Source organism: Streptomyces sp. NPDC002835 (genome assembly GCF_053591995.1).
Map to the genome: position 1 here is coordinate 167,574 of NZ_JBSFUW010000002.1, position 56,064 is coordinate 223,637.

Here is a 56,064-nt window from a genome sequence, read left to right on the forward strand (position 1 = left end):
CTGACCGACCCGGCCCCGGCCACCACCTTCGCCCACCTCGACGCGACGACGGTTCTTTCCCGTCCGATCTCCGAGAAGGGCATCTACCCGGCCGTGGACCCGCTGGACTCCACGTCCCGGATCCTGGACCCGCGCTACATCACGCAGGAGCACTACGACACCGCCACGCGTGTCAAGGGGATCCTGCAGAAGTACAAGGACCTCCAGGACATCATCGCGATTCTCGGTATCGACGAGCTGGGCGAGGAGGACAAGCTGGTTGTCCACCGTGCCCGTCGCGTGGAGCGTTTCCTGTCCCAGAACACCCACGTCGCCAAGCAGTTCACCGGCGTGGACGGCTCGGACGTGCCGCTCGACGAGTCGATCTCCGCGTTCAACGCGATCTGCAACGGTGAGTACGACCACTTCCCCGAGCAGGCGTTCTTCATGTGCGGTGGCATCGAGGACCTCAAGGCGAACGCCAAGGAACTCGGCGTCTCCTGAGCCGGCGACTCGGCTGAAGGGGGCGGGCGCGTCCCGCCCCCTTCGGTCCGCCTCTCGCTCCACCTCCGGGGGACCGATCCCCCGACCCCGGTCCTGTGCCGGGGGCGGGCCGGGACGCTTCCGCGTCCCGCGCCCCATTAGACTTATGACCCAACACCCGGCATGACCGCCGGGTGGTGACCCGAGGAGCCAACCTTGGCTGCTGAGCTGCACGTCGAGCTGGTCGCCGCGGACCGCAGTGTCTGGTCCGGCGAGGCCACCCTGGTCGTCGCGCGCACCACGTCCGGCGACATCGGCGTCATGCCCGGTCACCAGCCGCTGCTCGGTGTGCTGGAGTCGGGCCCGGTGACCATCCGTACGAGTGAGGGTGGAACTGTCGTCGCCGCGGTGCACGGCGGATTCCTCTCGTTCGCGGACAACAAGCTGTCGCTGCTGGCGGAGATCGCCGAGCTGTCGGACGAGATCGATGTCCAGCGCGCCGAGCGTGCGCTGGATCGCGCCAAGTCGGACACGGACGCCGCCGCCGAGCGGCGCGCCGACGTCCGTCTGCGTGCGGTGGCGGTGCGCTAGTCGCACCGACTCCGCGGATAGGTTTGTCCCTCAGCCGCGGCCGGCCCGATCTCCTTGGGCCGTGCCGCGGCTGAGGCGATGCGGGTGCACGTGATATTCGGTTACGGGACGATGCGAGGAGGTCGGTGGAGATGTTCCTCGCTCTGCTTGTGAGCGGTTGCGTTGTCGCCCTGGTGGTGGTCGGGCTGTTCGTCTTCGGACTGCGCAGGAGGCTGATCCAGCGGTCCGGCGGCACGTTCGACTGCAGCCTCCGCTGGAACATTCCGGAGGGGCAGGACGTCTCCGGCAAGGGCTGGGTGTACGGCGTCGCGCGCTACAACGGGGACCGGGTCGAGTGGTTCCGGATCTTCTCGTACGCCCCGCGCCCCCGCCGCGTCCTCGAGCGCTCGGCGATCGAGGTGCTGGCGCGCCGCACGCCCGAGGGCGAGGAGGAGCTGGCGCTGCCGGCCGGCGCGGTCGTGCTCGCGTGTCTGCACCGCGGGACGCGGCTGGAGCTGGCGATGAGCGAGGACGCGCTGACCGGTTTCCTCGCCTGGCTGGAGGCGGCGCCGCCCGGCCAACGAGTCAATGTGGCGTGAAGGGGCTGCTCGTTGGTTGGGGGTCCCCCCCGGACGGACTCTGGGGGAGGGTCAACGTGGCGTGACGACGCCCCGCTGGACCGGGTGGCACAGCCCCGCTGGACCGCGTGACGTTGCGCCGGGCCGTATGAGCGTGCATGACGAAGCCCGGGAGAGGTGACTCTCCCGGGCTTCGCCGTTTCAGTGGTCCCCGTGCTTACTGGAGGCCGCTGTTGATCGCGCCGACGAGCTCGCCGTTGGCGGTGTCACCGCTGAACTCCCAGAAGAACGCTCCGCCGAGTCCCTGGTTGTTCGCCCAGTTCATCTTGGAGGTGACGGTCGCCGGGGTGTCGTAGCTCCACCAGTTGGTGCCGCAGTGCGCGTACGCCGTGCCCGCGACGGTGCCGGTGGCCGGGCAGGTGTTCTTGAGGACCTTGTAGTCCTCGATGCCCGCCTCGTACGTGCCCTGGGCCGCGCCCGTGGCCGTGCCGCCCGGCGCGGACTGGGTCACACCGGTCCAGCCGCGTCCGTAGAAGCCGATGCCGAGCAGCAGCTTCGCCGACGGCACGCCCTTCGACTTGAACTTGGCGATCGCCTCGGCCGAGTTGAAGCCGGCCTGCGGGATGCCCGGGTACGAGCTGAGCGGCGAGTGCGGGGCGGTCGGACCGTCCTTGGCCCAGGCGCCGAAGAAGTCGTACGTCATCACGTTGTACCAGTCGAGGTACTGCGCGGCGCCGCCGTAGTCGGCCGCGTCGATCTTGCCGCCGTTGGTGGCGTCCGCCGTGACCGCCGCCGTGACCAGGTTGTTCGCACCGAACTTGGCGCGCATGGCCTGCATCATGTTCTTGAAGGCCGCCGGGCCGGAGGTGTCGCAGGTCAGACCGCAGGCGTTCGGGTACTCCCAGTCCAGGTCGATGCCGTCGAAGACATCGGCCCAGCGCGGGTCCTCCACCAGGTCGTAGCAGGACTGGGCGAAGGCTGCCGGGTTCTGCACGGCCTGGCCGAAGCCGCCGGACCAGGTCCAGCCGCCGAACGACCACAGCACCTTGATGTGCGGGTACTGCGCCTTGAGCTTGCGCAGCTGGTTGAAGTTGCCGCGCAGCGGCTGGTCCCAGGTGTCGGCCTTGCCGTCGACGCTCTGGTCCGCGGTGTACGCCTTGTCGTAGTCGGCGTAGGCGTCACCGATGGTGCACTTGCCGCCGCTGACGTTGCCGAAGGCGTAGTTGATGTGCGTGATCTTCGCGGCCGAGCCGGAGGTCACCAGGTTCTTGACGTGGTAGTTGCGCCCGTAGACGCCCCAGTTCGTGAAGTAGCCCAGCTTGACCTTGGAACCCGGGCCGGGGCCGCCGCCACCGTCGTCGCCGCCGGTGGTGCGGACCGCGACCGCGCCGCTGACCGCTCCGGTCTGGTCCGCGGTGTCGCGGGCCTGGACCGTGTACGAGTAGTCGGTGCCGGCCGTCAGGCCCGTGTTGGTGTACGTGGTGCCGGTGACCGTGGCGACCTTGGCGCCGTCGCGCAGGACGTCGTAGTTCTTGACGCCGTTGTCGTCGGTGGCCGCGCTCCAGCTCAGCTTCACCGAGGTGTCGGTGATGTCAGAGGCCGTGGGGGTGCCGGGGGCGGAGGGCGGATTGTCACCGGGGACGCTGCCGCCGTCGCAGGAGGCGCCGTTCAGCTTGCAGTTGGACGGCGAGCCGGTGCCGCTGCCGTTGAAGCCGAAGGAGACGGAGGCACCGGGGGAGAGCGTGCCGTTCCAGCCGCTGTTCTTGGCGGTCCAGTGGTCGCCGGAGTTGGTGACCGTGGCGTCCCAGGCGGAGGTGACCTTGGTGCCGGAGGGGAAGTCCCACTCGACCGCCCAGGAGTTGATCGTCGTGGTGCCGGTGTTCTTCACCGTCCACTTGCCCTCGAAACCGGTTCCCCAGTCGGAGGACTTGACGTACGTGGCGGTCGCCGAGGTGGCCGCCTGCGCCGGTGAGGCGAGGCCCACCATGGCGGCGAGAGGCAGGAGCAACGCGGTCAGGCCGGCGGTCGCCCTGGCTGTGAACCTCGGTCTCGTGCGGGGGGAAGGTGGCGCTTGAGTGCTCAAGGATGCTCCTCGAGTTGAGTGCGGACATGTCAGGGGTGGTCCATGCACTGGCGCACACCGCGTGGCTCGTCGCGGCATGCTGGGTGGAGATTAGGGTGGTCTGGACCAATCGTCAATAGGTCCAGACCAAAGGTGTTACCCACTGTTGTCCGGCGGTGCGTCAGACGCCCAACTCCTGAGCCAGCACCGCCGCTTGCACCCTGCTGCGCAGCTCCAGCTTCCCCAGCAACCGGCTGACGTGCGTCTTCACCGTGGCCTCCGCCATCGACAACCGCCCCGCGATCTCCGCGTTCGACAGCCCCTGGCCCAGGCACGACAGCACCTCGCGCTCCCGCCGCGTCAGCGCCTCCAGCACCGCGGGGTCCGCGGCGCCGGCGGACCGTACGGCCCGGGGCGCCGCGAACTCCGCGATCAGCCGCCGGGTCACGGCCGGGGCGATCAGCCCCTCACCGGCCGCCACCGTCCGTACCGCCCGCAGCAGATCGCCCGCCTCGGTGTTCTTCAGCAGAAAGCCGGCCGCCCCCGCCCGCAGCGCCCCGAAGACGTACTCGTCCAGGTCGAACGTGGTGAGCACCAGCACGTCGGCCAGCCCCTCCGCGACCACCTGGCGGGTCGCGGACACCCCGTCCAGCCGGGGCATCTGCACATCCATCAGCACCACGTCCGGGCGCAGTTCGCGGGCGAGCCGCACCGCCTCCTCGCCGTCGGCGGCCTCCCCGGCCACCTCGATGTCCGGCGCGCTCCCCAGGATCAGGACCAGTCCCGCCCGTACCGCGCTCTGGTCCTCCGCGACCAGCACCCGGATCGGGGGCGCGTCCCGCCCGGTGTCCGCTTCCGCCGTCATGCAGAGGGCTCCTCGTCGTTCACCACGGGCAGTACCGCCCGTACGCCCCAGATCTTCTCCGGCCCGCCGTCGGGGCCCGGGGCCGGGCCCGCCTCGAACGTCCCGTCCAGCAGCGCCACCCGTTCCTCCATGCCCACCAGCCCGGCGCCCGACCCCGGCGCGCGGGGCCCCGGGCGCCGGCCGAACGGGCTGGTCACCGTCACCCGCAGCGCACCGCCCGCCGGCCGGGAGACCTCGACGCGCACCTCGCCGGCCTCCGCGTGCTTGATCGCGTTGGTCAGCGACTCCTGGACGACGCGGTAGGCCGCGAGCTCCACCGGCGCCGGCAGCCGGGTGCCGCTCTCCCGGCCGTCGTGCAGGACGAAGCGCAGCCCGCTCTGCCGGCCGTTCGTCCGCGCCTGCTCCACCAGCGCGTCCAGACCGGCCAGGGTGGGCGCGGCGGCCGGCTCCATATCGCCGCTGCTGTCGCGCAGCAGCCCGATCAGCCGGCGCATCTCGGCGAGTCCCTCGACGCTGTTCTCCCGGATCACGGTCAGCGCCTGCCTGCTCGTCGCCCCGTCGTCCAGCGACAGCGCCGCCGTCGAGTGGATCGCGATCGCGGAGAGATGGCCCGCGACCAGGTCGTGCAGCTCCCGCGCCATCCGGGCGCGCTCGGCCGCGATCGCCTGGGTACGGTCCATCTCCGCCAGCAGCGCGGTCTGCTCGGCCCGCAGCCGCGCCGCGTTCGCCGCCTCGCGGTGGTTGCGCACGATGGCGCCGGTGGTGGCGGGACCGAACGACACCATCGCGGTCACCAGGCCGACCAGCAGGGCGACCGGCTCCCGCAGCCAGGCCAGGAAGCCGATCGTCACCGCGATGGTGATCATCCCGGTGGTGACCGGGATCCGGCGGGCCGACGCGGGGGTCCCGTAGACGACCGCGGCGTACACGATGTCCGCGAACATCAGGAGCGTCACGATGCTGCCCGGCGTGAACGGGTCCAGCACGAGCGCCGCGGTGCCGGCGAGCAGGGCCACGGCCGGTTTCGTCCGGCGCAGCAGCTCCAGCCCGGACATCGCCGCCAGCGGAAGCAGCGCCACCCAGGCCGGCAGCGGGGCCAGGTGCCCGTTGGTGTGGAGCCCGAGCGCCCACAGCAGCAGGCCCCCGAGCAGGCCGGCGGCCGCGATGAGCACGTCGTCACGGTGGGGGCGGGGGAACGTCACCCGACCATCAAACACGGCCGCGCAGCCCTGCCGCCTCGGCGTACGGGGTGAGCCCTCAGTACATCCAACGATGCAGTCCCACCTCGTCACCGCCGACGACGAATCCGTTCGCGCCGGGCGACACGCTGGAGCCGTACGAAGGGAGAGCTGTCGTGATCGTCACGCTGATCGTGATCTGCGAGATCGGCTTCTGGGTGCTGCTGGCCGCGGGTCTCGCCGTCCGCTACCTACTGAAGATGCCCCGCACCGGAGCCGCGCTGCTGCTGTGCGAGCCGCTGCTGGAGGTCGTGCTGCTTGTGGTCACGGCTATCGACCTCAAGAACGGCGCGGACCCGAGCTGGAAGCACGGCCTGGCCGCGCTGTACATCGGCTACACCGCCGGCCACGGACACCGCACCGTCAAGTGGCTCGACGGCCACGCCGCCCACCGCCTCGGCGGCGGCCCGCCCCCGCGGAAGCCGCCGCGCCACGGCATGGCCCGCGCCCGGCACGAGGGCAGAGTCTGGCTCGGCACCCTGGTGGCCGCGGCCGTCGCGACGGCTCTGCTGCAGATCGCGATCTGGTACGTGGGCGACGCGGGGCAGAGTCAGTCGCTGCGGGACTGGACGCACGGTGCGTGGCGCGTGGCCGGCATCCACGGCCTGATCGCGCTGACCTACGCGATCTGGCCGAAGAAGGCCCCGGCCCCCGAGCGCGAACCCGCCCGCGTCGAGCGTTAGCGCTCCCCGCCGGGCACCCACAGCACGTCCCCGACCTCCTTGTTCGCCACCCTGGCCAGGATGAACAGGAGGTCGGAGAGGCGGTTGAGGTACGTCGCCGTCAGCGCGTTCATCGTCTCGCCGTGCACCTCCATGGCCGCCCACGTCGAGCGCTCCGCGCGCCGTACGACGGTGCACGCCTGGTGCAGCAGCGCGGCGCCCGGCGTGCCGCCCGGAAGGATGAAGCTGCGCAGCTTCTCCAGCTGCTCCAGGAAGTGGTCGCAGTCGGCCTCCAGCTTGTCGACGTAGCTCTGCTCGACCCGCAGCGGCGGGTACTCCGGGTTCTCCACGACCGGTGTGGACAGGTCCGCGCCCACGTCGAAGAGGTCGTTCTGCACACGGACGAGGACCTTCACGACCTCCTCGTCCAGCTTCCCGAGCGCGATGGCCGAGCCGATGACCGCGTTGGCCTCGTTGGCGTCGGCGTACGCGGAGATCCGCAGATCGGTCTTGGCGGTGCGGCTCATGTCGCCGAGGGCGGTGGTGCCCTGGTCGCCGGTACGGGTGTAGATACGCGTCAGATTGACCATGCCGCCAGCCTAGGGTCTTTCGTTTGGATCAGGCCGGATCGGTGAGCGGGGTCTGGTGCATGGGGTCTCCCCAGGCCCGCCAGGGCCGAGGGGACGCCTTGCAAGGCGGAGGATGGGGGTTCCCCCGCCGAAGGCAGGGGGAGAGTCCACGCGGTGGGGGCACCTCCCGTGCCCGAAGGGCTACGGGGGAGTCGGCGACTGACGGCAACGCAGCGAGGTGCGGTGCCAGGGCACGCGAGCCCGGCAAGATCCGAACGAGAGGCCCTAGTTGGGCAACGGCCGGGCGGCGGACACGTGTGCCGGCCGTCACGGCTTGCGCCGCGGAACCGCCCCTTCGGGGGCCTTCGCGGCCCGTCCCGGTGTGATGTCCGCCATGTGGGACGTGACGCGCATCTCTTAGCGGTCACACGAGCGCCTCACGGACGCTAATCTCCGGCAGAGAGCGCAGATGTAAACAGTCGTTAAGGCCCTCGGGGCCGTTAAGGAGTGCCGTAGTGGCCAGGAAGCTCGCCGTCATCGGTGCCGGACTCATGGGTTCCGGAATCGCGCAGGTCTCTGCCCAGGCGGGCTGGGACGTAGTACTGCGTGATGTGACCGACGAGGCTCTGACCCGCGGCAAGGACGGCATCAAGGCGTCCTACGACAGGTTCGTCTCCAAGGGGAAGCTCGAAGCCGCCGACGCCGAGGCGGCGTTGGCGCGCATCACCACCACGACCGACCTGGACGCCGTCGCCGACGCGGACATCGTCGTCGAGGCGGTCTTCGAGAAGCTCGAGGTCAAGCACGAGATCTTCCGCGCGCTCGACAAGCTCGTACGGGACGACGCCGTCCTCGCCTCCAACACCTCCGCCATCCCGATCACCAAGATCGCGGCCGTGACGGAGCGTCCGGAGCGCGTCGTCGGCGCCCACTTCTTCTCGCCCGTACCGATGATGCAGCTCTGCGAGCTGGTGCGCGGCTACAAGACGAGCGACGAAACCCTCGCCACCACAAGGGAGTTCGCCGAGTCGGTCGGCAAGACCTGCATCGTCGTCAACCGTGACGTCGCGGGCTTCGTCACCACCCGCCTCATCTCGGCGCTCGTCGTCGAGGCCGCGAAGCTGTACGAATCGGGCGTCGCGACCGCCGAGGACATCGACATCGCCTGCAAGCTCGGCTTCGGGCACGCCATGGGACCGCTCGCGACCGCCGACCTGACGGGCGTCGACATCCTGCTGCACGCCACGAGCAACATCTACACCGAGTCGCAGGACGAGAAGTTCGCGCCGCCGGAGCTGATGCGCCGGATGGTGGACGCCGGTGACATCGGGCGCAAGAGCGGGCAGGGTTTCTACAAGCACTGACGTCGCCACCGGCGTTATCGACCGGTTCGGTATCACCCGCCGGGGTGAATTCGGTATCGGTTCGCTTACAAGTAGCAACCCCTCCGCCTACGCGGCAGTCAGTTGTTGCAAGACGGAGAAGAAGAGAAGAAGAACAGCCGACCGCACAGTGGACACGGGTCGACTCGGGGCACTGCGAGCAAACTCGGGGAGCGCATATGCACATCAGGGGCGACCATGCCGAGCTGGTCGTCGGGGGCCGCCTCGACGTCCGCAGCGCGGCGGACGCCCGTACGGTCCTGCACTCGGCCGTCGACGACGGCGCCGGCGACCTGGTGCTCGACCTGACCCACCTCGACTCCTGGGACGCCACCGGGCTCGGGGTCATCATGGGCGCGCACCGGCGGGCCGGCCGGTGCGGCCGCCGACTGGTGCTGCGCGGGGTGCCGCCGCAGATGCAGCGGCTGCTCGTGGCCACCCGGCTGCACCGCATCCTCGCCATCGAAGGCGGCCTCGCGGCGGAATCGCTGCCGCGGGTGTGACGTCGGCCGCCCGCTCCTGAGCGCGGCGGCCGCCCTCGACGGCGAGCGTGCGGCCGCACGCGGCCGGGTGGCAGGGGTGCGGGCGGCGGGCCCGCCGGATGAATCGGCCCGACAGGGGCGACCGGGGCAGCAACCGGGCGAGCAGCGCAATCCTCCCGAGACCGTGACGTCAGGGACCGGGGGGCACCCCGAAGGTTTCGCGATCAGTGGCGAACGTCTAGGGTTCGATCGCCTGCCCTTTCGACAGACCCGTCGACACGCCCCTGAGGCGGGCTCCGGACCGAGGCGGCGAAGCGTGCGGGAAGGCCGGGAGGGCACCGCACGCGGCTTCGGCACCAGGAGCGCAGTGATCTTGGCGGCGGCAGGCCGAGCGAACCTTATCTGGGAGCTTTGACGATGGACAACGACAGCTTCGGCGAGGGCACCGGACCGGCACGGCCGCCACGCGACGCCATCACGCCCGGGCAGTCCACGCCCGCGCCCCGGCGCACCGTCCAACTCGTCTCCGGCGACTTCCTGCTCACCGTCAACCCCGTCGACGGCAGCGAGATCGAACCCTGTCCGCCCGGCGAGCAGCCCGGCCGTCCCACCCGCCGCAGCGCCGCCGACCGCGCCGAACTCCTCCGCGCCGCGCAGCCGCCGGTGCCCCCGGGCCCGGCCGCGCCCAGGCCGCCGCTGCTGGAGCGCGACGAGGAGCGGGAACGGCTCGTACGGCTCCTCGGCCGCGGCCGCTCCGTCCGGCTCACCGGCCCGTCCGGCTCCGGCCGCACCGCACTGCTCGACGCCGTCGCCGCGGAGTGCGGCGACTTCGCGCCGGACGGAGTCGTACGCCTCAACGGCTGCCACCGGACCCCCGCCGAGCTGATCCAAGACCTGTTCACGGTCGTCTACGACGCGCCCGGACACCGCCCCGACCGGAACGCGCTCGCCGGCTTCGTCCGCGACATCGGCGCCGTCGTCGTCCTCGACGACCTCGAGTTCGGCGGCGCGGGCCTCGACGAACTGCTCGTCGCCGCCCCGGAATGCGCCTTCCTCGTGGCCACCACCCCCGACGTCCCCGCGCCCACCGCCGACTCCCACCTCGAAGAGGTCTTCCTCAGCGGCCTCGGCCGCGCCGCCGCGCTCGACCTGCTCCAGCAGACCGTGGACCGGCCGCTGACGGAGGACGAGTCCAACTGGGCGGGCGACCTCTGGTTCGAGTCGGAGGGGCTGCCGCTGCGGTTCATCCAGGCCGCCGCGCTGCTGCGCCAGTGCGACGAACTGCGGGCGGACCCGGAGGCCTTCGAGGAGTTCGCGCCGTTCGCGGCGGCCGGCGGCAAGGACGTACCCCTGCCGACGCTCGGTGAAGGGGCCGCGCCCGCCGCGCTGCTCGCCTCCCGGCTCAGCGACTCCGCCCGGCGGACCCTGCGCATCGCCGTCGCCCTCGGCGGTGAGGTCCCGCACCAGGCGCACCTGCCGGCGCTCGTCGGCGACACCCACGCGGACGCCGCGCTCGGCGAACTGATGAACTGCGGACTGCTCTCCCCGGCCGGCCCGCGCTACCGGCTGGCGGCCGGTGTGATGGCCCAGCTCCGCGAGAAGGGCTACGACGAGGACACGGTCGGCCACGCCCACACCGCCGCCCAGCACTACGCCTGGTGGGCCGGACACCCCTCCGTCACGCCCGAGCGGGCCGTCGCCGAGGCGGACGCCATCCTGGCCGCGCTCAGCGCGCTGGTGCCGGGCCGGGAGTCGAGCCACTCCAGCACGGCGGTGCTCCTCGCCCGCAGCGCCGCGCCCGCGTTCGCGGCCGGACGGCACTGGACCGGGTGGGAGCGCGCCCTGCGGGTGGGCTCAGAGGCCGCCCGGATCGCCGGAGAGGTCGCAGAAGAGGCTTACTTCCACCACGAGTTGGGCATCCTCGCGCTTTGCACCGGCCGTCTGGACCGGGCCCGGGCGGAGCTCGAGACGTCGATCGGCATGCGCGGCGCGCTCGCCGACAAGAGCGGCACCGTCGCGGGGCGCCGGGCGCTCGCCCTCGTCACCGACCGCGAGTCCGGGCCGGTGCCCGTGCCGTCCGTCGCGCTGGGCGACGGAGGGCCCGTCTCTCCCCCGCGGGGAGTGCCGGCGCTGCCGCTGACGCAGCGGCTGCCCGCGCCGGTCGAGACGGCCTCCTCGGACGGCCCCGCCGACCGGCCGGGGGACCGGCGTATGGCCGCCCTCCTCGGCGGCGCCCGCCGCAACCTGGTCGCGGCGGGCGCGGGCACGCTGCTCGCGGCGGTCCTCGGCACGGTGGTCACGCTGGGCATGACCTCCGACCAGGAGGAGCCGCCCGGCGGCGGCGTCCGCAACGGCCAGAACGTGAACGAGGACGACGTCGACGACGACTGGACCGCGGAGGAGCCGACGGCCGACCCGTCCGACGGCCCGTCCGGGGACAAGGACGACCCGAAGAAGCCGACGGACTCCGCGACCCCGACCACCCGCCCGGCCTCGACGGGCCGCGCCCCGGCACCGGGCCACAGCCCGTCCCCGACCTCGACGCGCCCGTCGGAGACGAAGTCGTCGCCGCCGAAGTCGACGACGAGCTCCAAGCCGCCGACCGGCTCGAAGCCGCCCACGACACCGCCTGCAGAGTCTCCGGACCCCACGCCCCCGGAGAGTCCTGATCCGAGCGAGACGCCGACGGAAGAACCCCCGCCCGCAGAAAGCGACACGGCAGCGGCCCCTTCCAGCTCCACAGAGGCGTCCCTGAGCGGAGCGCCCTCGGGCTCCGAGTCCCCGACCGTCATCTGACCCGTCCGCGAGCGGCGCCCGCCGCTCGACCGGTCCCGCACTGCGACAAACGTCACGTCGCACGGCACGCGCCCGTCGGCTCGGGCGCTATGACGCATTTCACGACGCGCGGACTCCGCGGCCCTGACCAGCCCGGCCCCGGCCGACGGGGAGACCGGCGCGGGCGGTGGCCCTCCGGGGGCCCGAGATACACGGGACCCGGGCTGTCCATCAGTTGTTAAACCGACGTTAAATGGAAGGCCGGCTTCAGGCTATCCTTCGCCGTGCTGAAGCGCGCCGGTCAGGCGAGTGGGCGGTGAGGGAAGCGGCGAACGCTCCCGACCAAGCAGCGGGATCGCACCCGGGTTCACGACTGCTTCCGCCCTGTCTCCCGGCGGTAGAGAGAGGAAAGAGTGTGACTGTTCGTTCATTCGCCCGGCGTATGGGCCCGCGAGTCCAGCGGAAGGCCGCCGAACAGTCATGGCGGATGCGTTCGGCGCGTAGTCGGCGGAGGGCCGTCAGCGGCCGGTCCGACATACGCAGGGTCGTGGTGAACGGCCAGGAGCTGTACGGACGTGTCGTGCAGGGGTTCTCGGCGGCCGACGCGGCCGCGGAGAACCTGGAGATCGCCACCCGGGCGCTCGAACGGGCGGGCATTTCCTACTTCCTCGTACCCGGCATCTCCAAGATCCGCCACACCATCGGTGTCAACGAGGCGGACCGCGACCGCTTCCATGACGCGATGGAGGAGGAGTACGCCGGCAAGGCGGTCTTCATCGGACAGCCGACGGTGGGGCGTCCCCTGAAGCGCCCGGCTCTCTACCTGGACGGCAGGCTGCCGTCGGCCCTCAGGGCGGCCGCAGTGCTGCGTGTGGGGGAGATCCACCTCGGGCCTTCGGGTCAAGTGCTCGCGGGACCCGAGATCGGCTGCGACATCGAGTTCTGGCAGAACGGGGCGGAACTCCTCGCCGGGCCGGACGGGGACGCGAAGCTGGCCCAGGTTCAGCCGCAGGCCTCGGCGGACATCTTCACCCGGTCGCTGGTCGCGCCCCGGCGCAACCGTGTCGCGGATGTCCTCCCCGACTCCGAGCAGGAGCTCGCGACCCGACGGGTCGGCGACAGGGAGATACCCACCTTCACGCCGTTCACCGTTCCCACGGTCGGTGACGTGACGTTCCCCCTCGATGTCGTCTACACCTGGGTGGACGGTGAAGAGCCGGCCATGCGCGAGAAGCGGGCGAGGTACAAGGGGCAGGGCACCGCCGAAATCCTGGACAAGGAAGTCAACGCCTCCCGTTACACCAGCCACGACGAGCTCAAGTACTCGCTGCGCTCGCTGCAGATGTACGCCCCGTTCGTACGCAACGTCTACATCGTCACCGACGGGCAGGCGCCGAGCTGGCTCGACCCGGACGCCGACGGCGTCACCGTCGTCGATCACCGGGACATCTTCCCCGAAGGCGTCCTCCCCGTCTTCAACTCGCATGCCATCGAGACGCGGCTCCACCACATTCCGGGCATTTCCGACCACTATCTCTACTTCAACGACGATGTGTTCGTGGGTTCGCCCGTCACGCCCGAAGCCTTCTTCCACCCCAGCGGTGTCATGAAGATCCCGGTGTCGCCGCTGAAGATCGGCGTCGGCAAGCCGCACGCCGAGGAGACGGCGACGAACTCCGCCAGCAAGAACGTCCGCCGGCTGCTGATGGAGAAGTTCGGAACGCTCACCACGAACAACTTCATGCACACGCCCCTCCCTCAGCAGCGGCAGACGCTGAGGGAACTGGAGGAGATGTTCCCCGAGGACATCTCGCGGACGACCGCGTCGCGGTTCCGCTCGCCCCAGGACGTGGCGCTCACCGCGCCGCTGCTCTACCAGTACGCGCTGATCACGGGGAAGGGCATTCCCGGCAAGTACAGCTTCCGTTACGTGAACATCAGCCGGGAGGACGCCGACCAGAGGCTCGACGATCTCCTCAGGACGCGTCGGTTCAACTTCTTCTGCCTCAACGACGTCGATGTCTCCCCGGACCAGCGCGAAGAAGTCAGCATGCGCATGCATGGCTTCCTGGAGCGGTACTTCCCGTTCCCGAGTTCGTTCGAGAGGCCGTCCGACGGATCGAAGAGATGATTCTCGTCCGCCGTCTTGCCTCCCGCGTCTGGCGGGTGGGCAGGCGGGCCGCCCGGAAGGCCGAGAGACGGTCCGTCGCACCGATCTGGCAGCTGCGTGTCGCCCGGCGCCGGGCCGCGCTGCGACGGGCTTTCCCCGACGTGCTGCCCGTCGTCGTCGGAGGCCGGCGTGTGCTCGGCATGTCCGCGAAGAGCTACGTCTCCACCGATGCCGCGGAGGAGTCGCTGAAGCTTGTGTCGGAAGTGCTGGAGAAGGCCGGCATACCTCACTTCCTGGTTCCCGGACGCAGTCCGCGGCGGCATGTGGTCGGCGTGGAGGAGAAGCACCGGGCCGCCGTCCTGGACACGGCGGCCCGGGAACTGTCCCGGACGCCTGTGTACGTGGGAGCCGTGAACCGGGCCGACGACGTGCCGGTCACGGCACACTGGTCGGACGGCCGGCTGCCCCAGGCCGTCCGGGAGGCCAGGGTGCTGCGCATGGGCATCGTCCGGCTGGGCCCGCACGGCCAGGCGCTGGGCGGTTTCGAGGACGGCTGCGACGTCGAGTTCTGGCAGCGGGGAGAGGAAGCGGACGGCGGCCCCGGGTGGGACGGGAAGGTCTGGCTCAGCGTCCCGGGCCGCGAGCTTGCGGACACGTTTCCGGAGTCGTTGCTCGCTCCGCGCCTCAACCGGATGTCGGAGGTGGTGCCGGCGGAGGCGCAGAAGCCCGCGCTGGTCACCGTGGGCGGCTGCCAGGTGCCGACGTTCCAGGCGTTCGCCCAGCGGACCGTGGACGAGATCGCCTTCCCCGTCGACGCGGTCTACACCTGGGTCGACGGCAACGAGCCGGAGCTGGCCGCCAAGCGTGAGGCCTACCGGGACGGCGCCTCCGCCATCGCCGCGCGCGAGGTCGGGATGTCCCGCTACACCGACAGCGACGAGCTGAGGTACTCCCTGCGGTCCCTGGAGATGCACGCCGGCTTCGTCCGTCACGTGTATCTGGTGACGGACGGCCAGACTCCGTCCTGGCTCGATGTGAACGCCCCCGGCCTGACGGTCGTCGACCACCGGGACATCCTCCCGGCGTCGGCGCTCCCGGTGTTCAACTCGCATGCCATCGAGACCTGCCTGTACCGGATCGAGGGCCTCTCCGAGCACTACCTGTACCTCAACGACGACGTGTTCTTCGGCCGCCCCGTGCGCGCCGAGCACTTCTTCCACGGCAACGGGATAGCCCGCATCCCGTTCTCCCCGTTCAAGCTGGGCCTGGGGCTGCCGCACGGCATGGAGCCCGCTCCCAACTCCGCGGGCAAGAACGTGCGCCGGGTCATCCAGGAGCACCACGACCGGTTCATCACGAACAAGTTCCTCCACACCCCGCACCCCCAGCTGCTCCCGGTCATGCGGGAGATAGCGGAGGCGGGCTTCCCGGAGGTCGAACGCACGACGCACTCGCGGTTCCGCTCGACGGACGACGTGGCGGTGGCCGCCACATTCCACCACCACTGGGCGATGCTGACCGGACGGGCCGTCCCCGGCGACTACTCCTTCCGGTACATGGACGTCGGCAGACCGGATCTGCACGACAGGCTCGCGCGACTGCGGAAGCACAACGACGTGGACTTCTTCTGTATCAACGACGTCGACACGGACGTCGCGGCCCGGGACACGGCCCGGCGGGCCGTCAACGGCTTCCTGGACTGGAAGTTCCCCTTCCCCAGCCGCTTCGAGCGGTCGTGACGGCCGCCGGTTCCCGCCGGGCGCCCCGCGTCGTCGAGGAGCGTGCATGAGATCGAGAGCCGGACGCCTGCGCGTCGGCGTCGGCCTGGGCGTACCGCTGCTGGTCGTGCTCGCGCTGTTCGTCCTGGTGCGTCCGGCCGACCGGTCCGCCGAGGTGGCCGATGCGAAGCCCGGGGCAACGCTCGGGCCGCTCGCTCTGGGAGGCCCGGCGCTGCGAGAGCAGCGCGAGGCCACCTCGGTCGCACCCGGCGTCGAGCACATCGCCATCCGCCGGGGGCACCCGTCCGCGGGGGAGTCCTGGACGCTCACCGTGGGCCTCGGCACCTCGGAGGCCGAGGCCGTGCGGCTCGAACAGCGCGTACGGGAGGCCGGCTACACACCCTGGCGGAGTGCCGCCAACGGAAGCGACCCGACGGCCGCGGGCGGCACGCCACTCGGGCACGCGGTCCGCGTCGGACGGTACGCGAGCGAGGCAGCCGCGGAACGGGCCCGCGAGGATGTGGCCGCCCAGGGAATCCGGACGAGGCTCCAGCACACCGCTGTGGACGGGGCCGCGACCACGGGCCCGTGGTCGGTGAACGTCCTCGTCGTCGATCCGGACGCCTTCCGTGGACGGCTCACGGCTGAACTGGCCACGGGTACCGTCCCGGGACGGGAGCCGGTGTCGGCCCTCGTCCGGCGCACCGGCGCCGTCGCAGGGGTCAACGGCGGCTTCTTCGTCATGGGGAGCCGTGACCGTCCGGGCCCGTGGGTGGCCGGAACCGACGGCGATCCGGCAGGTCTGTCCGTGGTCCGTGGCGAGCTGATCTCCGAAGCCGTGGGCGAACGCCCCGCGCTGGTCCTCCCCGACGGATCGGGGGCCGACGCGGCCGTGCTGCGGCTGCGTACCCGGCTTTCGGTTCGCGCGGAGGGTGACGTGCGGGAGATCACCGGGCTCAACCGGCAGTCCGGACTCGTCGTGAACTGCGGCGCTGCCGGCGATCTGACGCCACTGACACGACCTGCTCACGACTACACCTGCGCCAACCCGAACGAGCTCGTACTCGTCACGTCGGCCTTCGGGGCGACGGCTCCCGAGGGCACGGGCCATCAGGTGACGGTGGACGGCGACGGCCGCGTCGCAGCCGTCCGCGACAGCCGGGGCGGGCCGGTGCCCGTGGAGGGCCTCCTTCTGCAGGGCACGGGGAACGCCGCCACGTGGCTGCGTGAACGCGCCGCGGTGGGCGCGCCGCTGGACATCCGCGAGGAAGTGGCCGACGCCGAGACGGGCCGCGTCGTGCCGATGTCGGCCGAAACCTCCGTGATCAACGGTGGGCCACTGCTGCTCAGGAACGGCGCACTCGAGCTCGACCCGGTGCGGGACGGCTGGAGCCCCCGGGACATCGCCGGTTCGGACCGCGCGATGTTCTACAACGAGTGGTATCTCAGGCGCAATGCCCGCACCGCCGCCGGCGTCACCGCGGACGGCCGGCTGATCCTCATGACCGCCGACGGCGACCGGCCCGGTCACAGCGTCGGGCTCACGATCGGCGAGACGGCCGAAGTCATGCGCGATCTCGGTGCCGTGGACGCCGTCAACCTCGACGGTGGAGGGTCGACCGCGATGGTCGTCGAGAAGCGGCTCCGGTCACGACCGAGCGACGCGGCGGGCGAACGACCGGTCGGGGACGCGTTGGTCGTGCTGCCCTGAACCGCACGGTGAACGGCGTCCTGTCCTGGTGCGGCGGGGCGGATGCGCGTAACCCGCTGTCACCGGGGCGCGACGCGGGTCTGCCCGGCCCCTGCCCCTGCCGGGCCCGGTTCCGTGCGGGTCCCGTCAGAACAGGCGGAGCTTGTCGTCCTCGATGCCGCGCATCGCGTCGTAGTCGAGGACCACGCAGCCGATGCCCCGGTCGGTCGCCAGGACGCGGGCCTGGGGCTTGATCTCCTGGGCCGCGAAGACGCCCTTCACCGGTGCCAGGTGGGGGTCGCGGTTGAGGAGGTCGAGATAGCGGGTGAGCTGCTCGACGCCGTCGATCTCGCCGCGGCGCTTGATCTCGACCGCCACCGTCGCGCCGTCGGAGTCCCGGCAGAGGATGTCGACCGGGCCGATGGCCGTGGGGTACTCGCGGCGGATGAGGCTGTATCCCTCGCCAAGTGTCTCGATCCTGTCGGCGAGGAGCTCCTGGAGGTGCGCTTCCACGCCGTCCTTGATGAGTCCGGGGTCGACGCCGAGCTCGTGGGACGAGTCGTGGAGGATTTCCTCCATCGTGATGATCAGTTTCTCGCCCGCTTTGTTCACCACGGTCCAGACGCTGTCGTCGCCCTCCTTCAAAGTGCAGGGAGGGGACATCCAGTTCAGCGGTTTGTATGCCCTGTCGTCGGCGTGGATCGAGACGCTGCCGTCCGCCTTGACCAGGATCAAACGAGGGGCGGAGGGCAGGTGGGCGGTGAGCCGGCCGGCGTAGTCCACGGAGCAGCGGGCGATGACGAGACGCATGGTGCGCAACGCTACTCGACTCACGCCACACCGCGCGATTCGCCCCGTAAGCGCCCCTCGTTATTTGGCCGGTTGTGTTCCCAATCTCCTGGTGCGCTCAAGTCGGCGCACTTACCGTGGAAGACGGGAGGTTGTCGGCCGTGCACTCTGCGTCGCCGTACAGCATTGGTATGCCGTCGTTCGGTCTGCTTCCTCCTTCCCTGCCCGTAAGGCCCCGTTTCACGGGGCCGCGAGAGGAGAACCCATGTCGCTCGACGTCTCACCGGCGCTGTTGGAACAGGCCGAGCGAGGCGAGGTCGACGAAGCAGCTTTCGTCGACTGCGTCCGGACCTCCCTGCCCTACGCATGGGAGATGATCAGTTCTCTGGTGGCTCAGCTGAAGGTGGACGGCGGCGAGTTCGCCGACAACCAGACGCCTCCGCCGGACGAGCAGGCACGTGGTCAGCTGCTGCGCGCACTCGCGAGTGACGCCATTCGCGGAGCGCTTCAGCGGCACTTCGGAGTGCGTCTGGCATTCCAGAACTGCCACCGCGTCGCGGTGTTCCCGCTGGATTCCTCGGTCGACGAGCGGCTCGCCCGCTTCACCTCGGTCCGGGGACAGTTGCTCAATCAGTCGCCCGAACTGCGCGACTGCTGAAGTCTTCTGCCGCCGCTCCGCACCGAGGGACCGTCGACCGGTGCCGGAGCGGCGGCACCTGACCTGTGACATGACGAGGCATCCAAGGGATTCAGCCGAGCAGCGGCAGTACCTCCGCGCCCAGCCGCCGTACGTTCTCCTCGGTGGTGCCGAGGTCGCCCGAGCCCTCGGCGAGCAGCGCGAAGCGGGTGATGCCGGTGCGCTCCGCGGTCGCCGCCAGGCGGTCCGCGGCCAGCCGCGGCGGCCCCACCGGATGCAGCGAGCAGAGCAGTTCCGTGTACGCGACGGGGTCGCGCATCGCGCGGTGCCGGCCGTCGACCGTCACATGCGCGTCCAGCCCCTGTTTCAGCCAGCCCGGCATCGCCTTGACGAGGGTCTCCGTCGCCTCGTCGGCACGGTCGGCGATCTGGACGACGCCGGCCGACACATGGCCGGCCGCCCGGACCCGGTCGGGGCAGTGCCCCGCGGCGAGCGCCTGCCTGCGCCACAGGGCGATCATGTCCGCCTTCTCCCCGTCGCCGCAGTGCATGCCGAGGAGCATCGGCAGCCCCCGCTCCGCCGCCAGCCCGACGCTCTTCGGGGACGTGCACGCGACGACGACCTCCGGTCCGCCCGGCGGCCCGTCGATCAGCTCGTCGGGCCGGGGCACGACCGCGACCTCCCGGAAGGCGAACCGCTCGCCGTCGGCGCCCACCCGCGGCTCGCGCAGCCAGCGCAGCAGCAGGTCCAGGGACTCCGGGAAGCCCTTGTCGTAGGCCGCCGTCCCGGTGCCGAAGACCTCCAGGTCGACCCACGGGCCGCCGCGCCCCACCCCGAGCACGAACCGCCCGCCGGACGTGAGGTGCAGCAGCGCGGTCTGCTCGCCGAGCGCCACGGGGTGCGCGGTCGGCAGCACGCTCACCGCTGTGCCCACCTGGATCCGCCGGGTGCGGCCCAGCAGCAGCGCCGCGAGGGTCACCGCGGACGGGCACACCCCGTACGGTACGAAGTGGTGCTCGGCCAGCCACACGGCGTCCAGGCCCGCTTCCTCCGTCAGCTCGGCGGTACGCACCGCTCGGTGCAGTGTCTCCCCCTGCCCCTGTCCCGGGAACTGTGCCGCGAGTACGAACGTTCCAACGCGCATCGCCTTCTGCCTCCTTGCGGCCGACGCGTCACTCCCCCCACAGGCAACAACGCCTGACACGTGCCAAAGGCACGGCCGCTCGCGAAGTTCTTGCGATTTTCCGGTAACTGCTCCTGATGCGGCGGCCGGCTGCCCCCGCCGTGTGACGGCCACCGGTCCCGGGGACCGTACGCTTGACGGGCAACTGTCCCGTCCCGCCCCGTGAGGTGTCCCGTGTCCCCGCGCCGCAACCGCCCCCGAGGCGGCGAGAAGCCGACTCAGCGAGCAGGCGATACAGCCGACCGGTACGGCGGGTTCGGGAGCAGCGAGTCCTGGCGGGGCGAGGACTGGTCGGTGCGCCACGTCGCCGGGGCAAATGCCGCCGGCAAGAGATACAGGTGCCCGGGGTGCGACCAGGAGATCCCCTCCGGCATGCCGCACGTGGTGGCCTGGCCCGACCACGGCGGGATCGACGACCGGCGCCACTGGCACAAGGCGTGCTGGAACGCGAAGGACCGCCGCACCACAAAGGTGCAGCGGTCCCGGAACGCGCCGCGGTACTGAACCGCGGCGGCCTCACACGTCGCGGCTGCTGATCGTCGCGTACGCCCCGCCGAGGGCCGTGAGCGAGACGCCGAGCATGATCCACACGGACGTCCAGCCGAGCGGGGCGGAGCCGCCACCCGTCGCTTCGCCGTAGATGCCGATGAGCTGGCTCGGGATCGCGTAGGTGAAGAGGAAGTCGCGCACGCCGGACATGGATTCGAACCCGAGCATGAAGACCCCGGCCACCATGGGCATCAGCATCAGACCGAGCATGATCGTGATCGCCCCTGCCGAGTGCCTGATCATCGCGCCGATGCCGAGGGCGAGCAGCCCGAGCGAGGCGATGTAGAGGCCCACGCCGACGGTGGCGCGCAGCCACTCGTCACCGGTCGGGTCCCCGGCGTCCACCATCGCGTTCTGCATGACGGCCGTCAGCCCGGTCGTCACGGTCGTGATGGCGAAGACGAGCAGGAAGAACACGGCCGCCTTGGCGGCCAGCACCCGGCCCCGGCTCGGGCAGGCCGTCAGCGTGGTGCGGATCATGCCGGTGCCGTACTCGGAGGTGATGGTGAGCACGCCCAGGGTCATCACGCAGATCGAGCCGGGCAGCACGCCGAAGAAGCCCATGCCGAGCACGGACTCGTCGCCCAGCTCGGCGGACTGCCCGGCCGCGGAGACCAGTGCGGCGATCGCGAGACCGATGCCGAGCACGAGCACGATCATCACGCTCAGCGTCCAGATCGTGGAGCGCACGGAACGGATCTTCGTCCACTCGGAGGCGAGCGCGTCACCGAGGTGGGCCCCGCGCACCGGGATCGGCGAGGCGTACGAACCGGGCTGCTGGTACGGGGTGCTCATCGTGCGTCCTCGGGCTTGGTCAGGTCGGCGGGGGCGGCGGCCGGGGGAGCGGCGGGGGCGTCCGGAGCGGAGGGCGCCGCCGGCGCCGCGTACGGGTTCTGGCCGGGCTGGGGAGGCGGCGGGGCGTAGAAGCCCTGCTGCGGCACATCGGGGACGTGCGGCTGCGGCGGGACGTACCCCATCGGCGGCTGCTGCATCAGGCCCGACTTCTCGTCCGCGGTGGAGCGGTAGTCCACCGCGCCCTGCGTCATCCGCATGTACGCCTCCTCCAGCGAGGCCTGGTGCGGCGAGAGCTCCCACAGCCGGACGTCCGCCTCGTGCGCCACGTCGCTGATGCGCGGCAGCGCCAGCCCGGTCACCCGCAGCGCGCCGTCGGGCTCCGACAGCACCTGGCCGCCCGCCTCCGTCAGCGCGGAGAGCAGCTTCTCGCGCTGCTGGGGCTCCGTCTGCGGCGTGCGCACCCGGGCGAAGTCCGCCGAGTTGTGCGAGATGAAGTCCTTCACGCTCATGTCGGCCATGAGCTGGCCGCGGCCGATCACGATCAGGTGGTCGGCGGTCAGCGCCATCTCGCTCATCAGGTGCGAGGAGACGAAGACCGTCCGGCCCTCGGAGGCCAGCTGCTTCATGAGGTTGCGGACCCAGAGGATGCCCTCGGGGTCGAGGCCGTTGACCGGCTCGTCGAAGAGCAGCACCTTCGGGTCGCCCAGCAGCGCGGCGGCGATGCCGAGCCGCTGGCCCATGCCGAGCGAGAAGCCCTTGGACCGCTTGCGGGCGACGTCGTGCAGGCCGACCACGCCGAGGACCTCGTCGACCCGGCGAGCCGGGATGCCGGAGAGCTGCGCCAGCGACAGCAGATGGTTGCGGGCGCTGCGGCCGCCGTGCACGGCCTTGGCGTCGAGCAGGGCGCCGACCTGGCGGGGCGCGTTCGGCAGTTGCCGGAAGGGGCGGCCCTCGATCGTCACCTGCCCCGACGTCGGACGGTCCAGGCCGAGGATCATGCGCATCGTGGTGGACTTGCCGGCGCCGTTGGGGCCGAGGAAGCCGGTGACGGCCCCCGGCCGCACCTGGAAGGAAAGGTTGTACACGGCCGTCTTGGCGCCGTAGCGCTTTGTCAGGCCGACTGCCTCGATCATTCTGCAGCCCCATCGACTTTCGGGTCGTCGGGGCACAGGCAGTGCAGCCGTACGCCCCCGTAAGTGGTAGGAGGATAACCGGGGCGCGGCGGTTTCGGCGAAGGCGTAACGATGGGACCTCGGTCACGGCCGTCCGTGACCGGCCCGTCCCGGGCGGTCCCGCTGCGGGCCGGGATTGCCGTGAAGAGGTCGCGGAGGCCTTCGGGGCGCGGCATTTGATTGTTCTCCGGTCCGTGGGTACGTTGATCATCAGCCGGGTGCTGACCACACCCCGCGAGTCCAGGGGGAATTTCTCTGCCGTGCGGACGCTTCCGCGCGGCATTCTTTGTGCGTACCGCTCTGTGCGGGTGCCGCATGTCGAATTCGTGGTTCGCCTCGTCCGTCCGCGACGGATGCTCAGGCCTGCCCGAGAAAGCCTCATGGGCGGATCGATCCGCAGAAGCGCTCCGCTTCGTTCTGAGAAGGAATCCGGCTGCCTTGAAGCCCACGTTCAAAATATCCACGGGGACCCTCGCTCTCGCGCTCTCCACTTCGCTGCTGGCCGCCGCGACCCCCGCGGTCGCCGCCGACTCTCCCGCGCCGTCGCACGCCGCGGCCGCCGTCGTCGAAAGGGCCACCGGCACCGGCGATCTGGCGGGCCGTCCCTCCGATGCGTCCGGGGGTGCCTTCAGGACGGCCGTTCCGGTGGGCGACGGCGGCTCCGTCACCGTCGCCGCGCCCGGCAGGGCCAACGGTTCCGTCGAAGTCCGTGGCCCCGAGGGCGGCACGCTCGGCCTCGGCCTGCCCGTCACCGACAACGTCCCCGGCGTCGTGGCCGGCAGCGGGACCGTCGTCTACCCGGATGCCGGCGCGGCCACGGATGTCGCGGTGCAGGCCACGAACACCGGTGCCGTACGCGCTCTGGTGACCCTGAAGGACCGGACGGCCTCGACCACCCAGCGCTTCGACCTGGACCTGCCCGACGGAGCAGAGCTCGTCCCGGACGGCGAGGGCGGCTTCCAGATCGTGCAGGGCGGCGGGGGAGAAGACGGCGGTCGTGCCATCGGTGCCATCGACGCCCCGTGGGCCAAGGACGCTCGGGGTGAATCCGTCCCCACGTATTACACACTCGACGGCGACACCCTGGTGCAGACCGTCAAAACCGATGATTCGACCGCCTTTCCCGTGGTCGCGGACCCCCGGATCTCCATGGGATGGGGTGTTTACATCAGCATGTGGGGGCGGGAGCTGAAAATCATCGCGCCCATGGTCGGATTCGGCGTCGAAGTCGGCCTCGCCTACATCTGCGGAAAGGCACGCCTGCTTCTGGGCACTGTCTGCGGTCTGGCGGTCGGTGGAAAGGTCTTCTTCCCGACTCTCGAAGCTTCCAAGAAGCTGAAGGACAAGACCTGCTACCAGAACAAGTTCGGTTCGAAGCGCAAGACATGGACCGTGGTGAACGCCAAGCAGTGCAAGTGACGTCCGTATCCGGATGACAGGTGACGGTGGGGCCGGGGGACACTCCCGGCCCCACCGTCGCCGGCGGTCTACGCGTCGCGCTTCTTCAGTACGAGGAAGCCGCCCGCCAGGGCCGCGACGACCCAGACGACCATGATGCCGAGGCCCGCCCATGGGCCGTACGGCGACTCCCCGCTGTTCATCGCGTTCGGGACCACCTGCATGATCTTCGAGCCGGCCTGGTCCGGGAAGTAGCGCGCGACGTCCTTGGCGCCGGGTACCGCGGCGAGGATCTGCGAGACCAGGAAGAAGAACGGCATCAGGATGCCCAGCGACAGCATCGAGCTGCGCAGCATCGTGGCGACGCCCATCGAGAAGAGCGCGATCAGGCCCATGTAGAGGCCGCCGCCGACGACGGCCCGCAGCACGTTCTCCTCGCCGATCGTCGTGCGGTGCTCACCGAGCAGCGCCTGGCCGAGGAAGAAGGTGAGGAAGCTGGTCGCCATCCCCACCGCCAGCGCCAGCAGCCCGGCCACGGCGATCTTGCTGAAGATGAAGGTGGCGCGCTGCGGCACCGCGGCCAGCGAGGTGCGGATCATGCCGGAGCTGTACTCGGTGCCGACGACGAGCACCCCGAAGACGACCATCGCCAGCTGTCCGAGCACCATTCCGGAGAAGCTGATGAGCGTCGGGTCGAAGGTCAGCCGCTCGGCCGGGGGCAGGTCGTCGAACGTCGCGTTCATCAGCGCGCACAGGGCCGCGCTCATCGCGACCGTCACGGCGAGCGCGCTGATCAGCGTCCAGCGCGTCGACGCGACCGTACGGATCTTGGTCCACTCGGACCGCAGGACGGCGGGTGTCGAGGCCATCGGTCAGGCTCCCTTGTCGCGCGGGGCCCACTGGGGGGCGCCCTGGCCGGCGGGGCGGGCGGCGGCTTCCGGCGGTGGCGCCTGCGCGGCGTCGAAGGTCTCGGGGCCGGAGTGCGCGTGATACTCCACCGCGCCCGCCGTCATCTGCATGAAAGCCTCCTCCAGCGAGGCCCGCTGGGCGCTGAGTTCGTGCAGCACGATCCGGTGCTCGGCCGCCAGCTCGCCGAGTTGCTCCGTGCTCGCGCCGTCGATCTCCAGCGTGCCTGCGCCGGTCTCGACGGCCGTCATGCCGGCGGCGTGCAGTACGTCCCGCAGCTGCTCCTGCTGCGGCGAGCGCACCCGGACATAGCTGCGGGAGTTCTCGTGAATGAAATCGGCCATGGAGGTGTCGGCGAGCAGCCGGCCCTGTCCGATGACGATCAAGTGATCGGCGGTCAGGGCCATTTCGCTCATCAGGTGCGAGGAGACGAAGATCGTCCGGCCTTCCTGCGCGAGGGTTTTCATCAGATTGCGGATCCAGTGAATTCCCTCGGGGTCCAGGCCGTTGACCGGTTCGTCGAACATCAGGATCTCCGGATCGCCCAGCAGCGCGGAGGCGATTCCCAGCCGCTGGCCCATCCCCATCGAGAAACCCTTGGACTTCTTCCGCGCCACCGGCGTCAGCCCGACCAGGTCGAGCACCTCGCCGACCCGGCGCTCCGGGATCCGGTTCGACTGCGCGAGGCAGAGCAGGTTGTTGTACGCGCTGCGGCCGCCGTGCATCGCCTTGGCGTCGAGCAGCGCGCCGATGTACTTCAGCGGCTCGTCCAGGTCCCGGTAGTGCCTGCCGTCGATCCGGACCCGCCCGCTGGTGGGGTTGTCCAGGTCGAGCATCATGCGCATCGTGGTGGACTTGCCCGCGCCGTTGGGACCGAGGAAGCCGGTCACCACGCCTGGGCGGACCTTGAACGAGAGATGGTCGACGGCGACCTTCGTACCGAAGCGTTTGGTGAGTCCCTCGAGCTCGATCATGCGTTCACGCTACGGGCGCCGCCGGGGCGGCGCCACCCTGTTCCCCCCAACTTGAGGGCCGGTTCCGTGCGGACGCACGGATGCCCGGCGCCGAAAGGCACCGGGCATCCGTGTGAGCGACACGAGCCGGAAGGCGTCAGCGCGTCTGCTGCGCCGGGACGCCGCGGGAGACGGGCTCCTCGTCGGCGGGCGTGCCCGCCGCGGCCACAGCGGCGCCCGTGAGCGTCGCCAGCATCTCGCGGACGTTGGTCAGCTGGGCGTTGATGGAGTCGCGGCGGTTGGTGAGCGCCGCCAGCTCGCGCTCCGATTCGCTGCGGATCCGGTCGGCCTTGGCGTTCGCGTCGGCCACGATGTCCTCGGCCTGGCGCTGCGCCGTCTCCACCGTCTGACGGGCGCGGCGCTCCGCGTCCGTACGCAGCTTCTCCGCCTCGAGGCGAAGCTGCTCGGCACGGTGCTCGATCTCCGCCAGGCGCTTCTCGGCCTTGGCCTGACGCGACGCCAGGTCGCGCTCCGACTGCTCGCGGCGCTTGGCGAGGTTCGTCTCGAAGTCCGCGGCGGCCTGGGCGGCCTTGGCGCGGGTCTCCTCGAAGAGCGCGTCGGCCTCCTCGCGCTTGGACTGCGCGTCCTTCTGCGCCTCGCTGCGCAGCGTCTGCGCCTCGCCCTTGGCCTTGTCGACGATGCGGACGCCCTCGTCCTCGGCCTTGGCCTTGCGCTCGGAGGCGAACGACTCGGCGTCGTTGCGCACCTGCTGGGCGGCGGACTCGGCGAGCTCACGGTGCTGGTCGGCGGCGCGACGGGCCTCCTCGCGCAGGTCCTTCGCCTCCTCCTCCGCGAGACGGAGGATCTTCTCGACACGCGCACCGAGACCCGCGTACGACGGCTCGGCGTCGCTGACCTGGGCCTGGGCGTTCTGCGTCTCGAGGTGGAGCTCCTCAATGCGCTTTTCCAGAGAGGTGATTCGGGCCAGAGCACTATCACGGTCGGCGACGAGTTTGGTAATGCGGTCGTCCACCTGACCGCGGTCGTAACCACGCCGCACGAGCTCGAAGCCGAAGGGGGAGGAAGTGTCGCTCATGGGGTTCCTGTCAATGAGACCGGTGAGGTGTTAGAGGGAATCCTAGGGGTCGAAGCGGTGTGTCATCGAGCGGATGCCGGTTTGATCTGGAGAATGTGCAGCCTTTTGAGTGGCTAGCCGTCGGATGACTTGCCACTCGAACGGGTACTCCCTGCTGACGCACCGGCCTTGACGCCGGTGGAGCCGCCGGACGGCGTCTTGCCGCCCGACGGGGCCTCGAAGGACTCCAACGCCTCCAGGACGTCCTGGACCCGCGAGATCTCCGTCTGGATGTCCTCGCGCCTGCGCACCAGTACGTCCAGCTCCCGCTTGCCCTCCTCGACGGTGCGCACCGCCTCGCGGTCCGCCTCCGCCTTGGCGCGCTCGCCCTCGCGGATCAGCTCGGCCTTCTTCTGCTCGGCCTCCTTGAGGAGCCCCTCCGCCTTCTTCACGGCGGCGATCCTGACCTTGCTCGCCTCCGAATTGGCGTCGGCCAGCAGGTCCTTGGACTTCGCCGCGGCCTCCGCGCGCTGTTCCTCTGCCGCCTTGACCAGATTGTCGACGCGCTCGCCGGCCGTCTTCATCTGCTCGGAGGTCTCCCGGCGGGCACGCTCGTGCAGCTCCTCGATCTCGCTCTCCACCCGGGCCCGCAGCTCCTCGCCGCGTTCCCTTATGGCCGTCGCGTCGCGCCGGGCGCCCACGAGCAGCTCGTCGGCGTCCGTACGGGCCTTCTCCACCAACGAGTTGCCCTCGACCGTCGCCTCCGCGACCAGCCGCTCCGCCTCCTTGCGGGCCGCGCCGACCATCGTGTCGGCCTGCTCCTCGGCCTCGGTGGCGGCGCGCAGCGCCTCCTCCTGGGCCTTGGCGATGAGCTGGTCGGCCTGCTCCGCCGCGTCCGCACGGCGCTTGGACGCCGCCTGCCGCGCCTCGTCGAGCAGCCGGTCCGCCTCCGCGCGGGCCTCGGCGCGCAGCCGCTCGACCGCCGCCTCCGTCTCGGCGCGGTGCCGCTCGGCCTCGGCCCGGATGCGCTCCGCCGCCTGCTGCGCGGATCCCACCGTCTCCGCGGCCTCGGCACGCAGCCGCTCCGCGTCGCCGTTCGCCTCCGCCCGCAGCCGCTCCGCGTCGCTCGTGGCGTCCGCCAGCAGCCGCTTCGTCTCCGCGGCGGTCTCCGACGTGATCCGCTCCGCCTCGCCGCGCGCCTCGCCGATGAGCTGGTCGGCCTGCTCGGCCGCGTCGGCACGCCGCTTGTCCGCCGCCTGCCGCGCCTCGTCGAGCACCTGCTCGCGGTCGGCCCGCACGGCCGCCCGGAGCTCCTCGATCTCGGCCTCGCCGTCCACCTTGATCTGCTCGGCCTCGGTGAGCAGCCGGGTCGCCTCCGCGTCGGCCGACGCACGCAGCTCCGCCGCCTCGGAACGCAGCCGCTCGCTCTCGCTCGCTGCCTCGTTGATCAGCAGGTCCGCCTGCGACGCGGCCTCCGAACGGATCCGGTTGGCGTCCTCCCGGGCCTGGGCCCGGGTCCGTGCCGCGTCCTGCTCGGCGGACGCGGCGGCGTCCGCCGCCTCGGTCCGCATCCGCTGCGCGTACTCGGCGGTCTCCGTACGCAGCCGGTCCGCCTCGGTGATCGCCTCCGTGACGGTCCGCTCGGCGAGCGCCTGCGCGGCGTCCGTCTCCTCCTGGGCGCGGGACCGCAGCCGGCCGGCGTCCTCCGCGGCGCGCTCGCGCTCCGCGTACGCGTCGGCGCGGACCCGGTCCGCCTCCTCCTGCGCCTCTGTCCTGATGCGCTCCGCCGAGTGCTCGGCGGCGCTGCGCAGCCCGGCGATCTCGAGCTCGGCCTGCTCCTGCAGCCCGGCGACGGAGTCCCGCACCTGCTGGGCCGTCTGCTGGGCGGACGACACCATGTCGGTGGCACGCCGGTCGGCCTCCTCGACCAGCCGTTGTGCCTCGGTCTGCGCCTCCTCGACCCGGTTGCGGGCGGACGCGAGGAGCTCCTCGCTCTGCTCGCGGGCCCGTTCGCGCTCCTGGCCGGCCTCCGCGCGCGCCGAGTCGAGGGTCTCCTCGGCCTCCCGGCGGCGGCGGGCCGCCTCTTCCTGGGCGGCCGCCAGCGCCTCCGCGGCCTCCGTGCCGACCCGCTCGGCGGCGGCCGCGGCCTCGGCCCGTACCCGGTCGGCGGTCTCCTGGGCCTCGGTCTTGAGCCGCTCGGCCTCCGCGGCGGCGTCGCTGTGCAGCCGTACGGCGACGGCCTCGGCCTCGGCGCGGGCCGCCGAGGCGTCGGACGCGGCCTCGGTCCGCAGCCGCTCCGCCTCCTGCTCGGCCTGCTCCTGGAGCGCGCGCAGCCGCTCGCCGGCCTCGGCGCGCAGCCGCTCGGTCTCCTCCGCCGCCTCCCGGCGGATCCGCTCGCCCTCGCCGCGGGCCTCGGCCAGCCGCTCCTCCGCGGCGGCGAGCCGTGCCTCCGCCTCGGTGTGCAGCCGGGTCAGTTCCTCGGCCGCCTCCGCCTGGCGGGCCGCTATGCCGCGCTCGGTCTCCTCGCGCAGTTCGGCCGCGGCCGTCTCGGCCGCCGTGCGCACACCGTCGGCCTGCTCCTCGGCCTCCGCGCGCAGCCGGTCGGCCTCCGCGCGGGTGCGCTCCAGCGTCTCCTCGGCCTGCTTGCGCAGGGTAGTGGCGCGCTCGATGGCCTCCGTACGGACCTTCTCGCTGTCGGTGCCGGCCTTGGAGCGCAGTTCGTCGGCGTCGGTACGCGCCTTGGTCAGCAGCTCCTCCGCGGTGCTCGCCGCCTCCTCGATCTGCTGGACGGCCTCCCGGCGGGCCTCGCCGCGGATCCGCTCGCCCTCGGCGACGGCCTCCGCGCGCAGCTGCTCGGCCTCCCCGCGCAGCCGGCGGGCCTCCTCCTGGAGCTCGACCGTCTTGGCGCGGTACTCCTTGGTGTCGTCCTTGGCGGCGCCCTTGAGCTGGTCGGCCTGTTCCGCGGCCTCGCCGCGCAGCCGGTCCGCCTCCGCCTCGGCCTCGCGCCGGATGCGCTCGGCCTCCTCGCTCGCCGCGCGGGTGGTGGCCCTGGCGTCCTCGGACGCCTTGGTCAGCACCTCCTCCGCGGTGCGGGCGGCCTTCGCGAGCGCCGCGGCGGAGTCCTCCGCGACGGCGGCCCTGGCCTTCTCGGTCGCCGCCTCGACCATCTTCTCGGCCTCGGCGCGGGCGTCGGCGAGCGCCTGCTCCGCCTCGGCCTTGAGGGTCTCGGACTCCTTGGTCGCCTCTTCGACGAGCCGCGCGATCTGCGCCTTGGCCGTACGGGTGCGCTGCTCGTTGACCGACTCGGCCGAAGAAAGCTGCTTGGCCGCCGACTCCTTGGCCTCGTTGAGCAGCTTGTCCGACTCGGCGCGCGCCTCGCGCAGCTTCTCCTCGGCCTCCTGCATCCGCTGCTCCGCGGCGCGGCTGAGCTCCGTGGCGTGCTGGCGGGCCTGGTCGGACTCGGCGGTGGTCGACGAACGCAGCTGCTCGGCGTGGGTGGTGGCCTCCTGCGCCTGGCTGGACGCGGCATTCAGCAGCCGCTCCGCGTCCTTGCGGGCGCGCAGCAGGATCGCCTCCGCCTCGGCGCGGGCGGTCTCCGCCTCGGAACCGAGCCGTCGGCGGGCCTCCTCGGCGATACGGGCGGCCTCCGCGCGGGCGGCGGCGAGCGACTGCTCGGCCTCCGCGCGGGACTCCTCCAGCAGCCGGTGGGCCTGCGACTCGCTGCGCGCGCGCAGCTGCTCGGCCCAGGCGACGTTCTCGTTGACGTGCGACTCGACGGTCTGGCGCCGTTCGGCCAGCTCCTGGTCGAGACGCTGCCTGCGCTGCACGGCCTCTGCGTGCAGCTCGGCCTGGAGCCTGGCCTGGTGCTCGGCGTGCTCCTGGAGGATGCGCTGGGTCTGCGCCCGCACCTCACGCAGTTCACGCTCGGCGTCCTGGCGGAGCTGGTCGGCCTGGATCTGGGCGTTCCGCAGCAACTGCTCGGCCTGGTAACCGATGTCGGCGCTGTCGTAGGCCGGACGGGAGGCGAGATTGCGCCGTGCCTCGTGGAGTTTGGCGCGCAAGACCTCGACCTGGTAGCCGAGGTCCTCGGCGTGCTGGACGGCCTTCTCCCGCTCGGTCTTCAGCCGGTCCATCTCGGCTTCGAACCGCGAGAGGTGGTCGTCGTCAGCTCGGTGGCTCTCCTGGCGTTCGTAGCCCCGCACTGCGCGGTCCCATCCGTCCCCTGGTCGCAACTGTCTCCAAGCGAGCACCGTTCGCCGGCGAACGGCCCCCCGGGGAATGGTGACAGATCAACGACGGAGACGCGGCACGGCCCCGACCCGGCCCCGGCCCGGAACGGCCCACTCTACCGGGCCGGGAATCCTCAGGTCAGTGCTCCGTTGCAGACGTGACGAGTTCGGTGAGAACGCCGTGGCAGTCCTTGGGGTGGAGGAAGGTGATCCGGGACCCCATGGACCCGGTCCGCGGCTCGTCGTACAGCACCCGTACTCCCTTGCCGCGGATGTCCTCCGCGTCCGCGTCCACGTCGGCGGTGCCGAAGGCGATGTGGTGGACGCCCTCGCCGTTCTTGGCCAGCCACTTGCCGACCGCGGAGTCCTCGCGGGTGGGCTCGAGCAGCTGGAGGTAGGAGGCGCCGCCGTCGGACGTCTCGTTGATCTTGAGCATGGCCTCCCGCACGCCCTGCTCCTCGTTGATCTCCGAGTGGAACACCTCGAAGCCGTATGTGGCCCGGTAGAACTCGACGGTCTTGTCGAGGTCGAAGCAGGCGATCCCGATGTGGTCGATTCGCGTCAGCATCCGACCAGTGCAGCGTCACCCGGGCGGTTACGCAACGTGCGCGCCGTCACACCGGTCGGCCGGTGACCCGGAGCAGTACCGCTCAGTACATTTGAGTAAACCCTCGTTCACTCCTCAGCCTCGGCTGAAAGGGGATCGTCCTCATGTCAGGAACGACCGGCACCACCTCCGTGATCGTTGCGGGAGCCCGTACTCCCATGGGCCGTCTGCTCGGCTCCCTCAAGTCCTTCTCCGGTGCCGACCTCGGCGGCTTCGCCATCAAGGCCGCGCTCGACCGGGCGGGCATCGGCGGCGACCAGGTGCAGTATGTGATCATGGGCCAGGTGCTCCAGGCCGGCGCGGGCCAGATCCCGGCACGCCAGGCCGCCGTCAAGGCGGGCATCCCGATGAACGTCCCCGCTCTCACCGTCAACAAGGTGTGCCTGTCGGGCCTCGACGCCATCGCGCTCGCCGACCAGCTGATCCGCGTCGGCGAGTTCGACATCGTCGTCGCCGGCGGCCAGGAGTCCATGACCAACGCGCCGCATCTGCTGCCGAAGTCCCGGGAGGGCTACAAGTACGGCGCGATCGAGATGCTCGACTCGATGGCGCACGACGGCCTGACCGACTCCTTCGAGAACGTCGCCATGGGCGAGTCCACGGAGAAGCACAACACCCGCCTCGGCATCCCGCGCGAAGTCCAGGACGAGATCGCCGCGCTCTCCCACCAGCGGGCCGCCGCCGCGCAGAAGAACGGCCTCTTCGAGGCGGAGATCACGCCCGTCGAGATCCCGCAGCGCAAGGGCGACCCGATCCTCTTCGCCAAGGACGAGGGCATCCGCGCGGAGACGACCGCCGAGTCGCTCGGCAGGCTGCGCCCCGCGTTCGCCAAGGACGGCACCATCACCGCCGGCACGTCCTCGCAGATCTCCGACGGCGCCGCGGCCGTCGTCGTGATGAGCAAGGCCAAGGCCGAGGAGCTGGGCCTCGAGTGGATCGCCGAGATCGGCGCCCACGGCAATGTGGCCGGTCCGGACAACTCGCTCCAGTCCCAGCCGTCCAACGCCATCCGGCACGCGCTGAAAAAGGAGAACCTGGACGTCTCCGACCTGGACCTCATCGAGATCAACGAGGCGTTCGCGGCCGTCGCCCACCAGTCAATGAAGGACCTCGGCGTCACACCGGAAAAGGTGAACGTGAACGGCGGCGCGATCGCGCTCGGCCACCCCATCGGCATGTCCGGCGCGCGCGTGGTGCTCCACCTGGCGCTGGAGCTGAAGCGCCGCGGCGGCGGCGTCGGCGCGGCGGCGCTGTGCGGCGGCGGCGGTCAGGGCGACGCGCTGATCGTCCGCGTCCCGGCCAAGTAGTCCTAGAGAAAACGGAGCAGCACGATGGTGGACGTCCCCGAACTCGTCGCCCAGGCACGTGAGGGCAGGCCACGGGCCGTGGCCCGGCTGATCTCACTCGTCGAGGGGGCGTCCCCGCAGCTCCGGGAGGTCATGGCGGCGCTCGCGCCGCTGACCGGAGGCGCGTACGTGGTCGGCCTGACGGGCTCGCCCGGCGTCGGCAAGTCCACGTCCACCTCCGCGCTGGTCTCCGCCTACCGCAAGGCCGGGAAACGGGTCGGCGTCCTCGCCGTCGACCCGTCCTCGCCCTTCTCGGGCGGGGCGCTGCTCGGCGACCGCGTCCGGATGTCGGACCACGCGTCCGACCCGGGCGTCTACATCCGCTCCATGGCCACCCGCGGCCATCTGGGCGGCCTGGCCTGGTCCGCGCCGCAGGCCGTCCGCGTCCTCGACGCGGCCGGCTGCGACGTGATCCTCGTCGAGACGGTCGGCGTCGGCCAGTCCGAGGTGGAGATCGCCTCCCAGGCCGACACGTCCGTGGTGCTCCTCGCGCCGGGCATGGGCGACGGCATCCAGGCCGCGAAGGCGGGCATCCTGGAGATCGGCGACGTGTACGTCGTGAACAAGGCCGACCGGGACGGCGCGGACGCGACGGCCCGCGAGCTCAACCACATGCTCGGCCTCGGCGAGGCCCGCGGCCCGGGCGACTGGCGCCCGCCGATCGTGAAGACGGTCGCCGCGCGGGGCGAGGGCATCGACGAGGTCGTCGAGGCGCTGGAGAAGCACCGGGCGTGGATGGAGGAGCACGGCGTCCTCTCCGAGCGCCGTGCCCGCCGGGCGGCGACGGAGGTCGAGACGATCGCGGTCACAGCTTTGCGGGAACGCATCGGCGACCTGCACGGCGACCGCCGGCTGGGCGCGCTGGCGGAGCGCATCGTCGCGGGCGAGCTGGACCCGTACCGGGCGGCGGACGAGCTGGTGGCGGGGCTGACGGAGTCGTAGGCGGGGTGCGTGGGCGCCTGCGGCGGGGCTTGTTCCCCTACCCTCCCCCTGCGACCTGGCGGCCGCGGGGGCCCCACCTTCCCGCAACCGGGCTCTGCCCGGACCGGCGCCTCAATCTCCCCCCACGGCCGCCAGGCCGTAGGGGGAGAACGAGGCGCAGGGCTCGGGGCAGCGCCCCGACAAGACCGGCCGACCCGGCCCCGCCGGCGTTTGAGGTGCACGGGTACGGGCCGGCGTACGTCCGGCCCGGGCGGCTAGAGCTTGCCGCGGCGGCCGCGGAGGTGGTCGGCGACCGGGGTCAGGGACTCGCGGAGGTCCGCCAGGGCCTCCGGCGACAGCAGGTCGATGAAGTGCCTGCGCACCGACGCCACATGGTGCGGCGCGACCTTCTGCATCGTCGCCACGCCCTCGTCGGTGAGCACCGCGTACAGCCCGCGCCGGTCCGACTCGCAGTTCGCGCGCCGTACGAGGCCGGCGTTCTCCATGCGGGTGACCTGGTGCGAGAGGCGGCTCTTGGACTGGAGCGTGGCCGCCGCGAGGTCGCTCATCCGCATCCGCCGGTCCGGGGACTCGGAGAGGTTGACCAGGATCTCGTAGTCGTTGATGGTCAGGCCGAACGGCTGGAGGTCCTTCTCGAGCTGGTGCATCAACAGTTTGTTGACTTCCAGATGCGTGCGCCACGTGCGCTGCTCGTCATCGGTCAGCCAGCGAGTGGCCGTCTCGGTCTCCATATATGGATTCTACCTAAGAAGTTGAAAAGCGGACGAAGTCGGGGGCTGTGACGTCTGGCACCCCGTACGCCCTGCGGGTGTACGGGGGCGCAGACGTTCGACGTCACACTCCGCAGACTACCGCTCACAGCCCGAAGCGACGCTGGAGGTCCCCCAGCTGGCCGGGAAGGCGTGGTTGCGCACCGGGCCGTCCGGCCGCACCGCCCGCCCCGTGGCCGCCCGGAACGCCCGGCTCCGCACCGACCCGGCCGATCGGCTGCTCCGGCATCAGCGCCTCGCTGGACTGCAGCAGCACCGTCCCCGCGCCGGCGAACTCGAACTGGTGCTCCTCGCCCGACGCCCCGCCGATCCCGGTCAGCGCCCGCACCCCGCCCATGACCCCGGTCATATAGCCGTGGTCGTAGTGGTGGCAGGGCGACGGGCAGTCCGCCCAGCCCACCAGGGCCTGCGGATCCACTCGGATCGGCGGCTCCATGAAGACCACCGGCCCGTTCGACGCGGCCACGAACTTGCCCGTGCCGATCAGCGTCAGGAACCCCGGCACGATCGACTGCTTCAGCGCCAGGGACGGCTGGTACGCCAGCAGATTGCCGGACCGGATGGTCAGGTTGCCGTCGTCGAGATCGAAGGAGTTCACGTCGAACGCGCGGTCCGCCAGCAGCATCTTGCCGCTGCCCTCCGCCACCACCCAGTCGCTCGCGTGCAGCGGCGAGTGGAACGACGTCCGCAGCAGCCGGTCGAGACGGCCGTGGCCGATTCCGTTGAAGTCGATCCGCCCGTAGTAGGCGATCATCTTGCCCTTCTGCAGGAACCACTGGGAGCCCTTGAGCTCCACGCAGAAGGTGTACGAGTTGACGTTGTCGTCGCTCGGCAGCGTCATCGGGTCGAAGGTCCCCTGGGGCCCAGGGGCCCCGGGGATGCCCCATACCGGGGTGCTCACAGTTTCTCCTCCGACGCCTGGACGTACACCGCACCGCTGCCGCTCAGCTCGAGCTGGAACGCCTCGCCCGAGCCGCGCCCCACCATGTCGCGCCAGCCGAGCGCCGTGGAGAGCTTGTTCCGTACGTCGCCGTGGTGCGCGACGTACGCCTGCGGGTCCACGTGCACCGGGCGCTGGGGTGTGATCGCCAGCTCGATGACACCGCCGTGGGCCATCACCGCGACCGCGCCGTGCCCCTGGAGGGTCGTGGTGAACAGGCCCTGGCCCGTCACCTGCCCGCGCACCATGCCCATGACCCCGCCCTCGGAGCCCATGAACATCGTGCCCTGGTGGAGCGTGCCGTCGAAGGCGAGCAGCCGGTCGGCCTCCACGTAGAGGGTGTCGCCCGACAGCTGTACGACCTGGATGTGGTGGCCGCCGTGGCCGAACATCACCGTGCCGTTGCCCTCGACGGTCATCAGCGGTGTCGCCTCGTTCGCCACCCGGCGGCCGATCATCGACGACAGTCCGCCCTGGCCGCCGGTCAGGTTCGGGGTGAAGCTGACGTCGCCCTTGTAGGCGAGCATCGCGCCGCGCTGGCTGAACATCTTCTGGCCGGGCGTCACGGTCGCCTCGACCATCCTGGAGTTGATCTCACGGAACGGCATCAGACGTCGCCTCCGAGAGTGTTGCGCTCGCTGGGCTGCACGTAGACCAGCCCGTCGCCCTCGAAGCGGATCTGGAACGCCTCGCCGCCGCCCTCGCCGAGGAAGGTGCGGAACGTCACACCGGACTGGAAGTCCTGCCGCAGACTGCCCTGGTGGGCGATGTACGCGCCGGGGTCGACGGAGAGCGGGTACTGGGGCGTCACCCGCAGCACCACGGCCGTGCCGTCGGACATGATCGCCACCTGACCGGTGCCCTCGACGGTGGTCGTGAACAGGCCGTTGCCGCTCGCGCCCCCGCGCAGCCCCGTGAACGTCGTGCCGGTGCGCAGCGCGCCGTCGGTGCACAGGAGGTTGCTCGACTCGACGTAGAGCGTGTCGCCGTGCAGCTGCACCAGGTTGATCTCGCTCGCCCGGTCGGCGAAGTAGCAGGTGCCCTGCCCCTTCACCTCCATCATGGTCATCTGCTCGCCGGTGAGCCGGCGGGTGACCATGCCGCGGATTCCCTCACCGCCCCCGGTCATCTTCTTGAAGGCCATCTGGCCGTCGTACGCGACCATCGACCCGTTCTTCGCCTTGACGGTGTCGCCGGCCAGGTCGACCGCGAGCACCTTGCTCTCTTGGAGCCGGAACATTGCCACGGACCGACGTTATCGGGTCACAACGGCGCAGGGCAGGGTCCTGGAGGAGGATCCCGACCCTGACAAAGAGTTCGTAAAGTGGGCTGCCACAATGGTCCGGAAGTTTGTGCATGCATTCACAAGATCCATGCCACCGACCCTCCATCCCAACGAAGGTGAACCGTGGACATCAAGACCGCCGCCTCCCTCCACCGCCTGCGCCTCGTCTCCGCGCCGGAGGCCGTCTCGTTCCTCCTGCTGCTCGTCTGCTCGGTGCTCAAGCGCACGACGGACTTCAACGCGGTCCCGGTGATGGGCGCGGTCCACGGCCTGCTCTTCGTCCTGTACGTGCTCTTCTGGCTGGACGCCTGGAACCGCACCAAGTGGGACCTGAAGACCGCGGCGCTCTACTTCGTCCTCTCCGTCCTGCCCTTCGGCGGCTTCTTCGCCGACCGCAGGCTCAGGCGCGAGGCCGACGACGCGGTCGCCGCCTCCCGCACCCGCCGCGAGGACACGGTCGAGGCATGATCGTCGCCTTCTCCGTCACGCCCCTGGGGGTGGGCGAGGACGTGGGGGAGTACGTCGCCGACGCGGTCCGCGTCGTGCGGGAGTCGGGGCTGCCCAACCGCACGGACGCGATGTTCACCTCGATCGAGGGTGACTGGGACGAGGTGATGGACGTGGTGAAGCGCGCGGTCGCCGCCGTCGAGGCCCGGGCGCCGCGCGTCTCCCTCGTCCTCAAGGCCGACGTCCGGCCCGGCGTCACCGACGGCCTCACGTCCAAGGTCGACACCGTCGAGCGGCACCTCTCCGCCTGACCGCCGCCGAGCCCCCGGCCCGCACTCCGCGGGTCCGGGGGCTTTCCCGCGGGTCAGGAACCGCCGGGCTGCGGCCCCGCGAGCGCCATGCCCAGCGGCGTCCGCTCGTACAGCACCTGGTGGCCGTACCGGCGCGAGGTCAGCAGGCCCGCCGCCCGCAGCACCGACAGGTGCGCGGACACGGACGAGGGCGCCAGCCCCAGCAGCCGCGCCAGCGCCGACGTCGACGCCGGCTCACCGAGCGCGCAGAGCACGTCCGCCCTCGCCCGGCCGAGGAGCGCGGCCAGCGCCGCCGGGGTGCGGTCCGCCGGCGGCGACCAGAGAGCGCCGACACCGCGCGCCGGATAGACGACCGCCGGCTGCCACGGCGGCTCGAAGCCGCTGATCACATCCGGCCAGCAGAACACGCTCGGCATCAGCACCAGCCCCTGCCCGTCGAGTGACCGCACATGGTCGCCGCGCATGGCGGCGATCGTCAGCGTCGTGTCCTCGAAGGCCAGCCGGGGGCTCAGCTCGCCGACCAGCCGGCCGAGGCCGCCCTCCGCGAGCCGCCGTGAGTGGTACGCGACGTCCGCCTCCAGCAGCGCGCGCAGCCGGGGCCACTCCGGTTCGATCAGGGTGTGCCAGACCTGCTCCAGCAGATCAGCCAGCCGGCCGAGGGTACGGGCCGGATCCGCGAGCAGCGAGCGCCCCAGGGGACTGTTCGAGGCGCCGGGCGTCCCGGCGAGGGCGGCGGACATGTCGGCGCGCGCCGTCCCGGGAGGGGTGGCCCGTACGACCGCGATCTCCTCCTCGAACGGGACGGCCGGACCGAGCGGCGGCGGGCAGAGGAAGTCGGGGTTGTGGCCGCCCCCAGCAGGCATCAGCAGCCACAGCGGCCGCAGGTCGAGCCCGGCCGCCGCCTCCCGGATCCGCCGCAGCCACGGCAGGTGGTAGCCGTGGCGCTCGGGCCGGGCGAGGGTGCGGACCGCCTCCTGGGTCTCCCAGAGCGGGGAGATCGCGAACCGGCAGCGCAGCAGGTCCTGCTCGGCGAAGTGGAGATGGAACGGCATGGCACCCGGCCCGGAGATTCGGCGTGAGCCGAAAGTCTAGGGCCGCCGGGCGGACGGCGCGACGCTGATCCGCATGCCGACCGAGACCCCTTCGCCCCCCGCGTCCCGGACGCCCCCGCCGGCCGCCGGCTACCGGGCCGTCTTCGCCGTGCGGGAGTTCCGTGCCGTGTTCGCCGCGCACGTCCTCTCCCTCCTCGGCGTCGTCGTCAGCGAGATCGCGCTCACCGTGCTCGTGTACGACCTGACCGGCTCGCCGCTCCTGAGCGCCCTCACCTTCGCGCTCGGCTTCCTCCCGTACCTCCTCGGCGGCACGCTCCTCGCGGGCGTCGCCGACCGCTACCCCGCCCGCCGGGTGCTCGTCGTCTGCGACCTGGTGTGCGCCGCCTGCATCGCCGTCATGGTGCTGCCCGGCACACCCGTCGCCGGCCTGCTCGCGCTGCGCTGCGCCGTCGCCGCCGTGTCGCCCGTCTTCACCGGCACGCGGATGGCCGCCCTCACGGACATCCTCGGCGAGGGCGAGCTGTACGTCCTCGGCCGCTCGCTGCTGCGGATCGTCTCCCAGAGCGCGCTGCTCGCCGGGTTCGGCGCGGGCGGACTGCTGCTCGCCGTGGTCTCCCCGCGGCAGGCGATCGGCGTGACGGCGGTGACGTTCCTCTGCTCGGCGCTGCTGCTGCGGTTCGGCACCAAGGACCGTCCGGCCCGTACGGGCGGCGGCGGGGCGCTCATGGCGGACTCACTCGCCGGGGCCCGGCTGCTCCTGCGCGACCGCCGGATCCGGGTGTTGCTGCTGTTGTTCTGGCTGCCCCCGATGTTCGTCGTCGCCCCGGAGGCGCTGGCCGCCCCGTACGCCGGGGAACTCGGCATCGGCCCCGCCGCCCTCGGCCTGCTGATGTGCGCGATGCCGGTCGGCCACATCGCCGCCGAGCTGTTCGCGGGCTCTGTGCTCAGCCCGCGCGGCCGCTCCCGGATCGTGCTGCCGGTCGCCGCCGTGGGCCTGCTGCCGCTGCTGGGCTACGCCGTGCGCCCCGGCCTGGCCTGGACGCTCGCGCTGCTGGTCCTGGCAGGAGCGGGCGCGGCGTACGTCATCGGCCTCGACCAGTGGTTCGTCGAGGCGGTCCCGGAGGAGCTGCGCGGCCGGGCGATGACGCTGCTGACGGCCGGGCTGATGACGGTCCAGGGCGTCGGCATGGCGCTGGCGGGTCTGGCAGCGGAGTTCTGGCCGGTGCACGGCGTCGTCACCGGGGCGGGAGCGCTGGGCACCCTCTGCTCGCTGGTGCTCGTCGTCCGGGCGCGCCGGGTCGGTCGGACCGGTCGGACTGTCGGATCAAAGGATGGAACGACCGAGGCGCGAGACGGGGCTGACCACCATGTGACCAGTCGGTAAGGTCGGTGCCGTGCCGAAGCCGCTCAGTCTTCCCTTCGATCCCATCGCCCGCGCCGACGAGCTCTGGCAGCAGCGCTGGGGGCCCGTGCCCTCCATGGCGGCGATCACCTCCATCATGCGCGCCCACCAGATCCTGCTCGCCGAGGTCGACGCCGTGGTCAAGCCGTACGGGCTGACCTTCGCCCGCTACGAGGCGCTGGTGCTGCTCACCTTCTCCAAGGCGGGCGAGCTCCCGATGTCCAAGATCGGCGAGCGGCTGATGGTGCACCCCACCTCCGTGACGAACACGGTCGACCGGCTCGTGCGCTCCGGCCTGGTCGACAAGCGCCCCAACCCGAACGACGGCCGCGGCACACTCGCCTCCATCACGGACAAGGGCCGCGAGGTCGTGGAGGCGGCCACCCGCGACCTGATGGCCATGGACTTCGGCCTGGGTGTGTACGACGCGGAGGAGTGCGCGGAGATCTTCGCGATGCTGCGCCCGCTGCGGGTCGCGGCGGCGGACTTCGAGGAGAAGTAGCCGGCGGATTCCGAGGGGCGGAGCCCGGGCCACCCGGGCGAAGATCGCCCCTTGCGCCCGGTTACGCTCGAAGCCATGAAAGCGAATGTGCTGACCCGCTACCGGGTGATGGCCTACATCACCGCCGTGTGGCTCCTCGTGTTCACCGGCGCGATCGTCCTGAAGTACGGGTTCGACACCGGCGACACCATGCTGATCTCGCAGATCCACGGTGTGCTCTTCATCGTCTACGTGATCTTCGCCTTCGACCTCGGCTCCAAGGCGAAGTGGCCGTTCGGCAGGCTGCTGTGGGTGCTGGCCGCGGGCTGCATCCCGTTCGCCTCGTTCTTCGTCGAGCCGAAGGTGACGCGCGAGGCGCGCGCCCTGATCGCGGGCGAGCCGGCCGCCGCGACGGCGGGGGCGTAGCAGCAGCGAAAAAGCGCCGCGAGAGGCTCGCGGCGCTTTGCCATCGACATTTACTAGGACGTCCTAGTAAATTTGAGGTATGGACGCTGACGCGATCGAGGAAGGCCGCCGACGCTGGCAGGCCCGTTACGACAAGGCCCGCAAGCGGGACGCAGACTTCACCACCCTCTCCGGGGACGAGGTCGAGCCCGTCTACGGCCCCCGCCCCGGGGACACGTACGACGGATTCGAGCGCATCGGCTGGCCCGGTGAGTACCCCTTCACCCGCGGGCTGCACCCCACCGGGTACCGCGGCCGCACCTGGACCATCCGGCAGTTCGCCGGCTTCGGCAACGCCGAGCAGACCAACGAGCGCTACAAGATGATCCTCGCCGCCGGCGGCGGCGGGCTCTCCGTCGCCTTCGACATGCCCACCCTCATGGGCCGCGACTCCGACGAGCCGCGCTCCCTGGGCGAGGTCGGCCACTGCGGCGTCGCCATCGACTCGGCCGCCGACATGGAGCTCCTGTTCAAGGACATCCCCCTCGGCGACGTGACGACGTCGATGACGATCTCCGGCCCGGCGGTCCCGGTCTTCTGCATGTACCTGGTCGCCGCGGAGCGCCAGGGCGTCGACCCGGGCGTGCTCAACGGCACGCTGCAGACCGACATCTTCAAGGAGTACATCGCGCAGAAGGAGTGGCTCTTCCAGCCCGAGCCGCATCTGCGCCTCATCGGCGACCTGATGGAGCACTGCGCGCAGGGCATCCCCGCGTACAAGCCCCTGTCGGTCTCCGGCTACCACATCCGCGAGGCCGGTGCGACGGCCGCGCAGGAGCTCGCGTACACCCTCGCGGACGGCTTCGGTTACGTGGAGCTGGGCCTGTCCCGCGGCCTGGACGTCGACACCTTCGCGCCCGGCCTGTCCTTCTTCTTCGACGCACACCTCGACTTCTTCGAGGAGATCGCCAAGTTCCGTGCCGCACGGCGGATCTGGGCGCGCTGGATGAAGGAGGTGTACGGCGCGCAGACCGACAAGGCGCAGTGGCTGCGCTTCCACACCCAGACAGCCGGTGTCTCCCTCACCGCCCAGCAGCCGTACAACAACGTCGTGCGCACGGCGGTCGAGGCGCTGTCCGCGGTCCTCGGCGGCACCAACTCGCTGCACACCAACGCCCTCGACGAGACCCTCGCCCTCCCCAGCGAGCAGGCCGCCGAGATCGCGCTGCGCACCCAGCAGGTGCTGATGGAGGAGACCGGCGTCGCCAACGTCGCCGACCCGCTGGGCGGTTCGTGGTACGTCGAGCAGCTCACCGACCGCATCGAGGCCGAAGCGGAGAAGATCTTCGACCAGATCCGCGAGCGCGGCCGCCGGGCGCACCCCGACGGGCAGCACCCGATCGGTCCGATCACCTCGGGCATCCTGCGCGGCATCGAGGACGGCTGGTTCACCGGCGAGATCGCCGAATCGGCCTTCCGCTACCAGCAGTCCCTCGAGAAGGGCGAGAAGAAGGTCGTCGGCGTCAACACCGCCACCGGCTCGGTCACCGGCGACCTGGAGATCCTCCGGGTCAGCCACGAGGTCGAGCGGGAGCAGGTGCGGGTGCTGGCCGAGCGCAAGGCGGGCCGCGACGACGCGCTCGTCCAGTCCTCGCTCCAGGCCATGCTCGCCGCCGCCCGCGACGGTTCGAACATGATCGGCCCGATGCTGGACGCCGTACGGGCGGAGGCCACGCTGGGCGAGATCTGCGGCGTCCTGCGCGACGAGTGGGGCGTCTACACGGAGCCGCCGGGCTTCTGAGCCGGCCCGCCGGCCTGCTGCTCGGGGCTGCGCTCAGCCGGTCAGGGAGGCCAGCCCCGACACCAGCAGGCCGGTGAAGCGGCGGGCCCACTCCTCGTCCACCGGTTCCGCGCTCACCAGCGCCCGGTGGACGACGGCGCCCGCCACCACGTCGAAGATCAGGTCCGTGTTGCGGGCTGCCGCCCCGGGGTCGTCCTCGTACGGCAACTCGCCGCGGGCCTGAGCGCGTTCGCGGCCCTCGAGGACGAGACGCTTCTGCCGCTCGACGATCGCCGTACGGATACGTCCGCGCAGCGCCTCGTCCGTCGTCGACTCGGCGATGACGCCCATCAGCGCCGTCTTGGTCTCCGGCCGCCCGAGGAGATCGGCGAACTGCAGGACGACGCCCTCGACGTCGGCGGCCAGGCTGCCGCGGTCCGGGAGTTCGAGCTCGTCGAAGAGGACCGCGACGGCGTCGACGACCAGTTCGTTCTTGTTCGCCCAGCGGCGGTACAGGGTGGTCTTGGCGACCCCCGCCCGCGTGGCCACGTCCCCCATGGTCAGCTTCGACCAGCCCAGCTCGACGAGGGAGGCGCGGGTCGCCTGCAGGATCGCGGCGTCGGCCTCCACGCTGCGGGGGCGCCCGGTACGACCCGTACGTGCGGGTTCGGGGTAGGTGCGGCTGGACATGCCCGTGACCATACCGGTCAGTAATGGGAAAGGCGGCTGTGAGGCAGCTCACCGGAAAAGCTCTCACGCCGCGGACCGCGCGCCGATACGCTACGGCTCGTAGCGAAAGCCATGACGGGCTCGACGCGACAGCCACGAGGCGCTGAGGTGGGGACCAGGCGCCGTCTTTTTCACATGGGCGCGCGGAAGGGGGAGGATGTACGCATGCAGCCTAGGAACATGTCCATGAGCGGCGTCGTCGACCTCGCCGCGGTGAAGGCGGCCAACGAGGCCAAGGCCAAGGCGGAGCAGGCGAGGGCCGAATCCGCGCGCCAGGGGGGCGGCGGTGCCGTGCCCCCCGCCGCCCTGGTGATCGACACCGACGAGGCGAACTTCGAGCGTGACGTCCTCCAGCGCTCCACCGAGGTCCCGGTCGTCATCGACTTCTGGGCCGAGTGGTGCGAACCGTGCAAGCAGCTCGGCCCGCTGCTGGAGCGCCTCGCCACGGAGTACAACGGCCGTTTCGTTCTCGCCAAGGTCGACGTCGACGCCAACCAGATGCTGATGCAGCAGTTCGGGATCCAGGGCATCCCCGCGGTGTTCGCGGTGGTGGCCGGTCAGGCGCTGCCCCTCTTCCAGGGCGCGGCCCCCGAGGCCCAGATCCGCCAGACGCTGGACCAGCTCGTGCAGGTGGCCGAGGAGCGCTTCGGTCTGACCGGTGTCGCGGTCGACGCGGCCGGCGCCGAGGAGGCGGCCGAGGCCCCGGTGCCGGCCGGCCCCTACGACGCACTGCTGGAAGCGGCGGTGCAGGCCCTGGACGCGGGCGACTTCGGCGGCGCGATCCAGGCGTACAAGAACGTGCTCTCGGACGACCCGGGCAACACGGAGGCCAAGCTCGGCCTCGCGCAGGCCGAACTGCTGGGCCGCGTCAAGGACATGGACCCGGCTCAGGTCCGCCAGGACGCCGCCGGTGATCCTTCCGACGCCGCCGCGCAGATCGCCGCGGCCGACCTGGATCTCGTCGGTGGTCATGTGGAGGACGCCTTCGGCCGGCTCGTCGAGACGGTGCGGCGCACGGCGGGCGACGAGCGTGACGCGGCCCGGGTGCGGCTGCTGGAGCTCTTCGAGGTGGTCGGCCCCGACGACCCGCGGGTGACCGCGGCGCGGCAGGCGCTGGCGCGGGTGCTCTTCTGAGGTCGGGCCGGGGCGGCGCCGGGGCAGTCCTGTGGGGTCCCTGATGTTTCACCGGCCGCTCAGGGGCGTTTTGTTGACGCTTCATTGACAGCCGTTATGACAAGGGTGTCCTGAGGATGCCGTTCTGACGGATTTGCGGCGGTGGCGCTGACGAGGCGTCACCGCCGCTTTGGCGACACAGTGACAAATCGCGGCCCGCCTTTGCCAAAACTTGGCAAACGCCCGGCCGGGTTACTCGGAGTACGGCAACCCCCGAGGTCTGTCCGGAAATCGCCGCCTATCGACCTCTCTGGGTGCGGCCCGGGCGGCACCGTGCGTGCTCGCGCGACATCGCGCGGTCGTGACGAAGTTATCGCACCATTACTGCCCAGTAACGAACCCCCTTGTGCCTTGGCCTGGAATGGACAACGATCGGCGACGCTCGGTCCAATACCGCACCAGCCCGGCTTCCAGCCGTGCCGCGGCCCCTTGGGTCCCCACCGGGCCGGCCGGTGGCAGTGGCACCGGTCGCGGACAGGGGGGTTCCTGCCACAGGAACGGCAGGGCCTGTCCGATCAGGTTGTGCGTGACGAGTCAGGCGCGACCAGTGGTTGTCGCTCGGGGGTGATCGCCGGTGTCTTTCGGACGCACAGTCGTGCCCGGGAGAGCGGGCGCTCTCCTTCCCGAGGACGTAGCACTTCTCCCATCCCAGGCCGGGCCCACGCCCGGACCGGAGATGTACGTCCGAGAAGGAGGAAAGTCATGGAGTCTATGGCTCGTGGTGGAACCAGATGGAAGCGGTTCGCCCTGGTCATGGTGCCGAGCGTGGCCGCGACGGCCGCGATAGGCGTCGGCCTGGCACAGGGGGCGCTCGCCGCGTCCTTCGCGGTGTCGGGCCAGGAGTTCAAGGTCACGGCCGGAAAGCTCGTCGGTGATGGGTTCGCCCAGTACGGCGGCGTCGACATGGGGTACAAGGACCTCAAGGGTGACGAGAAGGTCGCGCACCCCGTTGCGATCTCGACCTTCAAGAACGCGTCGATCACCAAGATGTGCCAGTCGGTCGTCACCGACGTCCCGTTCGTCGGCAAGGTCACGCTGCGGCTGACCGCCGGCGACAAGGGCACCGACGTCCGGGCAGAGAAGCTCTACCTGGACATTTCCGAGCTGGACGCGAACGCCAAGTTCGAGAACATCGACATCGGCGTCGCGGCCAAGGACACGGACAACCCGGCAGGCGGCCCCGGCCCCGCGGGCAAGGGCCCGGCGGTCAAGGACACCTCGATCCTGCCCAACGGGTTCGCCCAGCAGGCCGACCGGGCGACCCTGACCGGTGTCAAGCAGAAGGCGTGGGCGACGACCGCCGGCACCTTCGAGCTCAGCGGCCTGAGCATGCGCCTGCACAAGGGCGACGGTCCCAAGGTCGAGTGCTACTGACGGTAGCCCCGTCCGGGCGGGCGGGTGAAACTCTGGCAGCTTCGCCCGCCCGCCACTCTCTTCACACAGCAACGCCAGTACCAGGGAGCTGTTTTCCATGAGCGCCGAGACTGCAGTGGCACAGGGCCAGGACGAGCACTACATCCGCGTCCTTCGGCGGAACTTCCGTATCTGGCGGGGACAGCGGCCGTTCTGGGCAGGTCTGTTGACCCTGCTCGGTGGGATCCCCATCGCCTACATCCCGTACGCGACCTTCAAAATCGGCCACATGAACCTCGCGATGCAGACGACGGCGGGGGCCGGCTCGCTGATCATCGGCGTGCTGCTGGTCACGCTGGGTCTGACGATGTGGTTCCAGCACATCGTACGGGTGTTCGCGGGCGTCGCCTCGATTCTCCTGGCGCTGGTCTCCCTGCCGATCGCCAACTTCGGCGGCTTCTTCGTCGGCTTCGCCCTCTCGCTCACCGGCGGCGCGCTCTCGCTGTCGTGGGTGCCGGACAAGACCCCGCGGTCCGCTGCCGAGGCCGAGGAACCGGCCGGCGACGACAGCGACACCCCGGCCGTACCCGAGCAGTGGGACGGCCACGGCACGGACACGCACGAGACATTCATCGAAGGCAACGGCGGGAGGAACAGTGCCGGGTGACGTGACACCACCGCTGACCGCGGCCGCGGGCGGCGACGGCTCGCGGGAGAGAAAAGGGCCGCGGCACGCCGCCCCCAGGAAGTCGCTGCTCACCAAGCTCCAGTTGCCCGCGAGCAGGGCGATAGCCCTGGCCGCGATGCCCACCGCCGTCTTCGTCGGCATGGGACTCACGCCCAAGCTCGCCCTGGCCGACGACAAGGAGATCCCCTTCGCGCCCGGCCCGTGCGTGACCCGCTCGGACGAGCCGTCGGAGTCCGCCTCGCCGTCCGCCTCGGAGTCGGCGAAGCCGTCCGCGTCGCCGTCACCGACGGACACGGCCGCACCGGAGCCCACCCCGGGCGCCACGTCCTCGTCCGGACCGGACGACCAGGCGGAGGAGCCGAAGCCCGCCGAGAGCCCGTCCGCCTCCGCGGCCGGTACGGAGCCGGAGGCGCTCGCGCCCGAGCCGTCCGCGAGCGAGACCAAGAACCCGCTGGACCCGCTGGGTGTGGGCGACAAGGTCAAGGACTTCTTCGACGGCGTCGGCGACGCGCTGCGGGGCGGGACGGAGCCGGCGCAGACACCGTCTCCGGGCGAGACCGCGACGAAGCCGGCCGAGGAGCCCGCTGCGGCGGCGCCTGCCGACGAGCCCGCCGACAAGCCGGCGGACACGCCGGTGGAGAAGGCCACCGACGCGGTGGACGGCACCGTCGACAAGACCAAGGAAGCGATCAAGGACGCCGCCGAGAAGGCCGGCGCCGAGGTCGAAGAGCTGGACGAGGACGTCAAGGGACTCGACCCCGTCAAGGACGAGAACATCCCCGACGGCGCCAAGCCCCGTTTCCCGTGCCCGACCCCGGACCCGGACGCCCTGGCGGCCGCCGAGGTCGAACCGGGCCTCCCGCTGCTCCCGGACGAGCCGTGGATCCTCGAGAGCTCGATGCTCACCCTGACGGGCCTCGAGTACCACGGCATCGTCGAGGTGAAGACCGGCAGTGGCAAGATCAAGAAGGCCCTGAAGTTCACCGCGACGGGCGTGGACATCAAGGACCTGCACCAGCTCACGGTCGGCCCGGCCGGCACGACCGCCCACGTCGAGGCGCGCTCGGGCTCCACATCCACGATCCGCGACGGCACGGTGACGATGTACACGGAGGAGCTGAAGGGCAACCTCTTCGGCATCATCCCGATCACGTTCAGCCCCGAGACCCCGCCGCCGGTGAACGTCCCCTTCGCGATGTTCACCAACGTGAAGGTCACCCAGGCCGGCCAGTTCGGCGGGACGCTGACGGTCCCCGGCCTGCACAACTACTTCACCGGCGGCAACAGCTGACCCGGAACCACCGGGAGCCGGGAAAAGGACTGTGGGTCGCACCCGTTCAGGGGGTGCGGCCCACAGCCGTTGCCGGGCACCGGTCGTCGCCGATGGAGAAGCCGTTCTCAGGTCGTGACTTCGATCCCGGCCGTGTCCCAGGCGCGGGTGAACCCGGTGCCACGTGCCGAAATGGTCACCATCCCGGCACCGTGGTCGATGTCACCCGCGACCTCACCGGGGACTACCTGCGGCCATTCCACGTCCATGTGCTCCCCGGGGGCGAGCTCGTACTCCATTCCCGACGGTTCGAACTGAACCGTGAGCGGGTCGTTCGCAGCGGATACTCGGATTCTCATCTGCCGGACCTTGTCGTAGTGGCTTGAACGGCGGGCTCCTTCCACCTTCCCGCGTCAGGGCGGCGAAGAGCGGGCCACTCCGCCCCAGGCGCGACGAAAGAGGGCGGCCCCCCGACCGCGAAGGGTCCGGAGGCCGCCCGTGACGCCGAGGGGACGCGGCCGTCAGTCGTTGGCCTGGCCGCCCAGGTGGTGGACGCGGACCATGTTCGTCGTACCCGGGACGCCGGGGGGCGAGCCGGCCGTGATGACCATGATGTCGCCCGCGTTGTAGCGCTGGAGCTTCAGCAGCTCCGCGTCGACCAGGTCGACCATCGCGTCCGTCGTCTCGACGAACGGCACCAGGAAGGACTCCACGCCCCAGCTCAGCGTGAGCTGGTTGCGGGTGGACTGGTCCGTCGTGAACGCGAGGATGGGCTGCTCGGCGCGGTAGCGGGAGAGGCGGCGGGCCGTGTCGCCGGACTGGGTGAAGGCGATCAGGGCCTTGCCGCCCAGGAAGTCCGCGATCTCGGCGGCCGCGCGCGCGACCGAACCGCCCTGCGTGCGGGGCTTCTTGCCGGGTACCAGCGGCTGGAGGCCCTTCGAGAGGAGCTCCTCCTCCGCCGCGGTGACGATCTTCGACATCGTCTTGACGGTCTCGATCGGGTACGCGCCGACCGACGACTCCGCGGAGAGCATGACCGCGTCCGCGCCGTCCAGGATCGCGTTGGCGACGTCGGACGCCTCCGCGCGGGTCGGGCGGGAGTTGGTGATCATCGACTCCATCATCTGGGTCGCCACGATCACCGGCTTGGCGTTGCGGCGGCACAGCTCGATGAGGCGCTTCTGCACCATCGGGACGCGCTCGAGCGGGTACTCGACGGCGAGGTCGCCGCGCGCCACCATCACCGCGTCGAAGGCCGCGACGACGTCCTGCATGTTGTCGACCGCCTGCGGCTTCTCCACCTTGGCGATGACGGGGACCCGGCGGCCCTCCTCGTCCATCACCTTGTGGACGTCCCTGACGTCGGCCGCGTCGCGGACGAAGGAGAGGGCGACCATGTCGCAGCCCATGCGGAGCGCGAAGCGGAGGTCCTCGACGTCCTTATCCGACAAGGCGGGGACGTTGACCGCCGCGCCGGGCAGGTTGATGCCCTTGTGGTCGGAGATGACGCCGCCCTCGACGACGATCGTCTTGACGTGCGAGCCGTCGACCTCGACGACGCGCAGTTCGACGTTGCCGTCGTTGATCAGGACCTGGTCGCCCTTGGAGACGTCCTGCGGCAGGCCCTTGTAGGTGGTGCCGCAGATGGACTTGTCGCCGGCGACGTCCTCCGTGGTGATGGTGAACTCGTCGCCGCGGACCAGTTCGACCGGCCCCTCGGCGAAGGTCTCCAGGCGGATCTTGGGGCCCTGCAGGTCGGCGAGCACGCCCACGGCGCGGCCGGTGTCCTCCGACGCACGGCGGACGCGGTGGTACCGCTCCTCATGGTCGGCATGGGTCCCGTGGCTGAAGTTGAAGCGGGCCACGTTCATACCGGCCTCGATGAGCGCTTTCAGCTGCTCGTATGAGTCGACGGCGGGGCCCAGTGTGCAGACGATTTTGGAACGGCGCATAAGGCGGATCCTATCGGTTTGTTTCCCTGCGGAATATTCCGTCTGGTGGAATGTACAAATGGGCGCCAGCCCGCTCAGGCGTTCACCAATTCACTTCACCACTCACTTCACCAGCTCGAAGGTCTGGCGCGCGATCTCGAGCTCCTCGTCCGTCGGGACCACGGCCACCGCCACCCGCGCGCCCACGGGCGAGATCAGCCGTGCCCCGCCCGGTGCCGCGGCGTTCCGCGCGGTGTCCAGCGCCAGGCCGAGGCCCTGAAGGCCGGTGATCGCGGCCTCCCGCACAGGCGCCGAGTTCTCTCCGACGCCGGCCGTGAACGCCACCGCGTCCACCCGCCCGAGCACCGCGAAATATGCGCCGATGTACTTCTTCAGCCGGTGGACGTAAATGTCGAACGCCAGCTGTGCGCGCTCGTCGCCCTGCTCCATGCGGCGGTGGATCTCCCTCATGTCGTTGTCCCCGCACAGACCCACCAGACCGCTCTTCTTGTTGAGCAGCGCGTCGATCTCGTCCGTGCTCATCCCGGCGACCCGCTCGAGGTGGAACGTCACCGCCGGGTCGATGTCCCCGGAGCGCGTACCCATCACGAGGCCCTCCAAGGGCGTCAGCCCCATCGAGGTGTCCACGCACCGGCCGCCGGCCACGGCGGAGGCGGACGCGCCGTTGCCCAGGTGCAGCACGATGACGTTCACCTCCGACGGGTCCCTGCCGAGCAGCGCGGCCGTGGCCCGGGAGACGTACGCGTGCGAGGTGCCGTGGAAGCCGTAGCGGCGGATCCGGTGCGCGTCCGCGGTCTCGACGTCGATCGCGTACCGGGCCGCCGCCTCCGGCATCGTCGTGTGGAAGGCCGTGTCGAAGACCGCGACCTGCGGCAGGTCCGGGCGCAGCGCCCGGGCCGTACGGATGCCGGTGACGTTCGCGGGGTTGTGCAGCGGCGCGACCGGGATGAGCCGCTCGATCTCCGCGAGCACCTCGTCCGTGACGACGGTCGGGGCGCTGAACCGCAGGCCGCCGTGGACGACGCGATGGCCGATCGCGGCCAGCTCGGGGGAGTCCAGGCCGAGGCCGTCGAGCGCCAGTTCGTCGGCCACCGCCTTGAGCGCCGCCTCGTGGTCGGCGACCGGACCCAGGCGCTCGCGGCGCCCGGAGCCTTTGCCCTCCGGCGGCGTGTGCACCAGGCGGGACGTCGCCTCGCCGATCCGCTCGACCAGCCCGACCGCCAGCCGGGACGATTCCCGCATGTCGAGCAGCTGGTACTTCACCGACGACGAGCCGGAGTTGAGGACGAGGACGCGGGTGGCGGTCATACGGAGGGCTCCTGGGCCTTCGACGGGTCCTGGGACTGGATCGCGGTGATCGCGACCGTGTTGACGATGTCGCTGACCAGCGCGCCGCGCGACAGGTCGTTGACCGGCTTGCGCAGGCCCTGGAGGACCGGCCCGACCGCGACGGCGCCCGCAGAGCGCTGCACGGCCTTGTACGTGTTGTTGCCGGTGTTCAGGTCCGGGAAGATCAGGACCGTCGCCCGGCCGGCGACCTCCGAGTCCGGCAGCTTGGTCGCCGCGACGGACGGCTCGACGGCCGCGTCGTACTGGATCGGGCCCTCGATGCTCAGGTCCGGACGGGCCGCGCGCACCAGCTTGGTCGCCTCCCGCACCTTGTCCACGTCGGCGCCCGACCCCGAGGTGCCCGTCGAGTACGACAGCATCGCGATCCGCGGCTCCACACCGAAGCGGGCCGCCGTCGCGGCCGACTGGACGGCGATGTCGGCGAGCTGCTCGGCGTCCGGGTCGGGGTTGACCGCGCAGTCGCCGTACACGAGGACCTTGTCGGCCAGGCACATGAAGAACACGGACGAGACGATCGACGCTCCTCCGTGCTCCTCCGCCGGCCGGGTCTTGATGATCTCGAACGCCGGACGGATCGTGGCCGCCGTCGAGTGGACGGAGCCCGACACCATGCCGTCGGCCAGGCCCTCCTGCACCATCAGGGTGCCGAAGTAGTTCACGTCCGCCACCACGTCGTACGCCAGCTCGACCGTCACGCCCCGGTGGGCGCGCAGTTCCGCGTACCGCTCGGCGAAGGACTGGCGCAGCTCGGAGGTCGCGGGGTCGATGAGCTGGGCGGCCGACAGGTCGATGCCGAGGTCGGCGGCCTTCTTGCGGATGGTCTCCGTGTCGCCGAGCAGGGTCAGGTCGCACACGTTCCGGCGGATCAGCACGTCGGCCGCGCGCAGCACCCGCTCCTCGGTGCCCTCGGGCAGCACCACCCGGCGGCGCTCGGCGCGCGCCTGCTCCAGCAGCTCGTGTTCGAACATCATCGGTGTGACCCGACTGCTGCGGGCCACGGCGAGCCGCGCCAGCAGGTCGGCGGTGTCCACGTGCCGCTCGAAGACGCCGAGCGCGGTCTCCGCCTTGCGCGGCGTGGAGGCGTTCAACTTGCCCTCCATCGCGAAGAGTTGACCCGCAGTGGGGAAGCTGTTGCCGGCCACGGAGACGACCGGGGTGCCGGGGGCGAGACGGGCCGCGAGGGTCAGGATCTCGTCGCTCGGGCGCTCGTTCAGCGTCAGCAGGACGCCCGCGATGGGCGGGGTCCCCGCCGAGTGCGCGGCGAGCGCCCCCACCACCAGGTCGGCGCGGTCGCCCGGCGTCACGACGAGGCAGCCGGGGGTCAGGGCCGGCAGGAAGCTCGGGAGCATCGCGCCGCCGATGACGAAGTCCAGGGCGTCGCGCGCGAGGCCGGCGTCGTCGCCGAGCAGGACCGTGCCGCCGAGGGCGTGGGTGATCTGGGCGACCGTGGGCGCGGAGAGCGCGGGCTCGTCGGGGATCGCGTAGCAGGGCACCGGGAGGCGGGCCGTGAGCCGCTCCGCTATGCCCGTGCGCTCGTCGGGGGCGACCCGGTTGGCGATCATGGCGAGGACGTTGCAGCCCAGGCCCTCGTAGGCGCGGAAGGCGTTGCGCGTCTCCGCCCGTACGGACTCCTGGGGCCGGTCCTTGCCGCCGACCACCGCGATCACGGAGGCGCCGAACTCGTTGGCCAGCCGGGCGTTGAGCGCCAGTTCGTCGGGGAACTGCGTGTCGGCGTAGTCGGTGCCCAGGACGAGGACGACCTCGTACTGCCTGCCCACCGCCAGGAAGCGTTCGACCAGGCGTGCGACCAGTTCGTCCGCGCCCTTCTCCGCCTGGAGCGCGGCCGCCTCGTGGTAGTCCATGCCGTAGACGGAGGCGGGGTCCTGGGAGAGCCGGTAGCGCGCCCGCAGCAGTTCGAAGAGGCGGTCGGGGCCGTCGTGGACGAGGGGGCGGAAGACGCCGACCCGGTCCACCTGGCGGGTCAGGAGCTCCATGACCCCCAGCTCGACCACCTGCCGTCCGTCGCCGCGGTCGATCCCGGTCACGTACACGCTCCGTGTCACGCGTGTTCTCCCGTCCGTGCTCATGACGTCCCCGATGCCCCGACGTCCGGAGCCCGGGCGTGCCACCGCCCCGAGCGCTTGGGCGGACCCGCCCGTCGCCCGCGGGCGGGGCGGCGGGACGGGCGCGCCGGAGAGCCGCTCGGGGCGGCAATGCCCTCTTGACAATACCTCCGAGGGTGGCTAAGGCGCCCGCCGGGCGAGCGGGCCACGGCGGCGGGCGCGGAGTAGCAGGGAGCGCGGCCGCTCCCGGGTGCGTGGGACAATCGGACGTGGCTCACCCGGACGACCGACGAGCAGGAGAGACGGCACGATGCGCATCGGAGTTCTCACCGCAGGCGGCGACTGTCCAGGTCTGAACGCTGTGATCCGGTCGGTCGTGCACCGCGCCATGACGGGTCACGGCGACGAAGTCATCGGTTTCGAGGACGGCTTCAAGGGCCTCCTCGACGGCCACTACCGTCCGCTCGACCTCAACGCCGTCAGCGGCATCCTCGCCCGCGGCGGCACCATCCTCGGCTCGGCCCGCCTGGAGCGCGGCCGGCTGCGCGAAGCGGCGGAGAACGCGGCCGAGTTGGCGAAGCAGCACGGTCTGGACGCGCTCATCCCGATCGGCGGCGAGGGCACGCTCACGGCGTCCCGGATGCTGGCCGACGCCGGGATGCCGGTCGTCGGCGTCCCCAAGACGATCGACAACGACATCTCCTCCACCGACCGCACCTTCGGCTTCGACACCGCGGTCATGGTCGCCACCGAGGCCATCGACCGTCTCAAGACCACCGCCGAGTCGCACCAGCGGGTCATGGTCGTCGAGGTCATGGGCCGGCACGCCGGCTGGATCGCGCTGGAGTCCGGCATGGCGGGCGGTGCGCACGGGATCTGCCTGCCCGAGCGGCCCTTCGACGTGAGCGACGTGATCAAGATGGTCGAGGAGCGGTTCGCCCGCGGCAAGAAGTTCGCCGTCATCTGCGTTGCCGAGGGCGCGCACCCGGCCGAGGGCTCGATGGAGTACGCCAAGGGCGAGATCGACCAGTTCGGCCACGAGCGCTTCCAGGGCATCGGCAACCGGCTCGCCACCGAACTGGAGCGCCGGCTCGGCAAGGAGGCCAAGCCGGTCATCCTCGGCCATGTGCAGCGCGGCGGCACGCCGACGGCGTACGACCGGGTGCTTGCGACGCGCTTCGGCTGGCACGCGGTGGAGGCCGCGCACCGGGGCGAGTTCGGCAGGATGACCGCCCTGCGCGGTACGGACGTGGTGACGGTGCCGCTGGCGGAGGCGGTCACGCGGCTGAAGACCGTTCCGGAGAGCCGGATGGTCGAGGCGGAGTCCGTGTTCTGAGCCTTTCCCGCCTTCCGCCCGTGCGAGCGCCGCGTCAGACCTGACGGCCCGTCGCGGACCCTTGGCCGCGCGCCAGTTCCCAGAAGTGGTCGACGATCCGGGCCAGGAACTCCCGCCCCGGCTCGCCCGTGTCCTGGGCCGCGTCGCCCCAGCTCAGCGTGGCCACCATCCGGGCCTGGTAGTCGGTGTGGAGCTGCTGGAGCACATCCTCGATGTGGTCGCGCTCCAGCGGAATCATCTTGCCGACCGGCCGTACGTACGCCTGCCAGCGCGAGGTCACCGCGCTCTGCAGCAGCTCGGCCAGTTGCCGGTCGAGGCCCGTGGCGGCGAGCAGTTCGCGGGGAGCCAGGCCGAGCGCGCCGGCGAGGGCGGCGGTCTGCCGCCCGTTCCCCCGCCATGAGCCCGACTCCTCCATCTGCAGATACGCGGAGGCGTCCATGCCCACCCGCCGGGCCAGCTCGTCCGGCGCGAGACCGCGGGCGATCCGGTGTTCGCGCAGGGTCGTCGCGGCGGCCAGCAGTTCACCGGGTGAGCACCACAGGACCCCGGCGAGCGCGGTCAGCTCCCGTGCGTCCGGCGCGGCCAGTCCCCGCTCCCAGGCCGCGACCGTGTCGGGGGTCACCTGCATGCCGTACTGGGCGCGCAGCCCGTACGCCACATGACCGGGCGCCATCCCCAGGGCCTCACGCAGACGGCGCGCGGCGGGGGCGTTGAAGGGCGGGGAAGGGTTGTGCTGCACGCGCACAACCTAGGGGCGGCGGACCGCCGGTGACTACGGTGCGTACGCATAAAGCCACGATTCGTGGAATCGTCCGACTCGGGCACGCCGAGAATGTGTCGACGGCGGTTACCGGCCGGTCGGCGGCGGCGATCCCCGGACCGGACCGGACCGGGTTCAGCGGACCGTGCTGATCCAGCGGTACTGGAGTTCCGGGCGGCCGATCTGGCCGTACTGGGGAGCGCGGACCGCCCGCCCGGCGGTGACGAGGTGCTCCAGATAGCGGCGGGCCGTGATGCGCGCGATGCCGACGGCGGCGGCGGCCTCCGTGGCGGTGAGCCCTTCCGGCGACTCCCGCAGCGTCCGCGTGACCGCTTCGAGCGTCGGGCCGCTGAGTCCCTTGGGGAGCGTCGCGCCGCTGCGGGGGGTGCGCAGGGTGGCGAGCGTACGGTCGACCTCGTCCTGCCCGCTGGCCTCACCGGCGGAGGAGCGGAACTCGGCGTACCGGGTGAGCCGGTCGCGCAGGGTGGCGAAGGTGAACGGCTTGAGGACGTACTGCACGACGCCGAGGGACACGCCCTCGCGGACGATCGCCAGATCGCGGGCGGAGGTGACGGCGATGACGTCCGCCAGGTGGCCGGCCGCGCGCAGCGACCGTACGAGCGCCAGGCCGTGGCCGTCCGGGAGGTAGAGGTCGAGCAGCAGCAGATCGACCTCCCTGCGCTCCAGGACCCGTACGGCCTCGGCGCGCGAGTGGGCGATCCCGGCGACCTCGAAGCCGGTGACCCGGCCCACGTACAGGGCGTGCGCGTCGG

Annotated in this window: 51 protein-coding genes (2 of these 51 running past the window's edge); 26 read left to right on the top strand and 25 right to left on the bottom strand. The window is 71.2% G+C overall.

Annotation, left to right across the window (positions count from 1 at the left end; all coding sequences use genetic code 11):
* From atpD to ACWD01_RS03565, 3 genes are all read left to right on the top strand, one after another.
* A protein-coding gene (gene atpD / locus ACWD01_RS03555) for a F0F1 ATP synthase subunit beta (protein WP_356892641.1) crosses the window boundary here: on the top strand, positions 1-483 show its end. 960 nt of this gene lie to the left of the window's left edge; only the last 483 of its 1,443 coding nucleotides appear in the window; its start codon lies beyond the left edge, outside the window; it ends in the stop codon at positions 481-483.
* 195 nt (positions 484-678) lie between these two features.
* Complete coding sequence (locus tag ACWD01_RS03560; protein WP_451157647.1) at positions 679-1,053, top strand: F0F1 ATP synthase subunit epsilon; 375 nt, start codon at positions 679-681, stop codon at positions 1,051-1,053.
* A gap of 131 nt (positions 1,054-1,184) precedes the next feature.
* Positions 1,185-1,631, top strand: coding sequence for a DUF2550 domain-containing protein (locus ACWD01_RS03565; protein ID WP_451157649.1), 447 nt, complete (start codon positions 1,185-1,187; stop codon positions 1,629-1,631).
* Positions 1,632-1,827: 196 nt separating this feature from the next.
* Here ACWD01_RS03565 and ACWD01_RS03570 read toward each other — a convergent pair whose 3' ends face one another.
* The 3 genes from ACWD01_RS03570 to ACWD01_RS03580 all read right to left on the bottom strand — a co-directional run bounded on the left by ACWD01_RS03570 (position 1,828) and on the right by ACWD01_RS03580 (position 5,739).
* Positions 1,828-3,597 (bottom strand): glycosyl hydrolase family 18 protein, encoded by a 1,770-nt coding sequence (locus tag ACWD01_RS03570; RefSeq protein ID WP_451157882.1) that lies wholly within the window; start codon positions 3,595-3,597, stop codon positions 1,828-1,830.
* A gap of 256 nt (positions 3,598-3,853) precedes the next feature.
* Positions 3,854-4,537 (bottom strand): response regulator, encoded by a 684-nt coding sequence (locus ACWD01_RS03575; RefSeq protein WP_451157651.1) that lies wholly within the window; start codon positions 4,535-4,537, stop codon positions 3,854-3,856.
* Positions 4,534-5,739 (bottom strand): sensor histidine kinase, encoded by a 1,206-nt coding sequence (locus tag ACWD01_RS03580; RefSeq protein ID WP_451157653.1) that lies wholly within the window; start codon positions 5,737-5,739, stop codon positions 4,534-4,536. The genes ACWD01_RS03575 and ACWD01_RS03580 overlap by 4 nt, the downstream gene beginning before the upstream one ends.
* 152 nt (positions 5,740-5,891) lie before the next feature.
* Here ACWD01_RS03580 and ACWD01_RS03585 point away from each other — a divergent pair, with 152 nt between their 5' ends.
* Positions 5,892-6,458: a hypothetical protein gene (locus ACWD01_RS03585; RefSeq protein WP_451157655.1), complete on the top strand. Its 567-nt coding sequence runs from the start codon at positions 5,892-5,894 to the stop codon at positions 6,456-6,458.
* Here the strand turns inward: ACWD01_RS03585 and ACWD01_RS03590 are convergent.
* The gene (locus ACWD01_RS03590) at positions 6,455-7,027 is read right to left on the bottom strand and encodes a cob(I)yrinic acid a,c-diamide adenosyltransferase (protein ID WP_356892653.1); all 573 of its coding nucleotides are present in this window, start codon (positions 7,025-7,027) and stop codon (positions 6,455-6,457) included. The genes ACWD01_RS03585 and ACWD01_RS03590 overlap by 4 nt on opposite strands.
* 494 nt (positions 7,028-7,521) lie before the next feature.
* Between ACWD01_RS03590 and ACWD01_RS03595 the strand changes: the two genes are divergently transcribed.
* The 6 genes from ACWD01_RS03595 to ACWD01_RS03620 all read left to right on the top strand — a co-directional run bounded on the left by ACWD01_RS03595 (position 7,522) and on the right by ACWD01_RS03620 (position 17,184).
* Entirely contained in the window at positions 7,522-8,370 is an 849-nt protein-coding gene (locus ACWD01_RS03595) for a 3-hydroxyacyl-CoA dehydrogenase family protein (RefSeq protein WP_451157657.1), read from the top strand.
* 197 nt (positions 8,371-8,567) lie between these two features.
* Complete coding sequence (locus ACWD01_RS03600; RefSeq protein ID WP_018845393.1) at positions 8,568-8,891, top strand: STAS domain-containing protein; 324 nt, start codon at positions 8,568-8,570, stop codon at positions 8,889-8,891.
* Between the two features lie 396 nt (positions 8,892-9,287).
* Complete coding sequence (locus ACWD01_RS03605; RefSeq protein WP_451157659.1) at positions 9,288-11,666, top strand: ATP-binding protein; 2,379 nt, start codon at positions 9,288-9,290, stop codon at positions 11,664-11,666.
* Positions 11,667-12,192: 526 nt separating this feature from the next.
* The gene (locus ACWD01_RS03610) at positions 12,193-13,776 is read left to right on the top strand and encodes a stealth family protein (protein ID WP_451157661.1); all 1,584 of its coding nucleotides are present in this window, start codon (positions 12,193-12,195) and stop codon (positions 13,774-13,776) included.
* A complete protein-coding gene (locus tag ACWD01_RS03615; protein WP_451157663.1) occupies positions 13,773-15,494 on the top strand; it encodes a stealth family protein in 1,722 nt (573 codons plus the stop codon). Before ACWD01_RS03610 ends, ACWD01_RS03615 begins: the two co-directional genes overlap by 4 nt.
* 46 nt (positions 15,495-15,540) lie before the next feature.
* On the top strand, positions 15,541-17,184 hold the full coding sequence (locus ACWD01_RS03620; RefSeq protein ID WP_451157665.1) for a phosphodiester glycosidase family protein: 1,644 nt from the start codon (positions 15,541-15,543) through the stop codon (positions 17,182-17,184).
* 126 nt (positions 17,185-17,310) lie between these two features.
* Here ACWD01_RS03620 and nucS read toward each other — a convergent pair whose 3' ends face one another.
* Positions 17,311-17,973 (bottom strand): endonuclease NucS, encoded by a 663-nt coding sequence (gene nucS / locus ACWD01_RS03625; protein WP_356892659.1) that lies wholly within the window; start codon positions 17,971-17,973, stop codon positions 17,311-17,313.
* 244 nt (positions 17,974-18,217) lie between these two features.
* Here nucS and ACWD01_RS03630 point away from each other — a divergent pair, with 244 nt between their 5' ends.
* A complete protein-coding gene (locus ACWD01_RS03630; protein WP_399660200.1) occupies positions 18,218-18,610 on the top strand; it encodes an SCO5389 family protein in 393 nt (130 codons plus the stop codon).
* A 91-nt stretch (positions 18,611-18,701) separates the two neighbouring features.
* Here the strand turns inward: ACWD01_RS03630 and ACWD01_RS03635 are convergent, their stop codons facing one another.
* Entirely contained in the window at positions 18,702-19,733 is a 1,032-nt protein-coding gene (locus tag ACWD01_RS03635) for an LLM class flavin-dependent oxidoreductase (RefSeq protein WP_451157668.1), read from the bottom strand.
* A 213-nt stretch (positions 19,734-19,946) separates the two neighbouring features.
* Here ACWD01_RS03635 and ACWD01_RS03640 point away from each other — a divergent pair, with 213 nt between their 5' ends.
* Complete coding sequence (locus ACWD01_RS03640; protein WP_451157670.1) at positions 19,947-20,276, top strand: ATP/GTP-binding protein; 330 nt, start codon at positions 19,947-19,949, stop codon at positions 20,274-20,276.
* Between the two features lie 12 nt (positions 20,277-20,288).
* Here the strand turns inward: ACWD01_RS03640 and ACWD01_RS03645 are convergent, their stop codons facing one another.
* Both ACWD01_RS03645 and ACWD01_RS03650 read right to left on the bottom strand, forming a co-directional pair.
* A complete protein-coding gene (locus ACWD01_RS03645) occupies positions 20,289-21,116 on the bottom strand; it encodes an ABC transporter permease (RefSeq protein WP_451157672.1) in 828 nt (275 codons plus the stop codon).
* The gene (locus ACWD01_RS03650; protein ID WP_451157674.1) at positions 21,113-22,249 is read right to left on the bottom strand and encodes an ABC transporter ATP-binding protein; all 1,137 of its coding nucleotides are present in this window, start codon (positions 22,247-22,249) and stop codon (positions 21,113-21,115) included. The genes ACWD01_RS03645 and ACWD01_RS03650 overlap by 4 nt, the downstream gene beginning before the upstream one ends.
* Before the next feature lie 477 nt (positions 22,250-22,726).
* Between ACWD01_RS03650 and ACWD01_RS03655 the strand changes: the two genes are divergently transcribed.
* Entirely contained in the window at positions 22,727-23,707 is a 981-nt protein-coding gene (locus ACWD01_RS03655; RefSeq protein ID WP_451157676.1) for a hypothetical protein, read from the top strand.
* A gap of 68 nt (positions 23,708-23,775) precedes the next feature.
* Here the strand turns inward: ACWD01_RS03655 and ACWD01_RS03660 are convergent, their stop codons facing one another.
* The 5 genes from ACWD01_RS03660 to mce form a co-directional block, all read right to left on the bottom strand.
* Positions 23,776-24,555, bottom strand: coding sequence for an ABC transporter permease (locus ACWD01_RS03660; protein ID WP_451157678.1), 780 nt, complete (start codon positions 24,553-24,555; stop codon positions 23,776-23,778).
* 3 nt (positions 24,556-24,558) lie between these two features.
* Positions 24,559-25,566 (bottom strand): ABC transporter ATP-binding protein, encoded by a 1,008-nt coding sequence (locus ACWD01_RS03665; protein WP_451157680.1) that lies wholly within the window; start codon positions 25,564-25,566, stop codon positions 24,559-24,561.
* 136 nt (positions 25,567-25,702) lie between these two features.
* Positions 25,703-26,641, bottom strand: coding sequence for a coiled-coil domain-containing protein (locus ACWD01_RS03670; RefSeq protein WP_356892674.1), 939 nt, complete (start codon positions 26,639-26,641; stop codon positions 25,703-25,705).
* A 113-nt stretch (positions 26,642-26,754) separates the two neighbouring features.
* Positions 26,755-30,822 carry a polarized growth protein Scy gene (scy, locus tag ACWD01_RS03675; RefSeq protein WP_451157682.1) on the bottom strand — a complete coding sequence of 1,356 codons (4,068 nt, stop codon included), beginning with the start codon at positions 30,820-30,822 and terminating at the stop codon, positions 26,755-26,757.
* 166 nt (positions 30,823-30,988) lie between these two features.
* Positions 30,989-31,417 (bottom strand): methylmalonyl-CoA epimerase, encoded by a 429-nt coding sequence (mce, locus tag ACWD01_RS03680; RefSeq protein ID WP_451157684.1) that lies wholly within the window; start codon positions 31,415-31,417, stop codon positions 30,989-30,991.
* Between the two features lie 143 nt (positions 31,418-31,560).
* Here mce and ACWD01_RS03685 point away from each other — a divergent pair, with 143 nt between their 5' ends.
* Together ACWD01_RS03685 and meaB are read left to right on the top strand one after the other, a co-directional pair.
* Positions 31,561-32,763: an acetyl-CoA C-acetyltransferase gene (locus ACWD01_RS03685; protein WP_451157686.1), complete on the top strand. Its 1,203-nt coding sequence runs from the start codon at positions 31,561-31,563 to the stop codon at positions 32,761-32,763.
* Between the two features lie 24 nt (positions 32,764-32,787).
* Positions 32,788-33,744 carry a methylmalonyl Co-A mutase-associated GTPase MeaB gene (gene meaB / locus ACWD01_RS03690; RefSeq protein WP_451157688.1) on the top strand — a complete coding sequence of 319 codons (957 nt, stop codon included), beginning with the start codon at positions 32,788-32,790 and terminating at the stop codon, positions 33,742-33,744.
* A 254-nt stretch (positions 33,745-33,998) separates the two neighbouring features.
* Here meaB and ACWD01_RS03695 read toward each other — a convergent pair whose 3' ends face one another.
* From ACWD01_RS03695 to ACWD01_RS03710, 4 genes are all read right to left on the bottom strand, one after another.
* On the bottom strand, positions 33,999-34,475 hold the full coding sequence (locus tag ACWD01_RS03695; RefSeq protein ID WP_356892684.1) for a MarR family winged helix-turn-helix transcriptional regulator: 477 nt from the start codon (positions 34,473-34,475) through the stop codon (positions 33,999-34,001).
* A 124-nt stretch (positions 34,476-34,599) separates the two neighbouring features.
* A complete protein-coding gene (locus ACWD01_RS03700; RefSeq protein WP_451157884.1) occupies positions 34,600-35,355 on the bottom strand; it encodes an AIM24 family protein in 756 nt (251 codons plus the stop codon).
* Between the two features lie 56 nt (positions 35,356-35,411).
* A complete protein-coding gene (locus ACWD01_RS03705) occupies positions 35,412-36,062 on the bottom strand; it encodes an AIM24 family protein (RefSeq protein WP_451157690.1) in 651 nt (216 codons plus the stop codon).
* The gene (locus ACWD01_RS03710) at positions 36,062-36,694 is read right to left on the bottom strand and encodes an AIM24 family protein (RefSeq protein WP_356892951.1); all 633 of its coding nucleotides are present in this window, start codon (positions 36,692-36,694) and stop codon (positions 36,062-36,064) included. Before ACWD01_RS03710 ends, ACWD01_RS03705 begins: the two co-directional genes overlap by 1 nt.
* Positions 36,695-36,862: 168 nt before the next feature.
* Here ACWD01_RS03710 and ACWD01_RS03715 point away from each other — a divergent pair, with 168 nt between their 5' ends.
* Both ACWD01_RS03715 and ACWD01_RS03720 read left to right on the top strand, forming a co-directional pair.
* Positions 36,863-37,207, top strand: a complete 345-nt coding sequence (locus ACWD01_RS03715; RefSeq protein WP_451157692.1) for a DUF3817 domain-containing protein — start codon at positions 36,863-36,865, stop codon at positions 37,205-37,207.
* Complete coding sequence (locus ACWD01_RS03720) at positions 37,204-37,497, top strand: MTH1187 family thiamine-binding protein (RefSeq protein WP_451157694.1); 294 nt, start codon at positions 37,204-37,206, stop codon at positions 37,495-37,497. The genes ACWD01_RS03715 and ACWD01_RS03720 overlap by 4 nt, the downstream gene beginning before the upstream one ends.
* A gap of 53 nt (positions 37,498-37,550) precedes the next feature.
* Here ACWD01_RS03720 and ACWD01_RS03725 read toward each other — a convergent pair whose 3' ends face one another.
* Positions 37,551-38,549: a DUF5937 family protein gene (locus tag ACWD01_RS03725; protein ID WP_451157696.1), complete on the bottom strand. Its 999-nt coding sequence runs from the start codon at positions 38,547-38,549 to the stop codon at positions 37,551-37,553.
* Positions 38,550-38,622: 73 nt separating this feature from the next.
* Between ACWD01_RS03725 and ACWD01_RS03730 the strand changes: the two genes are divergently transcribed.
* From ACWD01_RS03730 to ACWD01_RS03745, 4 genes are all read left to right on the top strand, one after another.
* Entirely contained in the window at positions 38,623-39,933 is a 1,311-nt protein-coding gene (locus ACWD01_RS03730) for an MFS transporter (protein ID WP_451157698.1), read from the top strand.
* A gap of 10 nt (positions 39,934-39,943) precedes the next feature.
* On the top strand, positions 39,944-40,453 hold the full coding sequence (locus ACWD01_RS03735) for a MarR family winged helix-turn-helix transcriptional regulator (RefSeq protein ID WP_451157700.1): 510 nt from the start codon (positions 39,944-39,946) through the stop codon (positions 40,451-40,453).
* Between the two features lie 75 nt (positions 40,454-40,528).
* Positions 40,529-40,858, top strand: a complete 330-nt coding sequence (locus ACWD01_RS03740) for a DUF3817 domain-containing protein (protein WP_451157702.1) — start codon at positions 40,529-40,531, stop codon at positions 40,856-40,858.
* A 79-nt stretch (positions 40,859-40,937) separates the two neighbouring features.
* Positions 40,938-42,638 (top strand): acyl-CoA mutase large subunit family protein, encoded by a 1,701-nt coding sequence (locus tag ACWD01_RS03745; protein ID WP_451157704.1) that lies wholly within the window; start codon positions 40,938-40,940, stop codon positions 42,636-42,638.
* 33 nt (positions 42,639-42,671) lie between these two features.
* Here ACWD01_RS03745 and ACWD01_RS03750 read toward each other — a convergent pair whose 3' ends face one another.
* Entirely contained in the window at positions 42,672-43,307 is a 636-nt protein-coding gene (locus ACWD01_RS03750) for a TetR/AcrR family transcriptional regulator (protein ID WP_451157706.1), read from the bottom strand.
* A 204-nt stretch (positions 43,308-43,511) separates the two neighbouring features.
* Between ACWD01_RS03750 and ACWD01_RS03755 the strand changes: the two genes are divergently transcribed.
* The 4 genes from ACWD01_RS03755 (at position 43,512) to ACWD01_RS03770 (ending at position 47,851) form a co-directional block, all read left to right on the top strand.
* A complete protein-coding gene (locus tag ACWD01_RS03755) occupies positions 43,512-44,480 on the top strand; it encodes a tetratricopeptide repeat protein (protein WP_451157707.1) in 969 nt (322 codons plus the stop codon).
* Between the two features lie 741 nt (positions 44,481-45,221).
* Complete coding sequence (locus ACWD01_RS03760; protein ID WP_451157708.1) at positions 45,222-45,893, top strand: DUF6230 family protein; 672 nt, start codon at positions 45,222-45,224, stop codon at positions 45,891-45,893.
* Between the two features lie 97 nt (positions 45,894-45,990).
* Entirely contained in the window at positions 45,991-46,539 is a 549-nt protein-coding gene (locus ACWD01_RS03765; RefSeq protein ID WP_451157710.1) for a DUF6114 domain-containing protein, read from the top strand.
* 1 nt (position 46,540) lies between these two features.
* Positions 46,541-47,851, top strand: coding sequence for a hypothetical protein (locus ACWD01_RS03770; RefSeq protein WP_451157712.1), 1,311 nt, complete (start codon positions 46,541-46,543; stop codon positions 47,849-47,851).
* 107 nt (positions 47,852-47,958) lie between these two features.
* Here the strand turns inward: ACWD01_RS03770 and ACWD01_RS03775 are convergent, their stop codons facing one another.
* The 4 genes from ACWD01_RS03775 to pta form a co-directional block, all read right to left on the bottom strand.
* Positions 47,959-48,189, bottom strand: a complete 231-nt coding sequence (locus ACWD01_RS03775; protein WP_451157714.1) for a hypothetical protein — start codon at positions 48,187-48,189, stop codon at positions 47,959-47,961.
* Between the two features lie 162 nt (positions 48,190-48,351).
* Positions 48,352-49,782 (bottom strand): pyruvate kinase, encoded by a 1,431-nt coding sequence (gene pyk / locus ACWD01_RS03780; RefSeq protein ID WP_451157716.1) that lies wholly within the window; start codon positions 49,780-49,782, stop codon positions 48,352-48,354.
* A 102-nt stretch (positions 49,783-49,884) separates the two neighbouring features.
* The gene (locus tag ACWD01_RS03785) at positions 49,885-51,090 is read right to left on the bottom strand and encodes an acetate kinase (protein ID WP_451157718.1); all 1,206 of its coding nucleotides are present in this window, start codon (positions 51,088-51,090) and stop codon (positions 49,885-49,887) included.
* Positions 51,087-53,195, bottom strand: coding sequence for a phosphate acetyltransferase (gene pta, locus ACWD01_RS03790; RefSeq protein ID WP_451157720.1), 2,109 nt, complete (start codon positions 53,193-53,195; stop codon positions 51,087-51,089). Before pta ends, ACWD01_RS03785 begins: the two co-directional genes overlap by 4 nt.
* A gap of 310 nt (positions 53,196-53,505) precedes the next feature.
* On the opposite strand from pta, the gene ACWD01_RS03795 reads away from it, so the two are divergent.
* Positions 53,506-54,531 (top strand): ATP-dependent 6-phosphofructokinase, encoded by a 1,026-nt coding sequence (locus ACWD01_RS03795; RefSeq protein WP_451157722.1) that lies wholly within the window; start codon positions 53,506-53,508, stop codon positions 54,529-54,531.
* Between the two features lie 34 nt (positions 54,532-54,565).
* Here the strand turns inward: ACWD01_RS03795 and ACWD01_RS03800 are convergent, their stop codons facing one another.
* Together ACWD01_RS03800 and ACWD01_RS03805 are read right to left on the bottom strand one after the other, a co-directional pair.
* Positions 54,566-55,204, bottom strand: coding sequence for a helix-turn-helix domain-containing protein (locus ACWD01_RS03800; protein WP_451157886.1), 639 nt, complete (start codon positions 55,202-55,204; stop codon positions 54,566-54,568).
* 222 nt (positions 55,205-55,426) lie between these two features.
* Positions 55,427-56,064 carry the 3' portion of a response regulator gene (locus tag ACWD01_RS03805; protein ID WP_451157724.1) on the bottom strand. It continues 43 nt past the right edge of the window, so 638 of the gene's 681 nt are visible here — the last part of the coding sequence; its start codon lies off the right edge, out of view — the gene reads right to left on this strand; it ends in the stop codon at positions 55,427-55,429.

Coding starts and splice junctions, on each gene's coding strand:
- ACWD01_RS03565 (WP_451157649.1), top strand. CDS start 1,185: ATGTTCCTCGCTCTGCTTGTGAGCGGTTGCGTTGTCGCCCTGGTGGTG.
- ACWD01_RS03570 (WP_451157882.1), bottom strand. CDS start 3,597: ATGGTGGGCCTCGCCTCACCGGCGCAGGCGGCCACCTCGGCGACCGCC.
- ACWD01_RS03575 (WP_451157651.1), bottom strand. CDS start 4,537: ATGACGGCGGAAGCGGACACCGGGCGGGACGCGCCCCCGATCCGGGTG.
- ACWD01_RS03590 (WP_356892653.1), bottom strand. CDS start 7,027: ATGGTCAATCTGACGCGTATCTACACCCGTACCGGCGACCAGGGCACC.
- ACWD01_RS03600 (WP_018845393.1), top strand. CDS start 8,568: ATGCACATCAGGGGCGACCATGCCGAGCTGGTCGTCGGGGGCCGCCTC.
- ACWD01_RS03605 (WP_451157659.1), top strand. CDS start 9,288: ATGGACAACGACAGCTTCGGCGAGGGCACCGGACCGGCACGGCCGCCA.
- ACWD01_RS03615 (WP_451157663.1), top strand. CDS start 13,773: ATGATTCTCGTCCGCCGTCTTGCCTCCCGCGTCTGGCGGGTGGGCAGG.
- ACWD01_RS03620 (WP_451157665.1), top strand. CDS start 15,541: ATGAGATCGAGAGCCGGACGCCTGCGCGTCGGCGTCGGCCTGGGCGTA.
- nucS (WP_356892659.1), bottom strand. CDS start 17,973: ATGCGTCTCGTCATCGCCCGCTGCTCCGTGGACTACGCCGGCCGGCTC.
- ACWD01_RS03630 (WP_399660200.1), top strand. CDS start 18,218: ATGTCGCTCGACGTCTCACCGGCGCTGTTGGAACAGGCCGAGCGAGGC.
- ACWD01_RS03635 (WP_451157668.1), bottom strand. CDS start 19,733: ATGCGCGTTGGAACGTTCGTACTCGCGGCACAGTTCCCGGGACAGGGG.
- ACWD01_RS03645 (WP_451157672.1), bottom strand. CDS start 21,116: ATGAGCACCCCGTACCAGCAGCCCGGTTCGTACGCCTCGCCGATCCCG.
- ACWD01_RS03650 (WP_451157674.1), bottom strand. CDS start 22,249: ATGATCGAGGCAGTCGGCCTGACAAAGCGCTACGGCGCCAAGACGGCC.
- ACWD01_RS03660 (WP_451157678.1), bottom strand. CDS start 24,555: ATGGCCTCGACACCCGCCGTCCTGCGGTCCGAGTGGACCAAGATCCGT.
- ACWD01_RS03665 (WP_451157680.1), bottom strand. CDS start 25,566: ATGATCGAGCTCGAGGGACTCACCAAACGCTTCGGTACGAAGGTCGCC.
- ACWD01_RS03670 (WP_356892674.1), bottom strand. CDS start 26,641: ATGAGCGACACTTCCTCCCCCTTCGGCTTCGAGCTCGTGCGGCGTGGT.
- mce (WP_451157684.1), bottom strand. CDS start 31,417: ATGCTGACGCGAATCGACCACATCGGGATCGCCTGCTTCGACCTCGAC.
- ACWD01_RS03685 (WP_451157686.1), top strand. CDS start 31,561: ATGTCAGGAACGACCGGCACCACCTCCGTGATCGTTGCGGGAGCCCGT.
- meaB (WP_451157688.1), top strand. CDS start 32,788: ATGGTGGACGTCCCCGAACTCGTCGCCCAGGCACGTGAGGGCAGGCCA.
- ACWD01_RS03695 (WP_356892684.1), bottom strand. CDS start 34,475: ATGGAGACCGAGACGGCCACTCGCTGGCTGACCGATGACGAGCAGCGC.
- ACWD01_RS03700 (WP_451157884.1), bottom strand. CDS start 35,355: ATGACGCTGCCGAGCGACGACAACGTCAACTCGTACACCTTCTGCGTG.
- ACWD01_RS03705 (WP_451157690.1), bottom strand. CDS start 36,062: ATGCCGTTCCGTGAGATCAACTCCAGGATGGTCGAGGCGACCGTGACG.
- ACWD01_RS03710 (WP_356892951.1), bottom strand. CDS start 36,694: ATGTTCCGGCTCCAAGAGAGCAAGGTGCTCGCGGTCGACCTGGCCGGC.
- ACWD01_RS03720 (WP_451157694.1), top strand. CDS start 37,204: ATGATCGTCGCCTTCTCCGTCACGCCCCTGGGGGTGGGCGAGGACGTG.
- ACWD01_RS03725 (WP_451157696.1), bottom strand. CDS start 38,549: ATGCCGTTCCATCTCCACTTCGCCGAGCAGGACCTGCTGCGCTGCCGG.
- ACWD01_RS03730 (WP_451157698.1), top strand. CDS start 38,623: ATGCCGACCGAGACCCCTTCGCCCCCCGCGTCCCGGACGCCCCCGCCG.
- ACWD01_RS03740 (WP_451157702.1), top strand. CDS start 40,529: ATGAAAGCGAATGTGCTGACCCGCTACCGGGTGATGGCCTACATCACC.
- ACWD01_RS03745 (WP_451157704.1), top strand. CDS start 40,938: ATGGACGCTGACGCGATCGAGGAAGGCCGCCGACGCTGGCAGGCCCGT.
- ACWD01_RS03750 (WP_451157706.1), bottom strand. CDS start 43,307: ATGTCCAGCCGCACCTACCCCGAACCCGCACGTACGGGTCGTACCGGG.
- ACWD01_RS03755 (WP_451157707.1), top strand. CDS start 43,512: ATGCAGCCTAGGAACATGTCCATGAGCGGCGTCGTCGACCTCGCCGCG.
- ACWD01_RS03760 (WP_451157708.1), top strand. CDS start 45,222: ATGGAGTCTATGGCTCGTGGTGGAACCAGATGGAAGCGGTTCGCCCTG.
- ACWD01_RS03765 (WP_451157710.1), top strand. CDS start 45,991: ATGAGCGCCGAGACTGCAGTGGCACAGGGCCAGGACGAGCACTACATC.
- ACWD01_RS03775 (WP_451157714.1), bottom strand. CDS start 48,189: ATGAGAATCCGAGTATCCGCTGCGAACGACCCGCTCACGGTTCAGTTC.
- pyk (WP_451157716.1), bottom strand. CDS start 49,782: ATGCGCCGTTCCAAAATCGTCTGCACACTGGGCCCCGCCGTCGACTCA.
- ACWD01_RS03785 (WP_451157718.1), bottom strand. CDS start 51,090: ATGACCGCCACCCGCGTCCTCGTCCTCAACTCCGGCTCGTCGTCGGTG.
- ACWD01_RS03795 (WP_451157722.1), top strand. CDS start 53,506: ATGCGCATCGGAGTTCTCACCGCAGGCGGCGACTGTCCAGGTCTGAAC.
- ACWD01_RS03800 (WP_451157886.1), bottom strand. CDS start 55,204: ATGGCGCCCGGTCATGTGGCGTACGGGCTGCGCGCCCAGTACGGCATG.